At 72.2% G+C, this 46,680-nt stretch carries 50 protein-coding genes and 1 riboswitch; of the genes, 39 read left to right on the forward strand and 11 right to left on the reverse strand.

From position 1 onward, the window contains the following. Positions 1–656 (reverse strand): septum formation family protein (locus NIE79_RS17280; RefSeq protein ID WP_238679546.1); only part of this gene is annotated, 656 nt, incomplete at its 3' end. Between the two features lie 13 nt (positions 657–669). Beyond that, the gene (locus tag NIE79_RS17285; RefSeq protein WP_238679547.1) at positions 670–1,560 is read right to left on the reverse strand and encodes a septum formation family protein; all 891 of its coding nucleotides are present in this window, start codon (positions 1,558–1,560) and stop codon (positions 670–672) included. A gap of 254 nt (positions 1,561–1,814) precedes the next feature. On the opposite strand from NIE79_RS17285, the gene rpe reads away from it, so the two are divergent. The 7 genes from rpe to ribH all read left to right on the forward strand — a co-directional run bounded on the left by rpe (position 1,815) and on the right by ribH (position 8,111). Beyond that, positions 1,815–2,495, forward strand: coding sequence for a ribulose-phosphate 3-epimerase (gene rpe, locus NIE79_RS17290; RefSeq protein ID WP_238679548.1), 681 nt, complete (start codon positions 1,815–1,817; stop codon positions 2,493–2,495). Position 2,496: 1 nt separating this feature from the next. Then, complete coding sequence (locus NIE79_RS17295; protein ID WP_238679549.1) at positions 2,497–3,453, forward strand: response regulator; 957 nt, start codon at positions 2,497–2,499, stop codon at positions 3,451–3,453. A gap of 78 nt (positions 3,454–3,531) precedes the next feature. After that, positions 3,532–3,702: riboswitch (FMN riboswitch) on the forward strand. A gap of 167 nt (positions 3,703–3,869) precedes the next feature. After that, positions 3,870–4,931 (forward strand): bifunctional diaminohydroxyphosphoribosylaminopyrimidine deaminase/5-amino-6-(5-phosphoribosylamino)uracil reductase RibD, encoded by a 1,062-nt coding sequence (gene ribD / locus NIE79_RS17300; protein ID WP_238679550.1) that lies wholly within the window; start codon positions 3,870–3,872, stop codon positions 4,929–4,931. Between the two features lies 1 nt (position 4,932). Continuing rightward, the gene (locus tag NIE79_RS17305; protein WP_238679551.1) at positions 4,933–5,577 is read left to right on the forward strand and encodes a riboflavin synthase; all 645 of its coding nucleotides are present in this window, start codon (positions 4,933–4,935) and stop codon (positions 5,575–5,577) included. Further along, the gene (pnuC, locus tag NIE79_RS17310) at positions 5,577–6,266 is read left to right on the forward strand and encodes a nicotinamide riboside transporter PnuC (RefSeq protein ID WP_238679552.1); all 690 of its coding nucleotides are present in this window, start codon (positions 5,577–5,579) and stop codon (positions 6,264–6,266) included. Before NIE79_RS17305 ends, pnuC begins: the two co-directional genes overlap by 1 nt. Before the next feature lie 76 nt (positions 6,267–6,342). Further along, the gene (locus NIE79_RS17315) at positions 6,343–7,608 is read left to right on the forward strand and encodes a bifunctional 3,4-dihydroxy-2-butanone-4-phosphate synthase/GTP cyclohydrolase II (protein ID WP_238679553.1); all 1,266 of its coding nucleotides are present in this window, start codon (positions 6,343–6,345) and stop codon (positions 7,606–7,608) included. A gap of 2 nt (positions 7,609–7,610) precedes the next feature. Continuing rightward, on the forward strand, positions 7,611–8,111 hold the full coding sequence (gene ribH, locus NIE79_RS17320) for a 6,7-dimethyl-8-ribityllumazine synthase (RefSeq protein ID WP_091401939.1): 501 nt from the start codon (positions 7,611–7,613) through the stop codon (positions 8,109–8,111). 19 nt (positions 8,112–8,130) lie between these two features. Here the strand turns inward: ribH and NIE79_RS17325 are convergent, their stop codons facing one another. The 3 genes from NIE79_RS17325 to NIE79_RS17335 are packed head-to-tail and all read right to left on the reverse strand — an operon-like array spanning position 8,131 to position 10,583. After that, positions 8,131–8,874, reverse strand: a complete 744-nt coding sequence (locus tag NIE79_RS17325; protein ID WP_274524226.1) for an amino acid ABC transporter ATP-binding protein — start codon at positions 8,872–8,874, stop codon at positions 8,131–8,133. Positions 8,875–8,877: 3 nt separating this feature from the next. Then, the gene (locus NIE79_RS17330) at positions 8,878–9,723 is read right to left on the reverse strand and encodes an amino acid ABC transporter permease (protein ID WP_238679554.1); all 846 of its coding nucleotides are present in this window, start codon (positions 9,721–9,723) and stop codon (positions 8,878–8,880) included. Further along, positions 9,720–10,583 (reverse strand): ABC transporter substrate-binding protein, encoded by an 864-nt coding sequence (locus NIE79_RS17335; RefSeq protein ID WP_238679555.1) that lies wholly within the window; start codon positions 10,581–10,583, stop codon positions 9,720–9,722. The genes NIE79_RS17330 and NIE79_RS17335 overlap by 4 nt, the downstream gene beginning before the upstream one ends. A 133-nt stretch (positions 10,584–10,716) precedes the next feature. On the opposite strand from NIE79_RS17335, the gene NIE79_RS17340 reads away from it, so the two are divergent. The 10 genes from NIE79_RS17340 (at position 10,717) to NIE79_RS17385 (ending at position 19,454) form a co-directional block, all read left to right on the forward strand. Continuing rightward, a complete protein-coding gene (locus NIE79_RS17340; protein ID WP_030335709.1) occupies positions 10,717–10,980 on the forward strand; it encodes a phosphoribosyl-ATP diphosphatase in 264 nt (87 codons plus the stop codon). 49 nt (positions 10,981–11,029) lie between these two features. Continuing rightward, complete coding sequence (gene hisG / locus NIE79_RS17345; RefSeq protein ID WP_030488425.1) at positions 11,030–11,875, forward strand: ATP phosphoribosyltransferase; 846 nt, start codon at positions 11,030–11,032, stop codon at positions 11,873–11,875. 208 nt (positions 11,876–12,083) lie between these two features. After that, entirely contained in the window at positions 12,084–12,557 is a 474-nt protein-coding gene (locus NIE79_RS17350; protein ID WP_238679556.1) for a PH domain-containing protein, read from the forward strand. 366 nt (positions 12,558–12,923) lie between these two features. Continuing rightward, positions 12,924–13,571, forward strand: a complete 648-nt coding sequence (gene infC / locus NIE79_RS17355) for a translation initiation factor IF-3 (protein WP_238679557.1) — start codon at positions 12,924–12,926, stop codon at positions 13,569–13,571. A gap of 20 nt (positions 13,572–13,591) precedes the next feature. Further along, positions 13,592–13,786 carry a 50S ribosomal protein L35 gene (gene rpmI / locus NIE79_RS17360; RefSeq protein WP_007458415.1) on the forward strand — a complete coding sequence of 65 codons (195 nt, stop codon included), beginning with the start codon at positions 13,592–13,594 and terminating at the stop codon, positions 13,784–13,786. A gap of 31 nt (positions 13,787–13,817) precedes the next feature. Then, positions 13,818–14,210, forward strand: a complete 393-nt coding sequence (gene rplT / locus NIE79_RS17365; RefSeq protein ID WP_030488429.1) for a 50S ribosomal protein L20 — start codon at positions 13,818–13,820, stop codon at positions 14,208–14,210. 83 nt (positions 14,211–14,293) lie between these two features. Next, positions 14,294–15,091 (forward strand): TrmH family RNA methyltransferase, encoded by a 798-nt coding sequence (locus tag NIE79_RS17370; RefSeq protein ID WP_238679558.1) that lies wholly within the window; start codon positions 14,294–14,296, stop codon positions 15,089–15,091. Between the two features lie 219 nt (positions 15,092–15,310). After that, the gene (gene pheS, locus NIE79_RS17375) at positions 15,311–16,390 is read left to right on the forward strand and encodes a phenylalanine--tRNA ligase subunit alpha (protein WP_238679559.1); all 1,080 of its coding nucleotides are present in this window, start codon (positions 15,311–15,313) and stop codon (positions 16,388–16,390) included. Between the two features lie 40 nt (positions 16,391–16,430). Next, positions 16,431–18,977 (forward strand): phenylalanine--tRNA ligase subunit beta, encoded by a 2,547-nt coding sequence (gene pheT / locus NIE79_RS17380; protein WP_238679560.1) that lies wholly within the window; start codon positions 16,431–16,433, stop codon positions 18,975–18,977. A gap of 27 nt (positions 18,978–19,004) precedes the next feature. Further along, the gene (locus NIE79_RS17385; RefSeq protein ID WP_238679561.1) at positions 19,005–19,454 is read left to right on the forward strand and encodes a S26 family signal peptidase; all 450 of its coding nucleotides are present in this window, start codon (positions 19,005–19,007) and stop codon (positions 19,452–19,454) included. Between the two features lie 69 nt (positions 19,455–19,523). Here NIE79_RS17385 and NIE79_RS17390 read toward each other — a convergent pair whose 3' ends face one another. Next, positions 19,524–19,739: a hypothetical protein gene (locus NIE79_RS17390; RefSeq protein WP_238679562.1), complete on the reverse strand. Its 216-nt coding sequence runs from the start codon at positions 19,737–19,739 to the stop codon at positions 19,524–19,526. A gap of 155 nt (positions 19,740–19,894) precedes the next feature. Between NIE79_RS17390 and NIE79_RS17395 the strand changes: the two genes are divergently transcribed. From NIE79_RS17395 to NIE79_RS17405, 3 genes are read left to right on the forward strand one after another with little or no spacing between them, the layout of a single operon-like run. Further along, positions 19,895–20,449, forward strand: coding sequence for a MauE/DoxX family redox-associated membrane protein (locus NIE79_RS17395; protein WP_238679563.1), 555 nt, complete (start codon positions 19,895–19,897; stop codon positions 20,447–20,449). 36 nt (positions 20,450–20,485) lie between these two features. Next, positions 20,486–21,025 (forward strand): TlpA family protein disulfide reductase, encoded by a 540-nt coding sequence (locus NIE79_RS17400; protein ID WP_238679564.1) that lies wholly within the window; start codon positions 20,486–20,488, stop codon positions 21,023–21,025. Further along, positions 21,022–22,866, forward strand: a complete 1,845-nt coding sequence (locus tag NIE79_RS17405) for an ABC transporter ATP-binding protein (RefSeq protein WP_238679565.1) — start codon at positions 21,022–21,024, stop codon at positions 22,864–22,866. The genes NIE79_RS17400 and NIE79_RS17405 overlap by 4 nt, the downstream gene beginning before the upstream one ends. Here the strand turns inward: NIE79_RS17405 and NIE79_RS17410 are convergent. Continuing rightward, complete coding sequence (locus tag NIE79_RS17410) at positions 22,836–24,668, reverse strand: AfsR/SARP family transcriptional regulator (protein WP_238679566.1); 1,833 nt, start codon at positions 24,666–24,668, stop codon at positions 22,836–22,838. The genes NIE79_RS17405 and NIE79_RS17410 overlap by 31 nt on opposite strands. Positions 24,669–24,869: 201 nt before the next feature. Here NIE79_RS17410 and argC point away from each other — a divergent pair, with 201 nt between their 5' ends. Genes argC through argH form a run of 8 tightly spaced genes read left to right on the forward strand, consistent with a single transcriptional unit; the run spans position 24,870 to position 33,399 of the window. Then, complete coding sequence (gene argC / locus NIE79_RS17415; RefSeq protein WP_238679567.1) at positions 24,870–25,871, forward strand: N-acetyl-gamma-glutamyl-phosphate reductase; 1,002 nt, start codon at positions 24,870–24,872, stop codon at positions 25,869–25,871. Positions 25,872–25,926: 55 nt separating this feature from the next. After that, a complete protein-coding gene (gene argJ, locus NIE79_RS17420) occupies positions 25,927–27,099 on the forward strand; it encodes a bifunctional glutamate N-acetyltransferase/amino-acid acetyltransferase ArgJ (protein ID WP_238679568.1) in 1,173 nt (390 codons plus the stop codon). Next, positions 27,096–28,001, forward strand: coding sequence for an acetylglutamate kinase (gene argB, locus NIE79_RS17425; RefSeq protein WP_238679569.1), 906 nt, complete (start codon positions 27,096–27,098; stop codon positions 27,999–28,001). The genes argJ and argB overlap by 4 nt, the downstream gene beginning before the upstream one ends. Further along, positions 27,998–29,227, forward strand: coding sequence for an acetylornithine transaminase (locus NIE79_RS17430; RefSeq protein ID WP_238679570.1), 1,230 nt, complete (start codon positions 27,998–28,000; stop codon positions 29,225–29,227). The genes argB and NIE79_RS17430 overlap by 4 nt, the downstream gene beginning before the upstream one ends. After that, positions 29,224–30,207 (forward strand): ornithine carbamoyltransferase, encoded by a 984-nt coding sequence (gene argF, locus NIE79_RS17435; RefSeq protein ID WP_238679571.1) that lies wholly within the window; start codon positions 29,224–29,226, stop codon positions 30,205–30,207. The genes NIE79_RS17430 and argF overlap by 4 nt, the downstream gene beginning before the upstream one ends. After that, positions 30,204–30,719 (forward strand): arginine repressor, encoded by a 516-nt coding sequence (locus NIE79_RS17440; RefSeq protein WP_238679572.1) that lies wholly within the window; start codon positions 30,204–30,206, stop codon positions 30,717–30,719. Before argF ends, NIE79_RS17440 begins: the two co-directional genes overlap by 4 nt. Further along, a complete protein-coding gene (locus NIE79_RS17445) occupies positions 30,716–31,921 on the forward strand; it encodes an argininosuccinate synthase (RefSeq protein WP_238679573.1) in 1,206 nt (401 codons plus the stop codon). The genes NIE79_RS17440 and NIE79_RS17445 overlap by 4 nt, the downstream gene beginning before the upstream one ends. A 14-nt stretch (positions 31,922–31,935) precedes the next feature. After that, a complete protein-coding gene (gene argH, locus NIE79_RS17450; protein WP_238679586.1) occupies positions 31,936–33,399 on the forward strand; it encodes an argininosuccinate lyase in 1,464 nt (487 codons plus the stop codon). A gap of 43 nt (positions 33,400–33,442) precedes the next feature. On the opposite strand, the gene NIE79_RS17455 is transcribed toward argH, so the two are convergent. Continuing rightward, complete coding sequence (locus NIE79_RS17455) at positions 33,443–33,796, reverse strand: MmcQ/YjbR family DNA-binding protein (RefSeq protein WP_124818781.1); 354 nt, start codon at positions 33,794–33,796, stop codon at positions 33,443–33,445. 92 nt (positions 33,797–33,888) lie between these two features. Then, positions 33,889–34,314, reverse strand: coding sequence for a DNA-binding protein (locus NIE79_RS17460; protein ID WP_238679574.1), 426 nt, complete (start codon positions 34,312–34,314; stop codon positions 33,889–33,891). Positions 34,315–34,415: 101 nt separating this feature from the next. On the opposite strand from NIE79_RS17460, the gene NIE79_RS17465 reads away from it, so the two are divergent. From NIE79_RS17465 to NIE79_RS17485, 5 genes are all read left to right on the forward strand, one after another. After that, positions 34,416–35,057: a DNA-3-methyladenine glycosylase gene (locus tag NIE79_RS17465; RefSeq protein WP_238679575.1), complete on the forward strand. Its 642-nt coding sequence runs from the start codon at positions 34,416–34,418 to the stop codon at positions 35,055–35,057. A gap of 86 nt (positions 35,058–35,143) precedes the next feature. Then, positions 35,144–36,229, forward strand: coding sequence for a WD40/YVTN/BNR-like repeat-containing protein (locus NIE79_RS17470; RefSeq protein WP_238679576.1), 1,086 nt, complete (start codon positions 35,144–35,146; stop codon positions 36,227–36,229). 2 nt (positions 36,230–36,231) lie between these two features. After that, positions 36,232–36,507, forward strand: a complete 276-nt coding sequence (locus NIE79_RS17475) for a ubiquitin-like small modifier protein 1 (RefSeq protein ID WP_112584619.1) — start codon at positions 36,232–36,234, stop codon at positions 36,505–36,507. A gap of 161 nt (positions 36,508–36,668) precedes the next feature. Next, positions 36,669–37,811 (forward strand): LLM class flavin-dependent oxidoreductase, encoded by a 1,143-nt coding sequence (locus NIE79_RS17480; protein WP_238679577.1) that lies wholly within the window; start codon positions 36,669–36,671, stop codon positions 37,809–37,811. After that, positions 37,808–38,443 (forward strand): FMN reductase, encoded by a 636-nt coding sequence (locus NIE79_RS17485; protein WP_238679578.1) that lies wholly within the window; start codon positions 37,808–37,810, stop codon positions 38,441–38,443. Before NIE79_RS17480 ends, NIE79_RS17485 begins: the two co-directional genes overlap by 4 nt. On the opposite strand, the gene NIE79_RS17490 is transcribed toward NIE79_RS17485, so the two are convergent. Further along, positions 38,436–39,308, reverse strand: a complete 873-nt coding sequence (locus NIE79_RS17490) for a universal stress protein (RefSeq protein WP_238679579.1) — start codon at positions 39,306–39,308, stop codon at positions 38,436–38,438. The genes NIE79_RS17485 and NIE79_RS17490 overlap by 8 nt on opposite strands. 129 nt (positions 39,309–39,437) lie before the next feature. Here NIE79_RS17490 and NIE79_RS17495 point away from each other — a divergent pair, with 129 nt between their 5' ends. From NIE79_RS17495 to NIE79_RS17515, 5 genes are all read left to right on the forward strand, one after another. Beyond that, positions 39,438–39,941: an ArsR/SmtB family transcription factor gene (locus tag NIE79_RS17495; protein WP_238679580.1), complete on the forward strand. Its 504-nt coding sequence runs from the start codon at positions 39,438–39,440 to the stop codon at positions 39,939–39,941. A gap of 48 nt (positions 39,942–39,989) precedes the next feature. Continuing rightward, positions 39,990–41,465: a serine hydrolase domain-containing protein gene (locus NIE79_RS17500; RefSeq protein WP_238679581.1), complete on the forward strand. Its 1,476-nt coding sequence runs from the start codon at positions 39,990–39,992 to the stop codon at positions 41,463–41,465. Positions 41,466–41,511: 46 nt separating this feature from the next. Continuing rightward, positions 41,512–42,012, forward strand: coding sequence for a GNAT family N-acetyltransferase (locus NIE79_RS17505; protein WP_238679582.1), 501 nt, complete (start codon positions 41,512–41,514; stop codon positions 42,010–42,012). Positions 42,013–42,021: 9 nt separating this feature from the next. Beyond that, positions 42,022–42,663, forward strand: coding sequence for a YgjV family protein (locus tag NIE79_RS17510; RefSeq protein ID WP_238679583.1), 642 nt, complete (start codon positions 42,022–42,024; stop codon positions 42,661–42,663). 227 nt (positions 42,664–42,890) lie between these two features. Continuing rightward, positions 42,891–44,228, forward strand: coding sequence for a hemolysin family protein (locus NIE79_RS17515; protein ID WP_238679584.1), 1,338 nt, complete (start codon positions 42,891–42,893; stop codon positions 44,226–44,228). A gap of 22 nt (positions 44,229–44,250) precedes the next feature. On the opposite strand, the gene NIE79_RS17520 is transcribed toward NIE79_RS17515, so the two are convergent. Further along, complete coding sequence (locus NIE79_RS17520; protein WP_091402036.1) at positions 44,251–44,640, reverse strand: PaaI family thioesterase; 390 nt, start codon at positions 44,638–44,640, stop codon at positions 44,251–44,253. A gap of 100 nt (positions 44,641–44,740) precedes the next feature. Here NIE79_RS17520 and tyrS point away from each other — a divergent pair, with 100 nt between their 5' ends. After that, positions 44,741–46,033 carry a tyrosine--tRNA ligase gene (tyrS, locus tag NIE79_RS17525; protein WP_238679587.1) on the forward strand — a complete coding sequence of 431 codons (1,293 nt, stop codon included), beginning with the start codon at positions 44,741–44,743 and terminating at the stop codon, positions 46,031–46,033. Positions 46,034–46,680 lie beyond the last annotated feature (647 nt).

A 46,680-nucleotide genomic window follows, 5' to 3' on the forward strand; every position in this document is an offset into this window, starting at 1 on the left:
CCTTCCTTTCTTGCGTCGATGTTGTCCTTGACCATCTTCGGGTTGAACGAGGGGGACGCCAGCGGGCGCTCTCCGGAGAGCGCGCCCCGAAGGCTGCCGGGGGGCAGGTCGACAGCGGGGTCGTCGATGCTGGCGATCTCGGTGACGTCGCAGCGGTACCAGCGGGCCCCGCCCGACCAGGCCTGCGGCGACGGCAGCACGACGGTCAGGCCGAGCCGCCCGGAACGCCAGTCGGCTCCCACCGCCTTGTTGACCGCCGTGTCACACCCGGTCTGCGCGGCCCGCATGCCGGCCGAGCCGGGCTGCGGGGGCGTAGCGCCCTCGGCGCCCGGGCCGGTGAGGGTGCCGACGTGCATGGTCTCCACCCGGTGCGCCTCGGTGCACGCCGTCGGGTTGTAGCCGGTCAGGAAGCCGACCTGCTGGGAGCTCTGGTGGCAGACGTCGGCAGCGGGGACGAACTGCTGCGCCGCGACGGGCGCCGGCCAGTCGTCGATGAGGTCAGTGTCGACTCCGGCGGGTGCGCCGCACCCGGCCAGCGCCAGGGCCAGCGCGCCACCCCCGGCGAACGCCGCCAACCACCGTCGCATACCGACCTCCCGCCGCTGCTGGCCCCCGACCGGACCCAGCCGGTCGATAGCACCACGGCGCAGCAGCATACGGCAACGATGCTCAGATCGCGGGCAGTCCCTCGGGGCCCGCGCCGCGCATCGAACGGGTGAGTTTGCGGTCGTCGCTCCACAGGAAACAGCGCACCCCACGGTCGCCCTCCTCCCACTCCCGCTGCGATGGTGGGTAGTAGATGGACCCGGCCCGGTACGGCAGCTCGCTGTTGTTGGGCACCGCCGCGTACTCGGCGATCAGCGCCATGCAGCGCTGGTGCGCCTGCTCGGCGGACTTGGCGAACTCCGCCCAGCTCATGTTCCGCTCCTCGTAGACGCCCACGAACTCGGCGCGGTGCGGCTCGGTGCAGAGCACCGGCGCCATGTAGTTGAGGTTGTCGCCGATCAGCTTGGGGTCGAAGCAGCGGTGCGTCAGGGGTGTGTCGCCGATCAACGCGCCGCGCAGGCTGCCGGTGCGGTTCACCGGCCGGGTGTTGTCGATGCTGCCGGTCTCGCTGAGGTCGCAACGGAACCAGCGGGCCCCGCCGGCCCACGCGGGCGCGGACGGCAACGCGAGGGACAGCGCGAGTCGGGCCGTGTGCCAGTCGCCGCCGAGCACCTCCCGGGCCCGCTGGTCGCACTCGGCGCGGGCCGTGCGCAACGCCGACGATCCGGGTTCCGGTCGGGCCTCGGTCAGCGCGTCCGGCCCGACGAAGGTGCCGACGTGGATGGTCTCGGCCAGGTGGTTACGCGCGCAGTCCACCGTCTCGTACGTGCTGGCCTGCACGACGGTGGCGATCCGCGGCAGGCAGGTGTCGGTGGCGGGGGTGAACGGCTTCGGAACCCGCAGCGTCGGCCAGTCGTCGGTGAGGTCACCGTCCGCGCCCCGCGCCGGCGCGCAGCCGGCCAGCAGCATCGTCGTGACGCTGGCCAGCACCAGCGCTGGAAGCCACCGTCGCATCGTCCGCCCTCCCGGGAGCTGGCGGCCGGTCGCCGCGCCCCGCGGCGAGACCCCGGCGGGCGTGCAGCCTACGGCACCGTCCCGGTTGGAGTGTCGTCGCGTTTCCGTCGATCGGCCAGTGGCTGATGTCTGTTCGTCCGGATTCGGGGGTCCGGAGCGTCCAATTCTGCACCAATGGTCATTGCTGGGTCACAGCGCGTCCCCAAAGGTGCCGCGATGCGGGTGGCGGGTGGCCACGTTCGTACACTGGCCCCGTGACCGTACCGCCGCCGATCGTCGCGCCGAGCATCCTGGCCGCCGATTTCGCCCGCCTCGCCGAAGAGGTCCGTGCCGTCGAGGACGCCGCGGACTGGTTGCACGTCGACGTGATGGACAACCACTTCGTGCCGAACCTGACCATTGGGCTGCCCGTGGTGCAGAGCCTGCGGGCTGTCACGGCGATGCCCTTCGACGTGCACCTGATGATCGAGGACCCGCGCCGGTGGGCCCCCGGGTACGCCGACGCCGGGGCGTACAACGTCACCTTCCACGCGGAGGCGTCCGACGACCCGGTGGCGCTTGCCAAGGACCTGCGTTCGGCAGGTGCGAAGGCGGGCCTGGCCATCGACCGGGACACCCCGATCGAGCCCTACCTGGACCTGCTGCCCAGCTTCGACACCCTGCTGATCATGACGATCAAGGCGGGCTTCGGCGGGCAGCGGTTCATTCCGCAGCTGCTGGAGAAGGTGCGGACGGCCCGGCAGCACGTGTCGGCCGGGCACCTGGAGCTGCGCATCGAGGTGGACGGCGGGATCGCCGCCGACACCATCGAGCAGGCGGCCGCGGCCGGCGCCGACGCGTTCGTGGCCGGCACCGCCGTGTACGGGGCCGCCGACCCGGCGGAGGCGGTACGGCACCTGCGGGCACTGGCGGAGCGCGCGGCGCCCGGGGCCTGAGGTGGAGCCCGAGGCCGACCGCAAGGACATCATTCTCGTCGTGGACGACGACGAGGACATCGCTCGGTTCGTCGAGTTCAACCTGCGGCTGCACGGCTTCGAGGTGATCCACGCCAGCGATGGCCAGGAGGCCCTGGAGGTCATCGAGCGCCAGCGGCCGGACCTGGCAGTGGTCGACCTCATGATGCCCCGGATCGACGGGCTGGAGTTGACCCGCCGGTTGCGCGCCGACCCGATGACCTCCGCCCTCCCGGTGATCATGCTGACCGCCAAGGGGATGACAGTCGACAAGGTGCACGGGCTCAGTGCCGGCGCTGACGACTACCTCGTCAAACCGTTCGACACCGCCGAGCTGGTGGCCCGGGTCTCGTCCACGCTGCGCCGCAACAAGGAGTTCCGGGAGGTCTCCCCGCTGACCGGGCTGCCCGGCAACAGCCGGATCCGTCGGGAGATCAGCGACCGGGTCCGAAACGGCGTGGACTACGCCGTCGGCTACGTCGACATCGACCGGTTCAAGAGCGTCAACGACCGGTACGGCTTCGTGCGTGGCGACGACTTCATCTCCGCGCTGGCCCGCAGCCTGCACCGGGCGGTGGTGGGCGTCGGGCTGCCACCGGCCTTCCTCGGTCACGTCGGCGGCGACGACTTCGTCATCGTCTGCGCCCCGGACCAGGTGCGCCCACTGACGTCCCGGGCGGTCGTCGACTTCGAGAACGCCGCCGACACGCTCTACGACCCGACCGACCGGGAGCGCGGCTTCGTCGAGTTGAAGGATCGACGCGGCAACATCCGGCGGGCGGCCCTGGTCACGCTCTCCATCGGGGTGTCCCTCTCCGACGCCGGCAAGCGCTTTACCGACCCGCTCGAAGCGATAGCTGTGGCCTCGGAGATGAAGACGGTGGCCAAGAGTCAACCGGGCTCGTACGTGGCAGTGGACCGGCGTCGCGGCGTCACCTGAGCGTGATACCGCTGTGAAGTAGCTCGCCTAGGTGGCGGCAGAGCCGGATCGGCGTGTAAGACTTCCCGTGTACCCACCACGCGCTGGCGGGACTCGGTGAAATTCCGAACCGGCGGTGATCCACGGTCCAACCGTGGTCAGCCCGCGACCCGGACGGCTCTGCTGTCCGGTGGACCTGGTGAAAATCCGGGGCCGACGGTTGGGGGCGGTTCGTCCGCGCCCAGACAGTCCGGATGGGAGACAGCGCGCGGGACGGACGGGTCCGAGCCGGCCGCTGGCTTCAGCGTGCCGTGCCGACCCCCCGGGGGCGGCTGTGCCGTTCCCGGAATCCGCCACCGCCTGCCCGTGGCCCCATGGCCACCGCCTCCCTGACCGCCCGCGCGCGGCTCGGCGAGTGAGAGGGCAGGGGCAGGGCGATGGCCAGCGTCTCCGTTGATGAGGCGATGCGGCGTGCGATCGAGTTGGCAGCGCGCGGGCTCGGCACCACCAGCCCCAACCCGGTGGTCGGGTGCGTGCTCCTCGACGAGGACGGCGAGGTCGCGGGCGAGGGTTTCCACGCGTACGCCGGGGGGCCGCACGCCGAGATCGTCGCCCTGGCGCAGGCCGGGCGGCGGGCCAAGGGCGGCACCGCTGTCGTCACACTGGAACCCTGCGATCACACCGGCCGCACCGGCCCCTGTAGTTCCGCGCTCGTCCAGGCCGGGGTGGGCCGGGTCGTCATCGCCGTACCCGACCCCAACCCTGTCGCTTCCGGGGGCGCCGCCACCTTGCGCGCCGCCGGGGTCCGGGTCGATCTGGGGGTACGCGGCGAGGAGGCCGAGGCCGGCAACGTCGCGTGGTTGACGTCGATGCGCCGGGGCTGGCCGTACGTGATCTGGAAGTACGCCGCCACGCTCGACGGGCGCTCCGCCGCGACGGACGGCACCAGCATGTGGATCACCTCGGAGGCGGCCCGGATCGACGTGCACGCGCTGCGCGGCACTGTCGACGCGGTCATCGCCGGGGTGGGCACCGTGCTCGCCGACGACCCCCGGTTGACAGCCCGCAACCTGCGCGACGGCAGCCTGGCCATCCGGCAGCCGCTGCGGGTGGTGGTGGACAGCTCGGGGCGTACCCCGGCTGACGCCAAGGTCCGCGACGGCGCCGCACGCACGTGGATCGCGACCGCCGACGAGGTCGGCGCCGACCCGGACGGCCGGGTCGACCTGTCGGCGGTGCTCGCGGCGCTGCACCAGCGCGGGGTCCGCGCGGTGCTGCTGGAGGGCGGCCCCCGGCTGGCCGGCGCGTTCCTGAAGGCCGGGCTGGTCGACAAGATCGTCGGGTACGTCGCGCCGCGGTTGCTCGGCGCCGGCCCGACCGCTCTGGTCGACGCGGGAGTGACCACCATCGCCGAGGCCATCGATCTGGAGTTCGTCGACGTTACGCAGATCGGTCCGGATCTCCGGATCACCGCTTTGCCCCGCAAACGGGAGGGCTGACATGTTCACTGGCATTATCGAGGAATTGGGCGAGATCGTCCGGGTAGCGCCGACGGCAGGCGATTCGGCGCTGCTGGGTGTACGCGGCCCACTGGTCACGTCCGACGCCCGGCACGGCGACTCGATCGCCGTCAACGGTGTCTGCCTGACCGTCGTGGAGGTGGCCGACGGGGTCTTCACCGCCGACGTGATGGGGGAGACGCTGCGCCGCTCCGCGCTGGGCGCGCTGCGCCCCGGCGACCCGGTCAACCTGGAGCGGGCCGCCGCGCTCGGTAGCCGCCTCGGCGGGCACCTGGTGCAGGGCCACGTCGACGGCGTCGGTGAACTGATCTCCCGGGAGCCGGCCGAGCAGTGGGAGACCGTCCGGTTCCGGCTGCCCGCCGCCCTGTCCCGGTACGTGGTGGAAAAGGGCTCGATCACCATCGACGGTGTCTCGTTGACGGTGGCCGCCGTGGGCGCGGACGAGTTCGCCGTCGGGCTGATCCCGACCACGCTCAAGCTGACCACGCTCGGCGCGAAGAGCGTCGGCGACCCGGTCAACCTGGAGGTCGACGTGCTGGCCAAGTACGTCGAGCGGCTGCTCGGCGACCGGCTCACCGACCCCGACGTGCGCGGGCTGGCCGCGAACCCGGGCGGAGTCGCCTGATGGGCCCGCTCAGCTGGCTGCTGGACGCCCAGGTGCAGATCGCCGGCTCGCCGGTGCTGGCCCGGGAGATCGTCGGCAACGCGTTCGGTCTGGTCTCGGCGCTGCTCGGGCTGCGTCGACTCGTCTGGGCGTGGCCGGTCGGCATGATCGGCAACGCGCTGCTCCTCACCGTCTTCCTCGGCGGGGTGTTCGCCACCCCGCAGGAGCACGACCTGTACGGGCAGGCCGGCCGGCAGGTGTTCTTCTTCGCTGTCAGCGTCTACGGCTGGTGGCGCTGGCAGCGCAACCGTCGCGCCGACGGCGGGCAGGCCGCTGTCGTGCCGCGCTGGGCCACCGGACGGGAGCGACTGATGCTGCTGGTGGTCGCCGTGATCGGCACCGCCGCGGCGTACCCGCTGCTCAAGGCCCTGGGCTCGTGGGGCCCGTTGCCCGACGCCTGGATCCTCACCGGCAGCCTGCTGGCCACGTACGGGATGGCCCGCGGCTGGGTGGAGTTCTGGCTGCTCTGGATCGCTGTCGACGCGGTCGGCGTGCCGCTGCTGCTGCGCGGCGGGTTCTACCCGTCGGCAGTCATGTACCTGATCTACGGCGCCCTCTGCGTCTGGGGCTTCGCCGCCTGGTGGCGCACCTCCCGCGCCACACGGCCGGCCGCCGCCCGCACGCCCACCTACACGGAGGCCATCGCATGAGCGAGCGCAGCGAGCGAATCAGCAGGTCCAGCGCCGTGTCGGGTCACGACGCCATGGAACGAAGTGGAGTGGCGGCATGACCAGCTTCGGAAGCATTGAGCAGGCGATCGCGGACATCGCGGCCGGCCGGCCGGTCGTCGTTGTCGACGACGCCGACCGGGAGAACGAGGGCGACCTGATCTTCGCGGCCGAGTTGGCCACACCGGAGCTGATGGCGTTCATGGTGCGCTACACCTCCGGCTACGTCTGTGTGGCGCTGACCGAGAGTGAAGCCGACCGGCTCGACCTGCCGCCGATGCACCACACCAACCAGGACCGGCGCGGCACCGCGTACACGGTGACTGTGGACGCCCGCGAGGGGGTCAGCACCGGCATCTCGGCGGCCGACCGCGCGCACACCAGTCGGCTGCTCGCCGACGCGGCGACCGACCCGACGGATCTGGCCCGCCCCGGGCACGTGGTGCCGCTGCGGGCCCGCGAGGGCGGGGTGCTGCGCCGGCCGGGGCACACCGAGGCGGGGATCGACCTGACCCGGCTGGCCGGTCTGCGTCCGGCCGGCGTCCTCTGCGAGCTGGTCAACGACGACGGCACCATGATGCGCCTGCCGGACCTGGAGAAGTTCTGCGCCGAGCACGGCCTCACGTTGATCACCATCGCCGACCTGGTCGCCCACCGGCGGCGTACCGAGAAGCAGGTCGAGCTGGTCGCCGACGCCCGGATGCCGACGAAGCACGGGGTGTTCCGGGCGCTCGGCTACCGCGCCGCGCACGACCCGGCCGAACATGTCGCGATGGTGCTGGGTGACCTCGGCGACGGCCAGGACGTGCTGGTCCGGGTGCACTCCGAGTGCCTGACCGGGGACGTGTTCGGCTCGCTGCGCTGCGACTGCGGGCCGCAGCTGGAGGCCGCGCTGGCTCGGGTCGGTGAGGAGGGCCGGGGCGTGGTGCTCTACGTCCGTGGGCACGAGGGGCGCGGCATCGGGTTGCTGCACAAGCTGCAGGCGTACCAGTTGCAGGACCTGGGCCGCGACACCGTCGACGCCAACCTCGACCTGGGCCTGCCGGCCGACGCCCGCGACTACGGCACCGGCGCGCAGATCCTCTACGACCTGGGCGTGCGGTCGATGCGGCTGCTGACCAACAACCCGGCCAAGCGGGCCGGGCTGGAGGGGTACGGGTTGACCATCACCGGCCGCGAGGGGCTGCCGGTCGGCGCTCACCCGGAGAACATGCGCTACCTGCGCACCAAGCGGGACCGGATGGGTCACCTGCTGGACGAGTTGGACGAGGTGTCCGAGGCGCCGCTGGGGCGTCCGGTCGCCAACGACGAGATCGGAGCATGACGATGGCGGGTTTCGGTGAGCCGGGAGTCGAGGCGGTCGACGCCGCGGGGCTGACCGTCGGGGTCGTTGCCGCCCGCTGGCACGGCGAGCTGACCGACCACATGCTGGAGCGTGCGGTGGCCGCCGCCGAGGCGTGCGGCGCGCGTTCCGTGGTCGCCCGGGTCGCCGGCTCGGTCGAGCTGCCGGTGGTAGCGCAGGCCCTCGCCCGCCGCTGCGACGTGGTGGTCGCCCTCGGAGTGGTGGTCCGTGGGTCCACCGCCCACTTCGACTACGTGTGCCGCTCGGTCACCGACGGGCTGACCCGGGTGGCGCTGGACGAGGGCAAGCCGGTGGCGCACGGGGTGTTGACAGTGGAGACCATCGAGCAGGCCCGCGACCGCGCCGGCCTGCCCGGCTCGGCGGAGGACAAGGGCTGGGCCGCCACCGTGGCGGCGCTCGACGCGGCGCTGGCCGTGCGGACGGTGGCGGCGGGCAACGCGCAGCGGGTCGGCTTCGGCGGCTGACGCCTCCACCGGCCCTCGCTCAGAGCCGACCGGCCTCGATGATCCGGCGCAGGAACTGCCGGGTACGGGGCTGGGTCGGCTCGCCGAGCACCTGCTCGGGCGGGCCGCTCTCGACGACCCGCCCGGCGTCGAGGAAGCACACCTCGTCGGCGACCTCCCGGGCGAAGCCCATCTCGTGGGTGGCCAGCACCATTGTCATGCCGTCGGCCTTCAGGTCGCGGATCATCGCCAGCACCTCGCCGACCAGCTCCGGGTCGAGCGCGGAGGTGACCTCGTCGAGCAGCATCAGTCGAGGTGAGTTGGCCAGCGCCCGCACGATCGCCACCCGCTGCTGCTGCCCGCCGGAGAGCCGGTCCGGGTAGGCGTCCGCCTTGGCGCCGAGCCCCACCCGGTCGAGCAGCTCCCGGGCCTGCGCCTCGGCCTCCGCCCGGCCCCGCCGGTGTACGCGGCGCGGCGCGAGGGTGATGTTGTCCAGCACGCTCAGGTGTGGGAAGAGGTTGTACGCCTGGAACACCATGCCGATCCGCCGCCGGACCCGGTCCGGGTCCACCCGGGGATCGGAGATGTCCTCCCCGTCCAACTCGATGGTGCCGTCGTCGAGTTCGTCCAGCAGGTTGACGCAGCGCAGCAGTGTCGACTTGCCGGACCCGGACGTGCCGATCACCGCCACCACCTGATGCTCGGCGACGGTCAGATCGAGGTGGTCGAGCACGACGTGCCCGCCGAACTCCTTGCGCAGCCCTCGACAGCGCAACAACGCCATGGGTCAGCCTCCCGACTGTCGGCGGGCCGAGCGCAGCGTCACCCAGTCGGTGACCGCGATCAGCGGGATCGCGAGCAGCACGAAGAGCACCCCCGCCACGACGTACGGCGTGTAGTTGAATGTCTGGGCGGTGGCGATCTGTGCGGCGCGGACCGCGTCGATCGGCCCGGCCAGCGACACCAGCCCGACGTCCTTCTGCAACGCCACCACGTCGTTGAGCAGGGGTGGCGCCACCCGGCGGACGGCCTGCGGCAGGACCACGTGCCGCATCGTCTGCCGGTAGGTCAGGCCCAACGAGCGGGCCGCGGCGAGTTGGCTGGAGTGCACCGACTCGATGCCGGCCCGGAACACCTCGGCGAGGTAGCCGCCGTAGGTGAGGACCAACGCGATCCCACCCAGCACCAGCACCGGCGGCATGCCCTGCAACCGCAACCCCGGCACGCCGAGGGTGAGCAGGTACAACACGATGATCAGCGGTAGGCCGCGGAAGGTGTAGGTGTAGCCGGCGGCCAGCGCGCGGACCGGGAAGAAGACCGGCCCGCGCAGCGTCCGCAGCACGGCGATCACCAGCCCGAGCAGCAGCGCGCCGACCGCACAGCAGACCAGCAGCCGTACGTTGAGCCAGAGCCCGCTCAGCACCGTCGGCAGCGCGTCGCGGGCGATCTGCGGATCCAGGAACGACAGCCGGACCCGGTCCCAGCCCGGCGCCCCGGTCACCGCGATCACCAGCAGCGTGCCGAGCGCCGCCGTCGAGGACGCCGCGACGAGCACGCTGTAGACGGTCTGCCGACGCCGGTACGCCGACCGCCGCAGCTGCGCCTCCGACGGCACATGATCCAGAAGCGTCACCGCAGCTCGGCCGCCCCCGCCACCTGGGCGAGCCACTTCTGCTCCAGCTCCTTCAGTGTGCCCGCCGTGGTGAGCTGACCGACCGCCCCGCTCACGCAGGAGGTCAGTGGGGAGTTCTTGTCCAGCAGCAACCCGAACGCCTCGGGCGTACCGACCTGCGGCACCTGCCCGACGATCGTCGCGTCGGTGATCTCCGCGCCGGTGATGTAGAAGGCGGTCGGAAGATCCACCACCAGACCGTCCAACTGCCCGTTCTGGAGGGCCTTCTTGGCGTCGTCGTTGCTGTTGTAGACCTGTGGCTTGGCGGTCGGCTTGATCACGTCGGTGATCGCCTGGTAGCTGGTGGTGCCGACCTGCGCGCCGAGCCGAGCGTCCCGCAGCTCGGCCAGCGACTTGCGGCCGGCGATCTTCGAGGACTTCAACGCGATGACTGTCTGCCGCACCAGGTAGTACGGCGCGGAGAAGTCGACAGCCTGCTTGCGCTCGTCGGTGATGGAGAACTGGTTGATGTCGAAGTCGAAGGCCTTCGGCCCCGGCGCGATGGCGGTGTCGAACTTGACCCGGGTCCAGGTGACGTCGGCGCGGGCGTAGCCGAGCTTCTCGGCCACCGCGTACGCGACGGCGGATTCGAAGCCCTCGCCGCTGTCCGGCTTGTCCTCGGCGAACCACGGCTCGTACGCGGGCTGGTCGGTGGCGATGGTCAGCTTGCCCGGCGTACGCGTGGGCAGGCTGTCCTTGGCGCAGGACGGCGCTGCGGTGACAGTGGGGGTGGGTCTCTCGACCTGTGGAGCGCATCCGGCGGTGGCTACGACGACGGCGCCGGCGACTGTGAGCGCGAAAAGACGTGAGCTGCTGGCCATGGCGGACAGCGTAGAGCTCCATGGGCATCGATCGACAATTGTCCCACCATGTTGGTAGGGAATTGTCCGCTTGCTGGATTTTGGCGGACCCGGACGCGGGGTGTCGCCCGGGTGGCTGGAAGAATCGTTCCCCGTGAAGACGTTCGAGGAGTTGTTCGCCGAGCTGCAGGCCAAGGCCGCCGCCGGCACCCCGGGCTCGGGCACCGTCGCCGCGCTGGACAAGGGCGTGCACTTCATCGGCAAGAAGGTCGTCGAGGAGGCGGCCGAGTCGTGGATGGCCGCCGAGCACGAGGGGCCGGAGCGCACCGCCGAGGAGATCTCCCAGCTGCTCTACCAGGTCCAGGTGCTGATGCTCGCCAGCGGTCTCGAGCTCAAGGACGTCTACCGACATCTGTGAGTGCCCCCACCCCTGTTGATCGCCAACCGGATCGAAGGAGCACTCCGTCATGCTGCGTGTCGCCATTCCCAACAAGGGCACCCTGGCCGAACCGGCTGCCCAGATGCTGCGCGAGGCGGGCTACCGCCAGCGCACCGACCCCAAGGACCTCGTCTGCCGGGACGAGGCCAACGACGTCGAATTCTTCTACCTGCGCCCGAAGGACATCGCCACCTACGTCGGCTCCGGTGACCTCGACCTCGGGATCACCGGGCGGGACCTGCTGATCGACTCGGCCGCGCCGGCCGAGGAGGTCGTCGACCTCGCCTTCGGCCGGGCCACCTTCCGCTTCGCCGCCCGCCCCGACGACATCGCCTCCGTGCAGGAGCTGGGCGGTCACCGGATCGCCACCGCGTACCCGGGGCTGGTCGAGCGGCACCTCGGCGAGGTGGGCGTCAAGGCCGACGTGATCCGCCTCGACGGCGCCGTGGAGAACGCCGTACGCCTCGGCGTCGCCGACGTGATCGCGGACGTGGTGGAGACCGGCGCGACACTGCGCCAGGCGGGCCTGGTGGTCTTCGGTGAGCCGCTGCTGCGCTCGTCGGCGGTGCTGGTCCGGCGCGCCGGCGCGCCCGCGCAACCGCAGGCCGAGCAGTTGCTGCGCCGCCTGCACGGTGTGCTGGTGGCCCGCCGCTACGTGATGCTCGCCTACGACGTGCCGGCCGGTCTGCTGGACCGGGCCAGCGGGCTCACCCCGGGCATCGAGTCGCCCACCGTGTCGCCGCTGCACCGCGAGGGCTGGGTGGCGGTGCAGGCGATGGTGCTCCGCGACGACGTGCACCGCATCATGGACGAGCTGTACGAACTGGGCGCCCGCGCCATCCTCGTCACCAACATCCACGCCTGTCGCCTCTGACCGTTGCGTCCAGAGTGCACCCCGGCGCTTGATCGACTCGGGTTCACTGAAACGGGGGTGTCCGCGCGCCAGGGACACCCCCGTTTCATGAAGCCCGAGTGGATCTGTCGCCCCGACGCGGCGGTCTCGGGGTCGGGGTTGCGTGTTCGGGGTGGTGGCTCGGCGGGTGGTGCGTTTGATGGGCGAGTGCGGGTGGCAGACTGGTGGGGTGAGTGAAACCGAACTGGTCCGCCTGAAGCCCCGCCGCATCCGCGTGGTCTGCTGGTCGGCGGCGGCCGCCCTGGTGGTCGTGTTCGGTCTGGTCGCCACGTCGCTGAGTGGCCCGACCGGCGATGGTTACGGCAGCTTCCAGCGCGGCGACCAGATCGCCATGATCGGCCTGGGCGTCTTCGGGGCGCTGGGCTTCCTGCTGTTCACCCGCCCCCGGGTGGAGGCGGACGCCCGGAGCATCCGGGTGCGTAACGTCATCAGCTCCTACGAGCTGCCCTGGGAGGTCGTCCGGGGCGTGCGTTTCGACCGCGGCGCGCCGTGGGCCAGCCTGGAGCTGCACGACGACGACCTGCTGCCGATGGTCGCGTTGCAGGCCGCCGACAAGGAGCTGGCCGTCGACGGGGTCCGCGCGCTGCGCCGGCTGCACGAGGCCCACCAGGCCCGCCTCGCCGAGCGCGCCGTCGGCCGCTGACCGGCCCGAACTGCGGCCGGTCACGTCGTGCCTGGACGCAGGTCGTGCCCGGTTTGGGGGTGGCCGAGGCGCCGGTGTAGTGTTATCGAGTCGACCAGGCTGTCTCCGCGTGCGAGCAGACAGCCTTGAAAGCGGAGCGCCTGCTCCCACCCGAGTCGCCGCTACGGTGGCCGGGTCCGGTCACCGGTTCCGGGCATGTCCCGGCGCCGGATGCGCGATCCTTGTGATCGTGCTGCTGACCGGTCGAGCGGGCCCTGGCATGCGCCGGGGCCTTCTGCTTTTCGGGTCGGTTCCCTCCCGGGAGCCGCAGGGGTCGGCGACAGAGCAGAAACGACTCGAGGAGGCCCCATCAGCGTCGAACCACGCGTGAACGAGCAGATCCGGGCACGTGAGGTCCGACTGGTCGGCCCAGAGGGTGAGCAGGTGGGCATCGTCCCCCTGGAGCGCGCTCTTCAGCTGGCCGCGGACGTCGATCTGGACCTGGTCGAGGTTGCGCCGATGGCGCGCCCGCCGGTGTGCAAGCTCATGGACTTCGGCAAGTTCAAGTATGAGAGCGCACTCAAGGCGCGCGAAGCGCGGCGTAATCAGCAGCAGACCGTCATCAAGGAAATGAAGCTTCGGCCGAAGATCGACCCGCACGACTACGAGACCAAGAAGGGTCACGTGGTGCGGTTCCTCAAGGCGGGCGACAAGGTCAAGGTGACGATCATGTTCCGCGGTCGCGAGCAGAGCCGCCCGGAGCTGGGTTACCGGCTCCTGCGCCGGCTCGAATCCGAGATCACGGAACTGGGATACGTCGAGGCCGCTCCGAAGCAGGACGGTCGAAACATGATTATGGTTCTCGCCCCGCATCGGGCCGTCAAGGCCTCCGCGGTCGCCGCTACGGCGTCTCGCGGCGGACCTCGGGACCGGGCGGACGAGTCCGCTCCGGCAGCCGATGATGAGACCGCGGCGGTCGGCGAGACCGCAGCAGCCGGTGACACCGGCCTCGCCGCCGACACCAGCGGCGAGTAACAGGGGAGAAGACGTTCCACATGCCGAAGATGAAGAGCCACACGGGTATGGGTAAGCGGGTCAAGGTGACCGGCAAGGGCAAGATCGTTGCCCAGCAGGCCGGCCTCCGCCACAACCTGGAGAAGAAGCCCTCCACCCAGACCCGCCGGCTGACCGGCACGGTCGTGCTGGCCAAGGCCGACGTCAAGCGCATCAAGAAGCTGCTCGGCCGCTGACGCGCGCCACCTTACGTAATTAGGAGTTGAGATGGCACGCGTCAAGCGGGCTGTAAACGCCCAGAAGAAGCGTCGTACCCTGCTGGAGTCCGCGAGTGGTTACCGCGGTCAGCGCTCCCGCCTGTACCGCAAGGCCAAGGAGCAGGTGCTGCACTCGATGCAGTACGCCTACCGGGACCGTCGCGACCGCAAGGGCGACTTCCGGCAGCTGTGGATTCAGCGGATCAACGCGGGCGCCCGGGCCAACGGGATGACCTACAACCGTCTGATCCAGGGCCTGCGTCTGGCCGGCATCGAGGTCGACCGCAAGATCCTGGCCGACATGGCTGTCAACGACGCCGCCTCTTTCGCGGCGATCGTCGAGCTGGCCCGGGCCGCGGTCACGGCCGAGGGCACCGGCGGCGCGGCGGCTCAGGCCGCCTGATCCCCACGCACCAGAACGAGGCGTCTCCCGTGTCGGTACCGCCGTCCGGGGGGCGCCTCAATCGTGCCGGAGGAGCGCACATCATGGCTTTCACCCCGCGTACCCCAAGGGTTGTCGCCGCCCGCCGCCTGCAACGCCGCCGGGACCGCGACGCCACCGGCCGTTTCCTGGCCGAGGGCCCGCAGGCGGTCCGCGAGGCCCTCGCGCGGCCGCAGGTGGTCACCGAACTTTTCGGTACGACCACAGCGCTCGACAGGTATCCGGAGTTGGCCGCCACGGCGGCCCGCGCCGACGTGCCGGTCTCCGAGGTGACCGACGATGCCCTCGCGGCGCTGACCGAGACCGTCGCCCCGCAGGGGTTGGTCGCCGTCTGCCGGCACCTGGACGTCTCACTGGAGCAGGCCCTCGCGGGTGCGCCCCGGCTGGTGGCGGTGCTCGCCGAGATCCGTGACCCGGGCAACGCCGGCACGGTGCTGCGCACCGCCGACGCGGCCGGTGCGGGTGCGGTGATCTTCGCGGGAGACGCCGTCGACCCGTACAACGGCAAGTGTGTGCGGGCCTCGGCCGGCAGCCTCTTCCACGTCGACGTGGTGCGCGCCCCCGACCCGGTCGCGGTGGTCGACGCGCTGCGCGCCGCCGGGCTGTCGATCTTCGCCACCACCGGGTACGGCGACAACGACCTGGACGACCTGACCGACTACGGTCGGCTCGTCGGACCCACCGCCTGGTTGTTCGGCTCGGAGGCGCACGGTCTTTCCGAGGAGTTGACCGCCGCCGCCGACACCACTGTGCGGGTGCCGCTGTACGGGCGCGCGGAGAGCCTTAACCTGGCTGCCGCCGCAGCGGTCTGCCTGTACGCTTCAGCGAGAGCGCAGCGCTGAGGGTGATTGCCTCCGGCGCGACTGACAGCAGGGGAGAGCGTCCGTCCATGAACGCGACACGGCGTTCGTTTAGCCAGCCCGCCGGTGTCGGCGGGCGGCGGGCCTGACCTGCTCCCTGCGCAACTCCTACCGGCGGGCTGCGGCACAGCCGCGCGTCCGTAGACTCGCCTAGCCGCCCCGGTGAGGGCTGGCGCCGCCGTGAGGGAGTGCCCGTACGCCATGAGCTACCGCAACGATCCGTACGACCCGAAGCAGGTCGCCCTGCTCGACCCCGCCGCCCTGGCCGAGGCCGTCGCGGACGCCACGAAGGCGTTCGAGGCCGCCGCCGACCCGGACGCGCTGACCGCGCTGCGCTCGGTGCACCTGGGTGACCGGTCACCGGTCTCGCTCGCGCGCCGGGAGATCGGCGCGCTGCCCCCGGCCGCGAAGTCCGACGCCGGCAAGCGGGTCAACGAGGCCCGCCGGGCGATCGAGTCCGCGTACGCCGAGCGCGCCGAGGTGGTGGAGCGCGAGCAGGCCGAGCGTGTGCTGGTCGAGGAGCGGGTGGACGTCACCCTGCCCTACGACCGGCGTCCCCGTGGTGCCCGGCACCCGTTGAGCACCCTGATGGAGTCGATCAGCGACCTCTTCGTCGGGATGGGCTACGAGGTGGCCGAGGGGCCCGAGGTCGACCTGGAGTGGGTCAACTTCGACGCGTTGAACATCCCCGCCGACCACCCGGCACGCGGGTTGATGGACACCTTCCACATCGCATCCGCTGATGGCTCCGCGGGCTCCGGCCTTGTTCTACGAACGCACACCTCGACGGTGCAGACCCGCACGATGCTCAGCCGCAAGCCGCCGATCTACGTGATCGTGCCGGGCCGCGTCTACCGCACCGACGAGATCGACGCCACCCACAGCCCGGTGTTCCACCAGGCCGAGGGCCTGGTGGTCGACAAGGGCATCACGATGGCGCACCTGCGGGGCACGCTGGACCACTTCGCCCGGGCGATGTTCGGCCCGGAGGCGAAGACCCGGTGGCGGCCGCACTACTTCCCGTTCACCGAGCCGTCGGCCGAGTTCGATGTGTGGTTCCCGGAGCACCGGGACGGCCCACAGTGGGTCGAGTGGGGTGGCTGCGGCATGGTCAACCCCCGGGTGCTGCGCGCCTGCGGCGTCGACCCGGAGGTCTACTCCGGATTCGCCTTCGGCATGGGCATCGACCGGACCCTGATGATCCGGCACGGGGTCAGCGACATCCGCCATCTCTTCGAGGGCGACGTGCGGTTCAGCCGCGCGCTCGGGACCGGGGCGTAGGCGATGCGGGTACGAGACACGGGAACGGTGGTCTGAAGTCATGCGAGTTTCTGTCAGTTGGCTGCGGGAGTACGTCGACCTCCCCGCCGACCTGCCCACCGGTGACCTGGAGCAGGCCCTGGTCGACCTCGGCATCGAGGTCGAGTCCGTGGTGGACCTGGCCGGGACCGTCACCGGCCAGCTCGTCGTCGGTGAGGTCCGCGAGATCGAGGAGCTCACCGGCTTCAAGAAGCCGATCCGGTTCTGCCGGGTCGACGTGGGTGCCGCCAACGGCACCGGCGAGCCGCAGGAGATCGTCTGCGGGGCCCGTAACTTCGCACCGGGTGACCGGGTGGTGGTGATCCTGCCCGGCGGTGTGCTGCCCGGCGGCTTCGCCATCGGCGCCCGCAAGACCTACGGGCACAACTCGGCGGGCATGATCTGCTCGGCCAAGGAGCTGGGCCTCGGCGATGACCACTCGGGCATCATCGTGCTGGGGCCGGACGTCACGGCCAAGCCGGGCGACGACGCGCGCCCGGTCGTCGGCCTCGACGACGTCGTGCTCGATCTGGAGATCACCCCCGACCGGGGGTACGCGTTGAGCCTGCGCGGCCTGGCCCGGGAGCTGTCGCACGCGTTCGACGTGCCGCTGCGCGACCCGGCCCTCGCGCCGGCCCCGGGCGGCACCGAGACGCCCGCGTACCCGGTGGAGGTCCGCGACACTGTCGGCTGCGACCGGTTCACGGCCCGCCTGGTCCGTGGGGTCGACCCGACAGCGCCCACACCGTCCTGGATGCAGCAGCGGCTCGTCACCGCCGGCATCCGCAGCATCTCGCTGCCCGTCGACATCACCAACTACGTGATGCTGGAGCTGGGCCAGCCGATGCACGCCTTCGACGCCGACCGGATCGCCGGGCCGCTGGTGGTCCGGCGCGCCGACGCGGGGGAGAAGCTGACCACCCTCGACGGGGTCAACCGGGTGCTCACCGCCGACGACATGGTCATCTGCGACGACACGGGCCCGATCTCCCTGGCCGCGGTGATGGGCGGCGAGACCAGTGAGGTCGTCGCCAGCACCACCACTGTGCTCTTCGAGGCGGCGCACTGGGACCCGGCGATGGTCGGGCGCACCGCCCGCCGGCACAAGCTGTTCAGCGAGGCCGCGAAGCGCTGGGAGCGGGGCGTCGACCCGGCCGTGGCGCTGGTCGCGCTGGAGCGTGCCGTGCGGCTGCTCACCGAGCACGGCGGGGGCACGCCGAGCGCGGAGATCCTGGACATCGACCACGTCCGGCCACGTACCCCGATCAGCCTTCCGGCGGACCTGCCGACCCGGCGGGTCGGCGTCGAGTACCCGCCGGCGCGGGTGGTCGCCCTGCTGGAGCGGGTCGGCTGCACTGTCGCGCAGGGCGCGGACCGGTTGTCCGAGGACCCGGGCGCGGTCGGCGTGGCCAGCGGCGTCGGGACGGTGCTGAGCGTCACCCCGCCGACCTGGCGGCCCGACCTGACCGACCCGGCCGACCTGGTCGAGGAGGTTGTCCGCCTCGACGGGTACGACCGGGTGCCGTCGGTGCTTCCCACCGCGCCTCCGGGGCGCGGTCTGACCCCGCGACAGCGTCGCCGCCGGGCCGTCGCCGGGTCGCTGGCTGAGCGGGGGTACGTGGAGGTGCTCGCGCATCCGTTCGTGTCGCCGGAGCTGGCCGACCAGCTCGGCCTGCCGGCCGACGACCCGCGCCGGCCCGCGGTGCGGCTGGCCAACCCCCTGTCCGAGGAGGAGCCGCTGCTGCGCACCACGTTGCTCGGCCCGCTGCTCGGCATCCTCAAGCGCAACCTCGGCCGGGGGCACCGCGACCTCGCCCTCTACGAGATCGGCGCGGTCTTCCACCCGCGCGTCGGCGCCGGCAGCCCGCCGGCGATGGGCGTGGACCGGCGTCCCACCGACGCGGAGTTCGCGGCCGCCGACGCTGTGGTGCCGGCGCAGCCGGTGCACGTCGCTGTGGTGCTCTCCGGCGACCTGGACCCGGCCGGTTGGTGGGGTGCGGGTCGACCGGCCGGCTGGGCGGACGCGATCGAGGCGGCTCGTGACGTGCTGGCCGCCGCCGGGATCCCCGACGAGCGGGTCGAGGTGCGCGCCACCGAGTACGCCCCGTGGCACCCGGGTCGCTGCGCCGAGCTGCGGGTCGACGACTCGGTCGTCGGGCACGCCGGCGAGCTGCACCCGGTGGTGGTCGCGGCGTTGGAGCTGCCCCGCCGCACCTGCGCGATGGAGCTGAACCTCGACGCGCTGCCGCCGACCCCGGTGACGTCCGCGCCGACGGTCTCCGGCTTCCCGCCGGCGCTGATCGACGTGGCGCTGGTGGTGGACGAGTCGGTGCCGGCGGAGCAGGTGCGCCGAGCGCTGGAGGCGGGCGCCGGTGAGCTGTTGGAGGACGTGCGACTGTTCGACGTGTACTCCGGCGCGCAGCTCGGTGCCGGTCGCCGGTCGCTGGCGTACAAGCTCACCTTCCGGGCGCCGGACCGGACGCTCACCGTCGAGGAGGCGGTCGCGGCGCGGGACGCGGCGGTCGCCGTCGCGGCGGAGCGCCTCGGCGCCACCCTGCGCGGCGCCTGAGCGATGCCGCTGCTGGGATGGCTCGCGGTGGCTGCCGTACTCGCGGTGGCCACCGCCGGCCTGCTCTGGGCCCGCCGGCACCTGCTGTTGGTCAGCGTGGTGGGGCGCAGCATGGAACCGACGCTGCGCTCCGGTGACCGGGTGCTGGCCCGACGGGTGCCGTTGGCTCGGATCCGGCCCGGCGACGTGGTCGTGGTGGTGGCCCCGGCCAGGATGACCGCCGGGCGTCCCACCCGCCCCGACGCTGCCGGCAACCCCGGTCTGCTGATCAAGCGGGCGTACGCGGTGCCGGGCGACCCGGTGCCGGTGGACCGGGTGCCGCTGCTGCGCCAGGGCGGCGAGCGGAACGTGCCGGCCGGCCGGCTGGTGGTGCTCGGCGACAATCCGTCCCAGAGCTACGACTCCCGTGAGTGCGGCTACATCGCCGAGCCGGATCTGCTCGGAGTGGTGGTACGACCGCGACTGCCCGCGAACTGACCGCCGGAGCGGTGTCACACAGGACGGTGTGCCGTCCGGCTCAGGGCCGGACGGCACACCGTCACCGCCTCAGCAGAGAGCGGACATCGTGCTCGCGCCCGCGCTGCAGTAGTAACCGCAGCTTCCGCAGGTCGTCTTGCAGCCAAGGTTCGTGCTGCAGCGCTTGAAGTAGCACGTCCCACAGAGCGCGCAGTACGGGTCCGGCGGACAGCCGGCGGCTGCCGTCACCTTGGGTACGAACACGCCGAGCATCCGCTCGCCCAGGTTCTCCAGTCGACGGAACATTCGTTCACCTCCCCTCGATGCTGATCGTTGCCGGGACGCTACGGCGGCCCGATACACCGCCGGTACAGCCGAGTCAGGCGTCGGCAATCGTCGATGTATTCGCGATGTATCCGCCGCTCCTAGCGTGGGACTCCCAGCGACGGAGGTGGATACGGATGCGAGCCCTGGAACTGACCGCACGGCTACTGCTGGCCCTGGTGTTCCTCGCTGCGGTCATCGGCAAGCTGCGGACCCGGGCGGGCTACGCCGCGTTCGTGGCGTCGGTCGGCCAGTTCGGTGTGCCGGCCCGCTGGACCGCGCCGGCCGCCCGCGTGGCCGTGGCCGCGGAGGCGGCCGTCGTGGTGCTGCTCGCCGTCTCCCGAACCGTGCCCGCCGGGCTGGTCCTCGCCGTCGGGCTGCTCGGTGTGCTCACCGCAGCGATGGTCGGAGCGCTGCGCCGGGGCGCCCGGCCGGCCTGTCGCTGCTTCGGCGCCGCCGACGCGCCCATCGGCGCCCGGCACGTCGGGCGCAACCTCGCGCTCCTGACGGTGGCGCTGCTCGGCCTGCTCGGCGGTGCCACCGCCGCCGGGCCGCCGCTGTCCGCCTCCGCCGCGCTGGTCGCCGTCGGCGTCGCGGTCCCCCTCGCCGCCGTGGTGGTCCGCCTCGACGACCTCGTGGCCCTCTTCGCCCCCACCCCGTCGCGGCCGACCCGCCCGGCCGGCCGGCACTGACCCCGGATCGAATCCCCGCACCCCGAAGGAGCCCTCATGGCGCTGTTGACCGTCGCCGTCGTTCTCGTCGCCGCTCTCGGCCTGCTCAACCTGGTTCTGCTGCTCGGTGTGATCCGTCGGCTGCGCGAGCACTCCGACCTGCTCAGCGACCAGCAGGGCCAACCACCGGCGGTGATGATGGAGGTGGGCTCGATCCCGGGCGACTTCATGTCGACCACTGTGGACGGACGGTTGCTCTCGAAGGCCGACCTGCCGCCGATGACGATGGTCGCGTTCCTCTCACCGAGCTGCGAGCACTGCGAGGAGCAGCTACCGGTGCTGATCGATCGGGCACGCACGATGCCCGGCGGTGCCGAGCACGTGTGGATCGTCGTGGTCGGCAAGGGCCCGGAGACGGCCACGTACGCCGAGCAGTTCCTCGGTCTGGCGACAGTGTTCGTCGAACCGGGCACCGGCGCGCTTCCGCTCGCGTTCGGGGTCAAGGGGTTCCCGGCGTTCGGCCTGCTCGACCAGCGCGGGATCGTGGCCTCCACGGCCTTCGGTATCGCCCGGTTGGACCTGCCGGTGGCGCGGTGAGCGGGCCCCGGCTGGCACCGCGACGGGCTGCCCGGCACGCCCGGGCGGCGCTGGGCCTGACCTGGCGGGCCGCCCCGGCGGGCACCGCGGCGGACCTGCTGCTCGCGGTGCTGGCCGGGCTGACCCCGGTGCTCGTGGCCGCGCTGACCAAGCTCGTGTTGGACCGGCTCACCGGTGGCGGCTCACCCGCCGTTCCGCTCGCCGCGCTCGCCGCCGGCCTGGCCGTCGCCGCCGCGCTCGGCACGGTCCTGCCGCACCTGCGCACCTACGTGGCCGCGGAGCGCTCGCGGGCGGTGTCCCGGCTGGTGCGCCGCCGGCTGTACGACGCGGTGCAGCGTCTCGTCGGGCTGGTGCGGCTGGAGGACCCGGAGTTCCAGGACCGGTTGCAGGCGGCCCAGCAGACCGGTCACCTCGGCCCCACCCAGCTGACCGGCAACGCGTTCGGCGCGGTGCAGAGCGCGCTGGCGATGGCGGGTTTCCTCGGTGTCCTGCTGATGCTCAACCCGCTGATCGGGGCGCTGGTGCTCCTCGCCGCCCTGCCCACCCTCTGGATGCAGCTGCGGCTCAACCGGGCCCGCGCGGCGATGGTGCTGCGGATGGAGCACTTCCAGCGGCGGGACCTGTTCTTCGCCCAGCTGCTGGTGGGGGTGCCGGCGGCCAAGGAGGTACGGCTGTTCGGGCTGGGCCGGTTCTTCGGCGACCGGATGCTCGACGAACTGCACGCCATGCACCGGGTGGAGCAGCGGCTGGACCGCCGGGAGGTCCGCGCCCAGGCGGTGCTCGGTCTGCTCGGCGCGACGGTGGCGGGCATCGGGGTGGTCTACACCGTCTCGGTCGCCCGGGCGGGCGGGCTCACTCCCGGCGACGTGGTGATCTTTCTGGCCGCGATCCCGGGGGTGCAGGGCGCGCTGGGCAGCCTGGTCGTCCAGATCGGCGCGATCCACCAGGCGCTGCTGCTCTTCGATCACTACGACCAGGTCGCGCACGTCGAGACGGACCTACCGGTGCCGGCAACGCCCCGGCCGGTGCCGCCGCTGGCCGAGGGCATCGAGCTCCGAGACGTGTGGTTCCGCTACTCGCCGGAGCATCCGTGGGTGCTGCGGGGCGTGGACCTGCACCTGCGGGCCGGCGCCACCACCGCCCTGGTGGGGCTCAACGGCGCTGGCAAGAGCACCCTGGTCAAGCTCCTCTGCCGGTTCTACGACCCGGAACGCGGCAGCATCCGGTGGGACGGGGTCGACCTGCGCGAGTTCGACCCGGCAGAGCTGCGCGAGCGGCTGGGCGCGGTGTTCCAGGACTTCATGCCGTACGACCTCAGCGCGGCGGAGAACATCGCGCTGGGTGACCTGACCGCGCGGGACGACCCGGAGCGGCTGCGGGTGGCCGCCCGGTACGCGGGCATCGACGACGCGTTGACCGCCCTGCCCCGCGGTTACGACACCCTGTTGACCCGGATCTTCTTCGACGGCCCGGATCGGGACGACCCGCAGGCCGGCGTGGTGCTGTCGGGCGGTCAGTGGCAGCGGGTGGCGCTGGCCCGGGGCTTCCTGCGGGCCGAACGGGACCTGCTGATCCTCGACGAGCCCAGCTCCGGCCTCGACGCGGAGGCCGAGCACGACCTGCACCGCCGGTTGGGCGAGTTGCGCCGGGGTCGGACCAGTCTGCTCATCTCGCACCGGCTCAACGCGGTGCGCGACGCCGACACGATAGTGGTGCTCGCCGACGGTCAGGTCGTCGAACGGGGTGACCACGGCGAGTTGCTCGCCGCCGCCGGCCGGTACGCCCGGCTGTTCGGCCTTCAGGCGCGCGGCTACCGGGAGGACGCGCCGGCGCCGGTGTGACCGGCCAGGTCGCCGCTGACCTCGGTGGCGGCGAGTTCGGCGGCGTAGAGCCGGACGAGTTCGCCGATGTGGAACCGGCCGGGCCCGGCCGGCTCGGCGAGCTGGGCGGCGACCAGCCGGTCCAGTGCTCGCGCCGCGTCCTCGGGAAGGGCCCCGCTCAGCGTGGCGGCCAGTTCGGCGGTGACCGGCCCCGGGTGGGCGCGGCCGAGCCGGAGGAAGACCGGCGCGGCCGAGCCGAGCCGCCGGTAGCTGGCGCTGAGTCGCGGCCCGAGCCCGGTCTCGGCGAGCCGGTACCGCTCGTCGCGCAGCAGCCGCGCCAACCGGCTCAGCGACCAGTGCGACCCCTCGGTCAACCGGGCGGAGGCGGTGCGCAACGCCAGTGGCAGCCGCTCGCAGAGGTTGACCACGGCCGAGGCCGCCTCCGGCTCGGCGTCCACCGGACGGTCCCCGGCGGTGGCTCGCAGCAGTGCCAGCGCGTCGGTGGTGGGCAGCGGATCGAGCCGCAGCTTGGGGGCGTCGCCGGTGGTGACCGGGTTGCGGCTGGTGACCAGCAGCGCGCACCCGCCGCGTACCGGCAGCAGGTCGTCGACCTGGGCCGCCTCGGCGGCGTTGTCGAGCACCAGCAGGACCCGCCGGTCGAACAGCAGGGAGCGGACGCGGGCGCGTGCCTCGGCGACGCTCGTCGGCTCCGGTTCGTCGGTGCCCGGGTGCAGGGCCCGCAGCACCCGGGTGGCGATCTGCAACGGCGGGGGTGCGGCGTCGGCGACCGACCCGCCGAGGTCGAGGTGGAGCTGGCCGTCGGGGAAGGCGTCCAGCGCCGCCGCCGCGACGCGCAGCGCCAGCGCCGACTTGCCGGTCCCGGCCATGCCGTAGATCGCCACGATGACCGGTTGTCGCCGGGCGTCGACGAGCGCCTGGCGCAGCCGAGCCAGCTCCGTTCTCCGGCCGACGAACGGCGCGGTGGGACAGGGCAGCTCGTGCGGCACCCTCGGCGCGACCGAGGAGTGCCGGGTCGGCGAAGCGCCGCGCCGTCGGGGCGGGATCGCCGTCCGGCGTTCGTGGCGGCGCACCGAGTGGTACAGCTCGGTCAGCTCGGGCCCCGGGGGCACGCCCAGCTCACCGTGCAGCGCCCGGCAGGCCGCCCGGTAAGTCTGCACCGCGCCGGCCTGGTCACCGGCACGGTCCAGGGCGGTCATCAGCATCGCCCACGCCGGCTCACGCAGCGGGTGCTCGGCGAGGTGCTGGCGCAGCAGGGTCTGCAACGCCGGCGTACCGGGGTCGCCGAGGTCCAGGCGGCACGCCGCGTACGTCTCCCGGGCGCTGACCCGCCTCTCGCGTAGCCGGTCGAAGGCGGCTGCCGTCGCCGGCCCGTACGCCGGTGGCGGGTCGGTCGGTGACCAGAGCGCCAGCGCGCGACTGAGCAGGGTGGCGGCCAGCTCGGGTTCCCCGCTGATGCGGGCAGCGTGGCCGTCGGTGGTGAGTCGTTCGAACTCGGCGGCGTCCAGCTCGCCCGGTTCGATGCGGAGCAGGTACCCGCCGTGCTCGGCGGGGAGTCGGGGCGGGTCGTCGGGGGAGTCGAGCAGGTGGCGGAGCTGGCTGGCGTGGCTGCGCAGGTTCGCCACGGCCGACGTCGGGGGCCGTCCGCCCCACAACTCCTCGCGCAGTCGTTCGACAGGGACCGCCAGACCGGCCTGCAACAGGAGGGTGACGAGCAGGGCGGTGGGTCGGCCGGCCGGCACCCGCACTGCCTGCCCGTCGCGACGCACCTGGACCGGACCGAGGATCTCGAACGACAGCCCCACAGCGTCCTCCGTCAGGTGCCCCCACGCGGACCGGACAGGCCGGACCACCACCGTCAGAAAGTCATGCTAGTCGATTTAACGTTGGCTCAGGCGATCATTTCCCGACCGGCACCGGGTACATTTCCATGCAGGGCACTGTATGAACTTGCAGTGTGTGATCGGCTTTGTTAATCTTCACTGCATAGTCATGCGGAGGTGAGTATGGGGATCCGAGTCGCGGTCGCCGGAGCGAGCGGGTACGCCGGGGGTGAGCTGCTGCGCCTGATCGCCGGGCACCCGGAGTTCGACCTGGTCGCCGCCACCGCGCACAGCCAGGCCGGGCATCGCGTCGATGTGGTGCACCCGCAGCTCACCGGGCTCGACCTGGTGCTCGGCGAGACCGATCCGACCATTCTGGCCGACGCGGACCTGGTCTTCCTGGCTCTGCCGCACGGCCAGTCGGCGGCCCTCGCGGCCCAGCTCCCGGCCGAGGTGCGGATCGTCGACCTGGGTGCCGACCACCGGCTCGCCGACCCGTACGCCTGGGCGCAGTACTACGGCGGCACGCACGCCGGGCAGTGGACCTACGGCCTGCCCGAGCTGCCCGGTCAGCGGGAGCTGATCGCCGGCTCCACCCGGGTCGCGAACACCGGCTGCTACGCCGCCGCGATCACCCTGGCCCTCGCGCCGCTGATCGCCGACGGCGCGGCCAACCCCGCCGACGTGGTGGTGGTCGCCGCCTCCGGCACCTCCGGCGCCGGCCGGGCGGCCAAGCCGCACCTGTTGGCCAGCGAGGTGATGGGCGACCTGTCCCCGTACCGGGTGGGCACCCACCAGCACGTCCCGGAGATCAAGCAGGCCACCGGCGCGACCGGCCTGTCGTTCACCCCGGTCCTGGCGCCGATGCCGCGCGGCATCCTGGCCACCGTCACCGCGGTGCCGGCGCGCGGCGTCGACCCGCAGGAGGTGCTGGCCCGGGCGTACGCGGACGCGCCGTTCGTGCACGTGCTGCCGGAGGGCCGCTGGCCGCACACCGCCGCCACACTGGGCTCCAACTCGTGTCACCTGCAGGCCACCGTCGACGTCGACTCGGGTCGTCTGATCGTGCTCAGCGCGTTGGACAACCTGGGCAAGGGCGCGGCCGGTCAGGCCGTGCAGAACGCCAACCTGATGCTTGGCCTGCCGGAGACGACGGGCCTGTCGATCTGGGGAGTCACCCCGTGAGCGCGAGGAGTGCAGCGCAGCGGAGCCCCGCAGTCGCGAACGAGAGGCAGACGCCGTGAGTGTCACCACCCCTCGGGGGTTCCGGGCGGCCGGTGTGGCCGCCGGCCTCAAGACCAGCGGTGGCGCGGACGTCGCCCTGGTGGTCAACGACGGCCCGGACGCCGGCGTGGCCGGCGTCTTCACCACCAACCGGGTCAAGGCCGCGCCGGTGCTCTGGAGCCAGCAGGTCGTGCAGGGCGGTGTGGTCCGCGCCGTGGTGCTCAACTCGGGCGGCGCCAACGCCTGCACCGGCCCGGCGGGTTTCCAGGACACGCACGCCACCGCCGAGCACACCGCCGCCGTGTTGACCTCGGTCAGCCCACGGTTGATCCTCGGTGCCGGCGAGGTCGCGGTCTGCTCGACCGGCCTGATCGGTGAGCGGCTGCCGATGCCGAAGCTGCTGCCGGGTGTCCGCTCGGCGATCCGTGGGCTGTCCCGCGACGGTGGCCCGGCCGCCGCCGAGGCGATCATGACCACGGACACCCGGCCGAAGACCACTGTGGCCCGGGGGAGCGGCTGGACGGTCGGTGGCATGGCCAAGGGCGCCGGGATGCTCGCGCCCGGGATGGCCACCATGCTCTGCGTGCTGACCACCGACGCGGTGGCCGGGCCGGCGACGCTGGACGAGGCGTTGCGGGCGGCCACCCGGGTCAGCTTCGACCGGGTCGACTCCGACGGCTGCATGTCCACGAACGACACGGTGCTGCTGCTGGCCAGCGGGGCGAGCGGCATCGAGCCGACGCCGGCCGAGCTGGCCGCCGCCGTCACCGCGGCCTGTCACGACCTGGCACAGCAGTTGGTGGCCGACGCCGAAGGTGCCACCAAGCAGGTCGCCATCGACGTGGTCGGCGCGGCGGACGAGGACGAGGCGGTCGAGGTGGGCCGTACGGTGGCCCGCAACAACCTGGTCAAGACGGCGCTGTTCGGCAACGACCCCAACTGGGGTCGGATCCTCGCCGCCGTCGGTACGACCGCCGCCGCGTTCGAGCCGGACGAGGTGGACGTGGCGGTCAACGGGGTGTGGGTGTGCCGGGGCGGCGCCGCCGCCGAGGACCGCTCGAAGGTCGATCTGACCGGGCGGGACGTGACCATCCGCATCGACCTGCACGCGGGTACGTCGGCCGCCACGATCTGGACCAACGATCTGTCCCACGCGTACGTGCACGAGAACTCGGCCTATTCGACATGAGTCTCAGCAGCGATCTGGCTCGCGCCCAGGTCAAGGCGGAGACCCTGATCGAGGCGCTGCCCTGGTTGGCCCGCTTCTCCGGCTCGACGGTGGTGGTCAAGTACGGCGGCAACGCGATGACCGATCCGGAGTTGCAGCGGGCGTTCGCGGCCGACATGGTCTTCCTGCGCTACGCCGGCCTGAAGCCGGTGGTGGTGCACGGCGGTGGTCCGCAGATCTCCGCCATGCTGGGTCGCCTCGGCATCGCCAGCGAGTTCCGGGGTGGTCTGCGGGTGACCACGGCCGAGGCGATGGACGTGGTCCGGATGGTGCTGGTCGGTCAGGTGGGCCGGGAGTTGGTGGGTCTGATCAACTCGCACGGTCCGTACGCCGTCGGCCTCTCCGGTGAGGACGCCCGGCTGTTCACGGCGGTGCGGCGTCCGGCGTACGTGGATGGGCTGCCGGTCGATGTGGGCCAGGTCGGCGACGTCGAGTCGGTCGACGTGTCCGCGGTGACCGACCTGATCGAGGCCGGTCGGATTCCGGTGATCTCCACTGTGGCGCCGGACGTGGACGGGGTGCTGCACAACCTCAACGCTGACACCGCCGCCGCGGCGCTGGCCATCGCGTTGCGGGCCCGCAAGCTGGTAGTGCTCACGGATGTGGCCGGCCTGTACGCGGACTGGCCGGACACCACCAGCCTGGTTTCCGAGATCGCCGCGGACGACCTGGCCAAGCTGCTGCCCAGCCTGGAGTCGGGGATGGTGCCGAAGATGGAGGCCTGCCTGCGGGCGGTGCGTGGGGGAGTGCCCGCCGCGCACGTCGTCGACGGTCGGGTGGCGCACTCCACGTTGCTTGAGGTGTTCACCTCGGAAGGGTTCGGAACGATGGTGGTGCCGGGAGACGGGACGGACGCGACATGAGCACGTTGGCGCAGCGGTGGAAGCAGTCCATGATGGACAACTACGGCACACCGCCGATGGCGTTGGTCTCCGGCGCCGGTGCCGTCGTGGTCGACGACGCCGGCCGGGAGTACCTCGACCTGGTGGGTGGCATCGCTGTCAACGCCCTCGGTCACGCCCACCCGGCGGTGGTGGCAGCGGTGTCGAAGCAGGTCGCCACCCTTGGGCACGTCTCCAACCTCTACGTGGCCGAGCCGCCGGTCGCCCTCGCCGAGCTGCTGTTGGCGCTCGCCGGCCGGCCGGGCCGGGTGTTCTTCGCCAACTCGGGCGCGGAGGCGAACGAGGCGGCGTTCAAGCTCTCCCGGCGCACCGGCCGCACCCACGTGGTGGCCAGCAGGGGCGGCTTCCACGGCCGCACCATGGGCGCCCTCGCGCTGACCGGCCAACCGGCCAAGGCCGACCCGTTCCGGCCGCTGCCCGGTGAGGTGACCCACGTCGACTACGGCGACGTCGCCGCTCTCGACGCGGCCGTATCGGACGCCACCGCCATGGTGATCCTGGAGCCCATCCAGGGTGAGAACGGCGTGCTGGTCCCGCCGGCCGGCTATCTCGCCGCGGCCCGGCGGATCACCGCCCGGCACGGCGCGCTGCTGGTCCTCGACGAGGTGCAGACCGGCATCGGGCGTACCGGGCACTGGTTCGCGCACCAGGCCGAGGGTGTGGAGCCGGACGTGGTGACCCTGGCCAAGGGGTTGGGTGGCGGGCTGCCCATCGGCGCGACGTTGGCCTTCGGCCCCGCCGCGGACCTGCTCACCCCCGGCTCGCACGGCACCACGTTCGGCGGCAACCCGGTCAGTTGCGCGGCGGCGCTCGCCGTGGTGGCGACCATCGCCAACGAGGGCCTGCTCGACAACGTCAAGCGGGTCGGTGAGCGGCTGCGTCGCGGCATCGAGGCGCTCGATCACCCGCTGATCGGCGGCGTACGCGGCGCCGGTCTGCTGCTCGGCGTGGCGCTCACCGCGCCGGTGTCGTCGGTGCTGGCCGAGGCCCTGCGGGAGGCCGGCTTCCTGGTCAACCCCGTGCAGCCGGGTGTGATCCGGCTGGCGCCGCCGCTGATCCTCACCGCCGCCCAGGCGGACGCCTTCCTCGCGGCGCTGCCCGCCGCACTGGACGCGACCGCCCCGGCGGCCGCAGGGGCGCAGATCGCACCAGCAACCTTGACGACCACGACGGGGACGACTCGATGACCCGGCACTTCCTGCGCGACGACGACCTCTCGCCGGCCGAACAGTCCACGGTCCTCGACCTGGCGGCGCGGATGAAGGCGGACCGGTTCGGCCACCGGCCGCTGGTCGGCCCCCGCTCGGTGGCGGTGCTCTTCGACAAGCAGAGCCTGCGGACCAGGATCTCCTTCGACGCCGGGATCGCCGAGCTGGGTGGGCACCCCCTGGTGGTGGACACGCAGGTCACCCACTTCGGTCGCGGTGAGTCGCTCGCCGACGCGGGGCGGGTGCTGTCCCGCTACGTCGCGGCGATCGTGCTGCGGACCCACGGTGACGAGCGGATCGCCGAGGTGGCAGCGGGTGCCACAGTGCCGGTGGTCAACGCGCTCACCGACGGTTTCCACCCGTGCCAGCTGCTGGCCGACCTGCTCACCATCAGGGAGCGGTGCGGCGGCACCGCCGGACGGACCCTGGCGTACGTGGGCGACGGTGCGAACAACATGGCGCAGTCGTACCTGCTGGCCGGGGCGACGGCCGGGATGCACGTGCGGATCGCCGGCCCGGCCGGGTTCGCGCCGGACGCGGCCGTTGTGGAACGGGCCACCCAGATCGCGGCGGAGACCGGCGGGTCGGTGCGGGTGCTGACCGACCCGGCCCAGGCGGTACGCGACGCCGACGTGCTGGCCACCGACACCTGGACGTCGATGGGGCAGGAGGCCGACGGGTTGGACCGGCTCACCCCGTTCCTGCCGTACCAGGTCAACAAGGAGCTGCTCGGTCAGGCCGCGCCGGACGCGATGGTGTTGCACTGCCTGCCCGCACACCGTGGCGAGGAGATCACCGACGAGGTGCTCGACGGCCCGCAGAGCGCGGTCTTCGACCAGGCGGAGAACCGGCTGCACGTGCAGAAGGCGTTGCTGACGTTCCTGCTGGGCACCGCGTCGGGGGGCACCGCGACGGGGGGCGCCGCGACCGGCGATGCCGCCACCGGGGGGCCGCGATGACCGCGCCGCTGACCCGCGCGGCCCGGCACGCCCGGATCGTGGAGCTGATCCGCGAGCGGACGATCCGGTCGCAGACCGAGCTGGCCGACCTGCTCGCCGCCGACGGCGTGGGCGTCACCCAGGCCACCCTCTCGCGGGACCTGGAGGAGTTGGGCGCGGTCAAGGTGCGCGGTGGCGACGGCCCGGCCGTCTACCTGATCCCCGAGGACGGGCAGCGACCGTTGCGCGACGCCGAGGCCGCGCCGGCCCGGCTGGTACGGCTGCTGCGCGAACTGCTCAACGGGGTCGACTCCAGCGGCAACATCGCCGTGCTGCGGACACCGCCGGGCGCAGCCCAGTACCTGGCCAGCGCGTTGGACCGGGCGGGCCTGCCCGAGATCGTCGGCACCATCGCCGGCGACGACACCATCCTCGTCGTGGCGCGTGAGGCCGTCGGCGGGGCCGCACTCGGAGACAAGCTCGCCGGCTGGGCCCGCCGGGACGACACAGTTGAAGGGAACACCACGTCATGACCGAGCGGGTCGTGCTCGCGTACTCCGGCGGGTTGGACACCTCCGTCGCCATTCCGTACCTGTCCGAGCAGACCGGCGCCGAGGTGATCGCGGTAGCTGTCGACGTCGGGCAGGGCGGCGAGGACCTCGACGCCATCCGGCAGCGTGCGCTGGACTGCGGCGCCGCCGAGTCCGAGGTGGTGGACGCGCGCGACGAGTTCGCCGCCGACTACTGCCTGCCGGCCATCCGGGCCAACGCGCTCTACATGGACCGCTACCCCCTGGTGTCGGCGCTGTCCAGGCCGCTGATCGTCAAGCACCTGGTGGCGGCGGCGCGCAAGCACGGCGGCAGCATCGTGTCGCACGGCTGCACCGGCAAGGGCAACGACCAGGTCCGGTTCGAGGTGGGCCTGAACGCGCTCGCCCCCGACCTGAAGATCATCGCGCCGGCCCGGGACTTCGCCTGGACCCGGGACAAGGCGATCGCCTTCGCCGAGGAGAAGGGGCTGCCGATCGACGTGTCGGCCAAGTCCCCCTACTCGATCGACCAGAACCTGTGGGGTCGCGCGGTGGAGACCGGCTTCCTGGAGGACATCTGGAACGCCCCCGTCGAGGACCTCTACTCGTACACCTCCGACCCGACCCAGGAGCGCGACCCCGACGAGGTCGTGATCACCTTCGACGGCGGTGTGCCGGTGGCGATCGACGGTGAGACGGTCACCCCGTACCAGGCGATCCTGGAGCTCAACCGGCGCGCCGGCGCCCAGGGCGTGGGCCGGCTCGACATGGTCGAGGACCGCCTGGTCGGCATCAAGAGCCGGGAGGTGTACGAGGCTCCCGGCGCGATCGCACTGATCACCGCCCACCAGGAGTTGGAGGCGGTGACCGTCGAGCGGGACCTGGCCCGGTTCAAGAAGGGCGTCGACCAGCGCTGGGGCGAACTCGTCTACGACGGGCTGTGGTTCTCGCCGCTGAAGGCGTCGCTGGACGCGTTCATCGACGACGCGCAACGGCACGTGAGCGGCGAGGTGCGGATGATCCTGCACGGCGGCCGGGCCACGGTGACCGGCCGGCGCTCCGAGGCGAGCCTCTACGACTTCGGGATGGCCACCTACGACACCGGCGACACCTTCGACCAGTCCCTGGCCAAGGGCTTCGTGCAGCTGTGGGGGCTGCCGAGTCGGATGGCCGCCGCTCGGGACGCCCGGCTGGGAGGCCACTGACCATGGGGACCACAATGGGCGGGGTGGACGACAAGAGCCTGACCGAGAACAGCGCCGCCACCAACCGGACGAGCCTCTGGGGTGGCCGGTTCGCGGGCGGCCCCGCCGAGGCGCTCGCCCGACTGTCGGTGAGCGTGCAGTTCGACTGGCGCCTGGCCCCGTACGACATCGCCGGTTCCCGGGCGCACGCCCGGGTCCTCGCCGGCGCCGGCCTGCTCGATCCGGAGGAGCTGGGCCGGATGCTGGCCGCGCTGGACGACCTGGAGGCCGCCTGCGCCTCCGGAACGTTCCGCCCCACCATCGACGACGAGGACGTGCACACCGCTCTGGAACGGGGTCTGCTGGAGCGTCTCGGCAGCCTCGGTGGCAAGCTGCGCGCCGGCCGGTCCCGCAACGACCAGGTCGCCACCGACCTGCGGCTCTACCTGCGCGACCACGCCCGGGGCGTGGCCAGCCGCCTGGTCGAGCTGGCGGAGGCGCTGGTCGAGCAGGCCGAGCGGCACATCGACACCGCCGCGCCGGGCATGACCCACCTCCAGCACGCCCAGCCGGTCACCTTCGGGCACTGGCTGCTCGCCCACGTGCAGCCGCTGCTGCGCGACCTGGAGCGGCTGCGCGACTGGGACCACCGGGCGGCGATCAGCCCGCTCGGCGCGGGCGCCCTGGCCGGTTCCGGGCTTCCACTGGACCCGGTGGCAGTGGCCAAGGAGCTGGGCTTCCGTACGTCGTTCGCCAACTCGATGGACGCCGTCGCCGACCGGGACTTCGTGGCCGAGTTCCTTTTCACCACCGCCCTGATCGGGGTGCACCTGTCCCGTCTCGGCGAGGAGGTGGTGCTCTGGACCTCGCACGAGTTCGGTTGGGTGGAGCTGGACGACTCCTTCGCCACCGGCTCGTCGATCATGCCGCAGAAGAAGAACGCGGACATCGCCGAGCTGGCCCGGGGCAAGTCGGGGCGTCTGGTCGGCGGCCTGATGACAGTGCTCACCATGCTCAAGGGCCTGCCGATGACCTACGACCGGGACATGCAGGAGGACAAGGAGCCGGCCTTCGACGCTGTCGACACCCTGGAGCTGCTGCTTCCCGCCCTGGCGGGAATGATCTCCACGATGACGGTCCGGGTGGACCGCCTCGTCGCCGCCGCCCCGGTCGGCTTCTCCCTCGCCACCGAGGTCGCCGACTGGCTGGTCCGACGCAACGTGCCGTTCCGCGACGCGCACGAGATCACCGGCCAGCTGGTGGCGCTCTGCGCGGCTCGGGAGTGCGAGCTGAACGACGTCTCCGACGAGGACCTGGCCACGATCAGCGGGCACCTCGACCCGTCGGTGCGGGACGTGCTCTCGGTCCGTTCGGCTCTCGCGGCCCGGACCACCCCCGGTTCCACCGGCCCCGGCCCGGTCGCCGACCAGCTCGCCGACGCGGCGGACCGTCTGGCCAGCTGGCGGGAGTGGGCCGCCGAGCCTGTCGTTCCGCGCTGAGCTGTGCCGTGGCGTCGGCGATGGCCGCCGGCGCCGCGGCGGTTCAGGCCGTCGGGCGCTCCCGCTTCGGGAGCTTGGCCACCACCATGTCGTACGACGAGTCGACCGCCTCGGTCAGCTCCTCGTCGTCGATCCCGCCGTCCAGGCGCAGCGTGTTCCACCCGGACCGGCCGATGTAGGCCATCACGCTGGCGTCGTCGGGGTGCCGGTGCAGCCACTCGTCGGCCACCTCCCGGGTCGGCCCGCACTTGATGCCGACCGTCGGCTTGCCGCTGTCGCTGCCGAGGAACGCGAAGATCCGGCCGCCCACCTTCACCACCTCGTCGCCCTCCCACGGTTGGTCCAGCCACGCTCCCGGCTTGGCCAGGCAGTACGCCAGCATCTCCGCGCGCTCCATGGGTGCCTCCTCGTCGTGCGCACAGTGTGCCCGCCCAACCGCCGTCGCAGGCGCGGCGTGCCGATCCGGGCGTCGGCTCGGGACGCGCCGGTTCAGGCGTTCTGCTCGGCGGAGCGGGCGGCGACCCGCTCGTAGCGCTGCCGGGCCGCCTGTGCGCTGCCCAGCCCCAGCCCGTACGCGATCGCCTGCCAGGTCAGCCCCCGGTCGCGGGCCAGGGTCAGCAGGCCGGCCTCCAGGGCGTCCAGCTCGGCGCGGACATGGGGGAGCAGGGTCAGCGCGGCGGTCAGGTCGGCGGCGTCGATCGGCTCCTCGGCGGGTTCGCGATCGGCACCGCCGGCGGCCAGCGCGGTGACCAGGGCGACCGCCTCCCACGGGTCGAGCACGTACGGGTGGGCCCAACGGCCCCGCTGGGTGTCGGTGCCGGCGTGCCTCTCGCTGATCCGCTGTAACGCCTCGTACGTCCGGTGGGCACGGGCTCGGCCCGGGTCCGGTGCGGTGAAGATGTCCTCGGTCGTCATACCCCGAGCACACCCCATCAACGAATGATTGTCAACAGATTGTTCAAGCCTCCGTCGTGCCGGGCGGGTGCCGGGGCGGCGGGATGGGTACCGTCGAGGGCATGGCCCCGTCGTCCGGTGACCCCACCATCGACGCCGACCTGGCGGCGCTGGCGGACCTGCTCGCCGGCCCACTGCTGCCGGCGGCGCGCGGGCTGCTGGGCTGCCGGTTGCACGTCGGTGGGGTCACCGCCCGGATCACCGAGGTCGAGGCGTACGCGGGAAGCGGCGGCGATCCCGCCTCGCACGCCCATCGGGGCCGCACCCCGCGCAACGCCGTGATGTTCGGCCCCGCCGGGTACGCCTACGTCTACTTCACCTACGGGATGCACTGGTGCATGAACGTGGTCACCGGGGTCGAGGGGGAGGCCTCCGCCGTGCTGCTGCGCGCCGGTGAGGTGGTCGACGGGCTGGCCACGGCACGGGAGCGCCGGCCGGCCATCCGGCGCGACGTGGACCTGGCCCGCGGGCCCGCCCGGCTCTGCTCCGCGCTCGGCATCGACCGCGAGGCGTACGGGGCGTACCTGCTCGGCGACGGCCCGGTCCGCCTGCGCCCCCCGGCCCGACCGGTCCCACCGGAGACGGTGGTGGCGGGTCCCCGGGTCGGCGTGACCGGCGCGCACGACCTGCCCTGGCGGTTCTGGCTCGACGGCGACCCCACTGTCAGCGCGTACCGCCGGCACGTGCCCCGCATCCGGCGCTGAGCGCCCCCCGGCGTGTGGGCGGCGGAGGTTGTCGGGGGGTGTGGCCATAATCACCCGATCTGCTCACCGACGGTTCGGAGGACGTCATGGCAACGCTGCTCGCGATCGGCACAGCCAAGGGATTGTTTCTCGCCACCAGCACCGACGACCGGCGCAGCTGGGAGATCACCGGTCCGCACTTTCCGATGACCGGTGTCTACGCGGTCGCTGTCGACACCCGTCGTTCCACACCGCGGCTGCTCGCCGGCATGACCAGCTCACACTTCGGCCCCAGCGTCGCCACCAGCGACGACCTCGGCGCCTCCTGGGACGAGCCCGACCAGGCGCCGGTCGCGTTTCCGGCCGACACCGGCGTCTCCCTCGGGCGGGTCTGGCAGTTGATGCCGGCCGGTCCCGACGAGCCGGACGTCGTCTGGGCCGGCACCGAGCCCTCGGCGCTGTTCAAGTCCACCGACGGTGGCCGCAGCTTCGAGCTGGTCCGTTCCCTCTGGGACCACCCGCACCGCCCGCAGTGGGAGGCCGGCTTCGGTGGTCAGGCCGTGCACACGGTGCTGCCGCACCCGCGTGACCCGGCTCGGATGCTGGTCGCCATGTCCACCGGTGGGGTCTACCGATCGGAGGACGCCGGGGCGAGTTGGGCGCCGGGCAACACCGGCATCCGCGCCTACTTCATGCCTGACGAGTGGCCGGAGTTCGGCCAGTGCGTGCACAAGGTCGCCCGGGACGCCGGCAACCCCGAGCGGCTCTACGCGCAGAACCACCACGGCGTCTACCGCTCCGATGACGACGGCCGCTCCTGGTCCTCCATCGCCGATGGGCTGCCCAGCGACTTCGGCTTCCCGATGGTGGCTCATCCGGGGCGCGGCGGCATGGTGTGGACCTTCCCGTTGGTGGCCGACGGCGAGCGGTTCCCGACCGACCACCGCTGCCGGGTGTTCCGCTCCGCCGACGCCGGCGGCAAGTGGGAGCCGCTGTCGGTAGGGCTGCCCGAGGGCCCGTTCTATCCGGCGGTTCTCCGGGACGCGATGTGCGCCGACGACGCCAGCCCCGGTGGGGTCTACTTCGGCACCCGCTCCGGCTCGGTCTTCGCCAGCCGCGACGAGGGCGACTCCTGGTCGTCGGTCGCGGCGCACCTGCCCGACGTGCTCTGCGTTCGCGTCGCGGAGGTCTGAGCGTGGTCACCGTGCTGCTGCCCGGCCCGCTGCGCGGCGAGGCCGGGGGCGCGAGTCGGCTGAACGTCACCGCCGCCGGGACGCTGCGGGCGGTCCTCGACGAGATGGCCGTCGCGCACCCCCGGCTGGCCCGGCGCATCCGCGACGAGCGTGGCGAGCTGCGCCGCTACGTCAACGTCTTCGTCGACGGGGAAGACTGCCGGCACTCCGGTGGCCTGGCCACCCCGGTCAAGGACGGCGCTGAGGTGCAGGTGCTGCCCTCGGTGGCGGGCGGCTGAGCGGGCCGACGGCGAGGGATTCCCGACCCGGCGTCCGGTTGCGGGGGGTGACCGGCGCCACTGGGAGGCGTCCCGCCGTCGGAATAGTTGCGTCGTCAAATAAGTTGTGAGCTGCGTCCGGGTACCACGACGGCACCCGGTTGACACGCGAGGAGCTGGTCATGCAGTTCGGAATCTTCACCGTCGGTGACGTCACGGTCGATCCGACCACCGGTCGGGAGCCGACGGAGCATGAGCGGATCAAGGCGATGGTCGCGATCGCGTTGAAGGCCGAGGAGGTCGGCCTGGACGTCTTCGCCACCGGCGAGCACCACAACCCGCCGTTCGTGCCGTCGTCACCGACCACAATGCTCGGCTACATCGCGGCGCGCACCGAGCGGCTGCTGCTGTCCACCGCCACCACGCTGATCACCACCAACGACCCGGTGAAGATCGCCGAGGACTACGCGATGCTCCAGCACCTCTCGGATGGCCGGGTGGACCTCATGATGGGCCGCGGCAACACCGGCCCCGTCTACCCGTGGTTCGGCAAGGACATCCGCGCCGGCATCCCCCTGGCCATCGAGAACTACGACCTGCTGCACCGGCTGTGGCGCGAGGACGTGGTCGACTGGAAGGGCAAGTACCGCACCCCGTTGCAGTCGTTCACCTCGACGCCGCGCCCGCTCGACGGCGTGCCCCCGTTCGTCTGGCACGGCTCGATCCGCAGCCCGGAGATCGCCGAGCAGGCCGCGTACTACGGCGACGGTTTCTTCGCCAACCACATCTTCTGGCCCAAGGAGCACACCCAGCGGATGATCGCGCTCTACCGCCAGCGGTTCGCGCACTACGGCCACGGCTCCGCCGACCAGGCGATCGTCGGCCTCGGTGGGCAGGTGTTCATGCGCCGCAACTCGCAGGACGCGGTCCGGGAGTTCCGCCCGTACTTCGACAACGCCCCGGTCTACGGGCACGGGCCGTCGCTGGAGGAGTTCACCCGGGAGACCCCGCTGACAGTGGGCAGCCCGCAGCAGGTCATCGACCGCACGCTCGGCTTCCGCGAGTACGTCGGTGACTACCAGCGGCAGCTGTTCCTGATGGACCACGCCGGGTTGCCGCTGAAGACCGTGCTGGGGCAGCTCGACCTGCTCGGCGAGGAGGTCGTGCCGGTGCTGCGCAAGGAGTTCGACGCGCTGCGCCCGGCGCACGTGCCGGCGGCGCCGACGCACGCCTCGCTGGTCGCCGCCGCGGGCGGCGCCAAGGACAGCACCGTGCACGCCGTCGACGACGTGACGGGCAAGACGCCGGAGGGGGCGACCCGATGACCCGCCGCACCCTGGCCGTCGTCTCGGCGGGGCTGAGCCAGCCCTCGTCGACCCGGCTGCTCGCCGACCAGCTCGCCGCGGCCACCCGCGACGAGTTGGTCCGGCGCGGCTCCGACGTGGAGCTGCACGTCGTCGACCTGCGCGAGTACGCCCATGACGTGGTGAACAACATGCTCACCGGGTTCGCGCCGGCAGCGCTGCGCGAGGTCGTCGACACGGTGACCGGGGCGGACGGGCTCATCGCCGTCACCCCGATCTTCAGCGCGTCGTACAACGGGCTGTTCAAGTCCTTCTTCGACGTGTTGGATTCCGAGTCGCTGGTCGACCGGCCGGTGCTGATCGGCGCTACCGGCGGCACCGCCCGGCACTCGTTGGCACTGGAGCACGCCGTCCGCCCGATGTTCGCCTACCTTCGGTCGGTGGTCGTCCCGACCGCTGTCTTCGCCGCCCCGGAGGACTGGTCCGACGGCACCGCCGACGGCGCGTTGCGCGCTCGGATCCGGCGCGCCGCCGGGGAGTTGACCGACCAGATCGAGCGCCGGCCACCGGCCACCGGGCCGGCCGACCCGTTCGCCCTCACCACCGACTTCCTGCAGATGCTCGGCCGAGGTGACGGCGCGCCGGTCAGCTGACCGGGTGGGCGACCAGCACCGGGCAGTGCGCGTGCTGGGTCGCCGCCTGACTGACCGACCCGAGCAACAGACCGGCGAACCCGGCCCGGCCCCGGGTGCCCACGACCAGCAGCGACGCCGTGCCGCTGGCCTCGATGAGCCCCTGGGCCGCGCCGGCCGCCCGGACCGGATGCTCGCGCACCACCAGGTCGGGGTGCTCGGCGCGCACCACGGCGGAGGCGTCGGCCAGGAGTCGCACCGCCTCGGCCTGGTACGCGGCCTGCGACTCCTCGATCTCCTCGGGCACCGTCCGGTCCCCGTCCGGAGGGCCGACGTGCACCAGCACCAGCGGCACGTCCCGCAGCGCCGCCTCGTCGGCGCCGAGGCCCACGGCGAGTCGGGACGACTCGGACCCGTCCACGCCCACCAGCACCGGGCCGTCCACCGGGATCGGCTGCTCGTCCGGGCGGACCACCAGCACCGGGCAGTGCGCGTGCGCGGCCACCTGCGCGCCGACCGAGCCGAGCAGCAGCCCGGTGAAGCCGCCCAGGCCACGGCTGCCCACCACGACCAGCTCGGCCTGGCGGGACTCCTCGATCATGGCGGCCCCCGGGCCGCCGAGGACCTGGCGCACCGCGACGGTGAGGCCGGGCCACCGACCGGTCAGCTCGGACGCCGTGCGCTCCAACATCTGCTGCGCCTCCTCGGAGGGCGCCGGCACCCCGAGGTCGTACGGGTTGAGCGGCACGCCGTAGCCGGACGCATGCAGGTAGCCGTGCACCAGGAGCAGCGGTCGGGACCGGAGCATTGCGGCCCGCGCCGCGTGTTCGGCGGCGACGAGGCTGGACGGCGATCCGTCCACTCCCACCACGACAGGTCGGTTCATCGGCGCTCCCCGGGGTCGGTCAGATCATTGTCGACCGCTCGGCCGCGCCACGAGGGCCGGACGCGCCGGTCCCGGTGGCACGTCGAATCGGCGCTTGCACGTAATTACGTATGTTCGTAGTATCGACGCATGGACACAGTGGAAGACCGGCTCGCCGCGTTGGAGGCACAGGTTGCCGCGTTGAGCGAACGGCTCGCCGCCGCACCGCCGCCGCCACCCGCGCCCGAGGGCACCTTCTGGGCGCTCGACGGCCTCAAGCAGCGCCTACCACCCGACGGGTCGGGCGCTGTGCTCTACACCGGCACCGTCCGCGTCGCCGGCCAGCACTACGACTGGCAGTACGGCCGCACCGTCGACGACCTGCTCGCCGTCGACTGGACGGACCTGGCCAGCACCCTCTCCGCGTTGGCCCACCCGGTGCGGCTGCGGCTGCTGCGGGAGATCATCGGCGGCCGGCAGAGCACCAGCGAGCTGGCCGAGATCGAGGAGTTGGGCACCACCGGCCAACTGCATCACCACCTGCGCCAGATCACCGCCGCCGGTTGGCTGCGCAGCGCCGGTCGAGGTCGGTACGCGGTTCCCGCCGAACGCGTGGTGCCGCTGCTGGCCATCCTCACCGCCGCCGGCCGCTGACCACACCGAGTCGGCCGCCCATCCGACGACCCCACCCGAGGAGCCACCATGCGCCGGACCACCGTCACCGCCCTTGTCGTCGCGCTGATCGCCGGCCTGGTCGGGGTGGCGTTGATGCCTCGGGTGCCCCGACTCGGCGCGCAGACCACCGGCGATCGCGACCTGGCCGCCGCCGCACGCTCGGCCACGCCCGACCCGTCGGGGCGCCGCGGGCTCGCCATCGCCCTGGTCGAGAACGGCCGGATCCGCACCGCCGGCCTCGGGGACCGGGACCTCGCCGGTCAGCCCGTCGAGCCCGGCACCCCGTTCGAGATCGGCTCGGTCACCAAGGCGCTCACCGGCATGCTCCTGGCCGACCAGGTCGCCGCCGGTGTCGTCGGCCCCGACGACCGGCTCGGCAGCGCCTGGCCCGAGGTCACCGGCCCCGCCCGCGACATCACGCTCGCCGAACTCGCCAGCCACCGCGCCGGCCTGCCCCGGCTCGCCCCCGGCTCCCCGCTGGGGTGGGCACGCATCCTCTGGTCCAACGTCTCCGGCGGAAACCCCTACGCCGGGCAGGGCGTCGACACCATCCGCAGCGCCGCCGACCGGGTCAGCACCGACGACGACGAGCGTGGCGAGGTCCACTACTCCAACCTCGGGCCGTCAGTGCTCGGCCACGCGCTCGCCGCGAAGGCCGGCGTCGCGTACCCCGAGTTGCTGCACGCCCGGCTGCTCGGGCCACTCGGCATGACGGCCACCGTCGTCGCCACCCGCGACGACGACCTGCCGGCCGGTCGCGCCCAGGGCAGCCGGGCCGGCGGCCGGCCGCTCGAAGCGTGGGCGGGTGCCGGTTACGCACCGGCCGGCGCCGGCCCCTGGTCCACGGCGGAGGACCTCGGCCGGCTGCTCGCCGCGACCCTCGCCGGCACCGCGCCCGGCGCCGACGCCGCCACCGCCCGCTTCCGCGAGGACGACGACACCCGCATCGGGTACGGCTGGTTCACGACCCGGCACGGCGACCGCGAGGTGGTCTGGCACAACGGCGCTACCGGCGGGTTCCGGTCCTACGTCGGCTTCGAGCGGGCCACCGGCCGCGCCGTGGTGGTGCTCGGCAACACCGACAAGGGCGTCGAGCCGATCGGGCTGCGGCTGCTCGGGATGCCACAGAGGGAGGCCGACTCGGCGGCGGCGATGGTGCTGCCATGGATCGGCGCCGGTCTCGCGGTGGCCTTCACCTTCCTCGGCGGCATCTCCCTGCTCGGCACCGCCCGCCGTCGCCAACTGGACCAGGTGACGGTGCTGGCGGCGGCGGTCTGGGCGTTCGCCTATCTGGGGTTGGGGCACCGGTTGGGGGACTGGTCGGTGGTGCCGGCCTGGCTGTGGCCGCTCGGGGCCGGCCTGTCGGCGGCGGGGGTGGCCCTGGCGGCGACCCGGTGGCGCGCCCTGCCGGTGGTCGACGCGCAGGTGCCGTGGCGTCGACTGCTGTCGGTGGCGAGTTCCCTGGGCGCCGCCGTGCTGGCGGTCGTCGCCGTCGCCGGCTGACTCCGCCTTGCCGCTGCGTGCCACAGCCGTTGCGTACCCTCGGCCGATGACCTCCGATCTGCTGCTGCGCCCGGTCCGCGAGGACGACCTCGTCGAGTTCTTCCTGCACCAGCAGGACCCGGAGGCCAACCGGATGGCCGCATTCGGCCCGAAGGACCCGTCCGATCGTCGGGAGTTCGCCGCACACTGGGCCCGGGTGCTCACCAACCCGGCGAACCTGGTCCGCACCGTCGAGGTCGACGGCGAGGTGGTCGGCTACGTGAGCGCCTTCCCGGTCGAGGGGCAGACCGAGGTCAGCTACTGGATCGACAGCGCGCGCTGGGGTCGGGGTCACGCCACGGCGGCCCTGGCCGCCCTGCTGCGCGAGCTGCCCCGCCCGGTGCACGCCCGCGCCGCCAAGGACAACGTCGCCTCCCTCGCGGTGCTCCGCAAGTGCGGGTTCGCTGTGGTCGGTGAAGACTCGGGGCACGCAAACGGCCGCGGCGAAGACGTCGAGGAGTGGCTGCTCGAGCTGCCCGCCGACGGCCCTGACCTGGGCAGGCACTAGTCTCGCGGCGTGAACTGGTTGGATCTCGTCGGCTGGGCCGGCTCCGCGGTGCTGGTCTGGTCGCTGCTGCAGTCGCGCATCCTGCGGTTGCGGGCGCTCAACCTCATCGGCTGCTTCGTGCTGATCGGCTACAACGCCGCCATCGAGGTCTGGCCCGGCGTCGGGCTCAACGTCGTGCTCGCGGTGATCAACATCTGGTACCTGCGCGGGATGCTCGCCACCCGGCACGACGAGAAGACCTACCAGGTGGTGGAGGTCGGCGTCGGCGACCAGTTCCTCGCGCACACCCTGCGGGTGCACGCCGCCGACATCGTCCGGTTCAACCCCGGCTTCCACTGGGACCCGGACGCGTCGGGGCGCTCGGCGTTCCTTGTGGTCACGGCCGACGAGGTGGTCGGCGTGGTCCTGTCGCACGCCGAGGCGCCCGGCGTCGCCCAGATCGACCTGGACTACGTGACCCCGAAGTTCCGTGACTTCACCCCGGGCGAGTTCGTCTACCGGCGCAGCCACCTGTTCACCGAACGGGGCTTCCACCGGGTGGTCAGCCCACCCCGGATGGTCGCCCCCTACTACCACCGGCTCGGCTTCCGCCCGGAAGGCGACTCGTACGTCCTCGACCTGCCGGCGTCACCGACTCCCCAGTCGGCCTAGCTCACCGTCGCCCGAGTCGGCGTTGCGTCACGGACGCCCGGCCGGCGTTGCGTCACCGTCGTCCGATCCGGCGTAGCCTCACCTCGCCCGAATCGGCGTAGCGTCGCCGGGGCAGGATTCGGCCGGCGCCGGACGGGGCAAAGACAGGCCTACGCCGGGCGGGCTCGCCGACCGGCGGGTGCCGCGCGTAGCGGCCGGTGCCACCACCACGAGGGAGCGAACCGGGCGTGCAGAGCTACGGGAGCCAACTGGCCCTGGTCGGAGTCCTGGTCGTGATCAACGCGCTCTTCGCGGGCAGCGAGATGGCGTTGGTGTCGCTGCGAGACAGCCAGATCCAGCGGCTGGAGCGCACCAGCCGGGCCGGGCGGGTGCTGGCCCGGCTCGCGAAGGACCCGAACCGCTTCCTGGCCACCATCCAGATCGGCATCACCCTCGCCGGTTTCCTGGCCTCCGCCGCTGCGGCGGTCTCGCTGGCCAAACCCCTGGTGCCGCTGCTCGGGGTGTTCGGCGGCGCCGCCGAGACGATGGCGATCGTGGTGGTCACCCTCGCGCTGACGTTCGTCACCCTGGTCTTCGGTGAGCTGGCGCCCAAGCGGATCGCCATGCAGTCCGCCGAGCGGTGGGCGCTGCTGGTGGCCCGTCCCCTCGACCTGCTCGCCAGCCTCACCCGGCCAGCCGTCTGGGCGCTCGGCGCCACCAGCGACGTGGTGGTCCGTCTGGCCGGGCTCAACCCCAAACACGAGCCGGAGGAGATCGGCCCGGACGAGCTGCGCGACATCGTCGCCGGCAACCACGGCTTCACCAAGGAACAGCGCACCATCATCGCCGGCGCCGTGGAGATCGCCGACCGGCGGCTGAGGGCTGTCCTCGTACCCCGGTTGCAGGTCTTCACGCTCGACAGCGGAACCACAGCGGAGGCCGCGCGACTCGTGCTGGCCGCCACCGGGCACTCCCGGGCTCCGGTCGTGCGCCACGGCGGCCTGGACGACACGGCCGGGGTGATCCACCTGCGTGACCTGGTCGGCGTGCCCGACGACCGCCCGGTCGACGAGATCGCCCGACCGCCCATGCTGCTGCCCGACTCGCTACCGGTGGTGGAAGCGCTGCGCCAGTTCAAGGCCGAACGTCAGCACATCGCGCTCGTCGTGGACGAGCGCGGCGCCGTCGACGGCATCGTGACGCTGGAGGACATCCTGGAGGAGATCGTCGGCGAGATCTACGACGAAACCGACAGGGATGTGCGCTCGGTACGCCGCGACCCCGACGGCGCGCTGCTGCTGCCCGGCACCTTCCCGGTGCACGACCTCCCGGACATCGGCGTGGAGCTGCCGTCGCGACCGGATGGCGACTACACCACAGTCGCCGGGCTGGTGCTGGCCCGGCTCGGGCACATCCCCACCGTCGCCGGCGAGGACGTCACGCTGGACGGTTGGGTGCTGGTGGTGGCCGGCATCGACCACCGGGCGATCACCGAGGTACGAGTCAGCCGCGTACCCGACGAAGCCGACGGCGACGCCGACACCGACCAGGCCGCGGAACCGGTGCTGGACGAGGCCCGGAGTTGACCCGTCCGACGAATGCCGTCGCTCAGGCGGGCGAGAGGTTCTGCAACCGGACCTGACCACGGGCCACCAGCCGCTCGTCGGCGTCGGTGATCTCCACCTGCCAGAGCTGCTGGCTGCGGCCCCGGTGCACCGGCGTGCCGACCGCCCTCAGCTCGCCGTCCCGGACGGCCCGCAGGAAGTCGGTCTGGTTCGACACCCCGACCACAGTGCCCCGGTCGGCCAGCCACAGGGAGCCACCCACGCTGGCCGCGGTCTCCACGACGGAGCAGTACACCCCGCCGTGCTGGATGCCGAACGGCTGGTGCAGCTCCGGGCGGACCTGCCAGCTGATGACCACCCGGTCGGCGCTGGCCTCCTCGAACTTGAGGCCGAGTAGGGCGACGAAACCGCCCGTCAGATCCGGAATCTCCATGGCAAAGCCCTCCTCGATCAACGGGGCGCAAGCCTAGCCGGGGCGGGTTGCGCCAAACCCGGTACGGGTCGGTGCCGGCGATGGGGGAGAATCGGTGACCGTGACCGACAGCAGCCCTCCGCCGCCCGGGCGGGACTCCCTGACCGACGACCTGCTCTGGCGTGGCCTCATCCAGGACTCGACAGGCCTCGACGAGCTGCGCGAGCTGCTCGACGGCGGGAAGTCCACCACGTACTACGTGGGCTTCGACCCCACCGCCCCGAGCCTGCACGTCGGCAACCTCATGCAGGTCACCACGGCCCGCCGGCTGCAACTCGCCGGTCACCGCCCGCTGCTGCTGGTCGGTGGGGCGACCGGGCAGATCGGTGACCCGAAGGAGAGCGCCGAGCGGACCCTCAACCCGCCCGACGTGATCGCCGGCTGGGTCGAGCGCATCCGTGACCAGCTGGCGCCGTTCGTGTCGTACTCCGGCGAGAACGCGGCCCAGTTGGTCAACAACCTGGAGTGGACCGGCGAGATGTCGGTGGTCGAGTTCCTCCGCGACGTGGGCAAGCACTTCCCGGTGAACAAGATGCTCGCGCGGGAGGTGGTGCGGGCCCGGCTGGAGACCGGCATCAGCTTCACCGAGTTCAGCTACCAGCTGCTTCAGGGCAACGACTTCTTCGAGCTGCACCGCCGGCACGGCTGTCAGCTCCAGTTCGGTGGCTCCGACCAGTGGGGCAACATCACCGCCGGCGTCGACTACGTCCGCCGACGCGGCGCGGGGCCGGTGCAGGCGTTCACCACGCCGCTCGTCACCAAGTCCGACGGCACGAAGTTCGGCAAGACCGAGGGCGGCACCGTCTGGCTCGACCCCACGATGACCAGCCCGTACGCCTTCTACCAGTTCTGGCTCAACGTCGAGGACCAGGAGGTGGACCGCTACCTGCGGTACTTCAGTTTCCGGACCCGCGATGAGCTGGAAGAGCTGGCCAAGGCGACCGCCGAACGGCCGGCGGCCCGCCTGGCGCAGCGGGCGCTCGCCGAGGAGCTGACCACCCTGGTGCACGGCGCCGACGAGACCCGACAGACGATCGCCGCCAGCCAGGCGCTCTTCGGCAGGGGATCGTTGGACGAGCTGGCGCCGGAGACCCTGCGCGCCGCCCTGACCGAGGCGGGTCTCGTGCGCCTCTCCGGCGAATTGCCGGATGTGGCGGGTCTGCTGCGCGACTCCGGGTTGGTGAGCGGCCTCAAGGAGGCCCGGCGGGTGATCGCCGAGGGTGGCGCCTACGTCAACAACAACCGGGTGACCGCTGTGGACGCCGGGGTGTCGCCGGCCGACCTGCTGCACGGGCGATACCTGGTGCTGCGCCGGGGGAAACGGTCGTTCGCGGGCGTTGAGCTGGGCGAATAGCCGCTTGTCGACGATGTGACGGGGGACGCGTCCGGCGGATTTGACGATCATCCCGCCGGACGCGTAACTTTCTCTCTGCCAGCGCGGAACGGACGAAACAGGCGAAAGCCGAAAACGGCCGGAGCGCAGGTCAACGGCCTGGGGGCCGGGTGGGCATGCCTACCGGAGCCCCGACCGGGAGGTGCCACCAGAAACGCCGCGAGGCGGATTTGGCGCGGCGAAACCGACCGGGTATGGTTACGAACCGGTAGGGCACCGGGCGGGTCGCGGGAAACCGCGACGGCCGGCCTACCGAATCCATGACGAGAGCGGCGCAAGCCGGTTACGACATGGTGCCCGCATTATCGGGTGAAGCACGACGAACCGCGAAATACCGGTTTGACACGGCGGAAACGAGCGGGTAACGTAGTAAAAGTGCCTGGCGCTGAAAGCGCGGGGTGCGGAGCGGGAAATAGCCCCGGGTTGGGGTTCCACTGTGGTGGGGCTTCTGGTCGGTGTGTGGTTGTTCTTTGAGAACTCAACAGGGTGCTTGTAAAGCCAGTGCCAATTATGATTTATACCCCGGACTGGTCAGTTTTTGCTGGCTGGTTGGGATTCCTTTGGCAACATTTGTTTGTTGTCAGGATGCTGTTCAACTAATTTTTTGT

The organism is Micromonospora trifolii (assembly GCF_022229005.1).
In the GTDB taxonomy this organism is placed as follows: domain Bacteria; phylum Actinomycetota; class Actinomycetes; order Mycobacteriales; family Micromonosporaceae; genus Micromonospora; species Micromonospora trifolii.

Excerpts from the sequence above, each read along its gene's own strand:
- NIE79_RS17285 (WP_238679547.1), bottom strand. The coding sequence starts at position 1,560 with ATGCGACGGTGGCTTCCAGCGCTGGTGCTGGCCAGCGTCACGACGATG.
- ribD (WP_238679550.1), top strand. The coding sequence starts at position 3,870 with ATGGCCAGCGTCTCCGTTGATGAGGCGATGCGGCGTGCGATCGAGTTG.
- NIE79_RS17305 (WP_238679551.1), top strand. The coding sequence starts at position 4,933 with ATGTTCACTGGCATTATCGAGGAATTGGGCGAGATCGTCCGGGTAGCG.
- pnuC (WP_238679552.1), top strand. The coding sequence starts at position 5,577 with ATGGGCCCGCTCAGCTGGCTGCTGGACGCCCAGGTGCAGATCGCCGGC.
- NIE79_RS17315 (WP_238679553.1), top strand. The coding sequence starts at position 6,343 with ATGACCAGCTTCGGAAGCATTGAGCAGGCGATCGCGGACATCGCGGCC.
- ribH (WP_091401939.1), top strand. The coding sequence starts at position 7,611 with ATGGCGGGTTTCGGTGAGCCGGGAGTCGAGGCGGTCGACGCCGCGGGG.
- NIE79_RS17325 (WP_274524226.1), bottom strand. The coding sequence starts at position 8,874 with ATGGCGTTGTTGCGCTGTCGAGGGCTGCGCAAGGAGTTCGGCGGGCAC.
- NIE79_RS17335 (WP_238679555.1), bottom strand. The coding sequence starts at position 10,583 with ATGGCCAGCAGCTCACGTCTTTTCGCGCTCACAGTCGCCGGCGCCGTC.
- hisG (WP_030488425.1), top strand. The coding sequence starts at position 11,030 with ATGCTGCGTGTCGCCATTCCCAACAAGGGCACCCTGGCCGAACCGGCT.
- rpmI (WP_007458415.1), top strand. The coding sequence starts at position 13,592 with ATGCCGAAGATGAAGAGCCACACGGGTATGGGTAAGCGGGTCAAGGTG.
- rplT (WP_030488429.1), top strand. The coding sequence starts at position 13,818 with ATGGCACGCGTCAAGCGGGCTGTAAACGCCCAGAAGAAGCGTCGTACC.
- NIE79_RS17370 (WP_238679558.1), top strand. The coding sequence starts at position 14,294 with ATGGCTTTCACCCCGCGTACCCCAAGGGTTGTCGCCGCCCGCCGCCTG.
- pheS (WP_238679559.1), top strand. The coding sequence starts at position 15,311 with ATGAGCTACCGCAACGATCCGTACGACCCGAAGCAGGTCGCCCTGCTC.
- pheT (WP_238679560.1), top strand. The coding sequence starts at position 16,431 with ATGCGAGTTTCTGTCAGTTGGCTGCGGGAGTACGTCGACCTCCCCGCC.
- NIE79_RS17390 (WP_238679562.1), bottom strand. The coding sequence starts at position 19,739 with ATGTTCCGTCGACTGGAGAACCTGGGCGAGCGGATGCTCGGCGTGTTC.
- NIE79_RS17395 (WP_238679563.1), top strand. The coding sequence starts at position 19,895 with ATGCGAGCCCTGGAACTGACCGCACGGCTACTGCTGGCCCTGGTGTTC.
- NIE79_RS17400 (WP_238679564.1), top strand. The coding sequence starts at position 20,486 with ATGGCGCTGTTGACCGTCGCCGTCGTTCTCGTCGCCGCTCTCGGCCTG.
- argC (WP_238679567.1), top strand. The coding sequence starts at position 24,870 with ATGGGGATCCGAGTCGCGGTCGCCGGAGCGAGCGGGTACGCCGGGGGT.
- argB (WP_238679569.1), top strand. The coding sequence starts at position 27,096 with ATGAGTCTCAGCAGCGATCTGGCTCGCGCCCAGGTCAAGGCGGAGACC.
- NIE79_RS17430 (WP_238679570.1), top strand. The coding sequence starts at position 27,998 with ATGAGCACGTTGGCGCAGCGGTGGAAGCAGTCCATGATGGACAACTAC.
- argF (WP_238679571.1), top strand. The coding sequence starts at position 29,224 with ATGACCCGGCACTTCCTGCGCGACGACGACCTCTCGCCGGCCGAACAG.
- NIE79_RS17440 (WP_238679572.1), top strand. The coding sequence starts at position 30,204 with ATGACCGCGCCGCTGACCCGCGCGGCCCGGCACGCCCGGATCGTGGAG.
- NIE79_RS17445 (WP_238679573.1), top strand. The coding sequence starts at position 30,716 with ATGACCGAGCGGGTCGTGCTCGCGTACTCCGGCGGGTTGGACACCTCC.
- argH (WP_238679586.1), top strand. The coding sequence starts at position 31,936 with ATGGGCGGGGTGGACGACAAGAGCCTGACCGAGAACAGCGCCGCCACC.
- NIE79_RS17455 (WP_124818781.1), bottom strand. The coding sequence starts at position 33,796 with ATGGAGCGCGCGGAGATGCTGGCGTACTGCCTGGCCAAGCCGGGAGCG.
- NIE79_RS17460 (WP_238679574.1), bottom strand. The coding sequence starts at position 34,314 with ATGACGACCGAGGACATCTTCACCGCACCGGACCCGGGCCGAGCCCGT.
- NIE79_RS17465 (WP_238679575.1), top strand. The coding sequence starts at position 34,416 with ATGGCCCCGTCGTCCGGTGACCCCACCATCGACGCCGACCTGGCGGCG.
- NIE79_RS17470 (WP_238679576.1), top strand. The coding sequence starts at position 35,144 with ATGGCAACGCTGCTCGCGATCGGCACAGCCAAGGGATTGTTTCTCGCC.
- NIE79_RS17480 (WP_238679577.1), top strand. The coding sequence starts at position 36,669 with ATGCAGTTCGGAATCTTCACCGTCGGTGACGTCACGGTCGATCCGACC.
- NIE79_RS17485 (WP_238679578.1), top strand. The coding sequence starts at position 37,808 with ATGACCCGCCGCACCCTGGCCGTCGTCTCGGCGGGGCTGAGCCAGCCC.
- NIE79_RS17490 (WP_238679579.1), bottom strand. The coding sequence starts at position 39,308 with ATGAACCGACCTGTCGTGGTGGGAGTGGACGGATCGCCGTCCAGCCTC.
- NIE79_RS17495 (WP_238679580.1), top strand. The coding sequence starts at position 39,438 with ATGGACACAGTGGAAGACCGGCTCGCCGCGTTGGAGGCACAGGTTGCC.
- NIE79_RS17500 (WP_238679581.1), top strand. The coding sequence starts at position 39,990 with ATGCGCCGGACCACCGTCACCGCCCTTGTCGTCGCGCTGATCGCCGGC.
- NIE79_RS17505 (WP_238679582.1), top strand. The coding sequence starts at position 41,512 with ATGACCTCCGATCTGCTGCTGCGCCCGGTCCGCGAGGACGACCTCGTC.
- NIE79_RS17520 (WP_091402036.1), bottom strand. The coding sequence starts at position 44,640 with ATGGAGATTCCGGATCTGACGGGCGGTTTCGTCGCCCTACTCGGCCTC.